Origin of the sequence: Gordonibacter sp. Marseille-P4307, assembly GCF_900604965.1 — a bacterium.
In the GTDB taxonomy this organism is placed as follows: Bacteria; Actinomycetota; Coriobacteriia; order Coriobacteriales; family Eggerthellaceae; genus Berryella.
On the sequence record NZ_UWPD01000001.1, the window covers coordinates 1,727,669 to 1,785,339 of the forward strand.

At 61.7% G+C, this 57,671-nt stretch carries 54 protein-coding genes (2 of these 54 running past the window's edge); 20 read left to right on the forward strand and 34 right to left on the reverse strand.

Annotation, left to right across the window (positions count from 1 at the left end; genetic code table 11):
- From EIH26_RS07940 to EIH26_RS07955, 5 genes are all read right to left on the reverse strand, one after another.
- Positions 1 to 613, reverse strand: partial view of a conserved phage C-terminal domain-containing protein gene (locus EIH26_RS07940; RefSeq protein ID WP_124061656.1) — the 5' portion only. It extends 92 nt beyond the left edge of the window; only the first 613 of its 705 coding nucleotides appear in the window; it begins with the start codon at positions 611 to 613; its stop codon lies beyond the left edge, outside the window.
- Between the two features lie 45 nt (positions 614 to 658).
- Positions 659 to 1,060, reverse strand: coding sequence for a single-stranded DNA-binding protein (locus EIH26_RS07945; protein ID WP_124061657.1), 402 nt, complete (start codon positions 1,058 to 1,060; stop codon positions 659 to 661).
- 122 nt (positions 1,061 to 1,182) lie between these two features.
- Positions 1,183 to 2,337, reverse strand: coding sequence for a site-specific integrase (locus tag EIH26_RS08630; RefSeq protein WP_124061658.1), 1,155 nt, complete (start codon positions 2,335 to 2,337; stop codon positions 1,183 to 1,185).
- A 16-nt stretch (positions 2,338 to 2,353) separates the two neighbouring features.
- Positions 2,354 to 2,530 carry a hypothetical protein gene (locus EIH26_RS08400; RefSeq protein ID WP_164471031.1) on the reverse strand — a complete coding sequence of 59 codons (177 nt, stop codon included), beginning with the start codon at positions 2,528 to 2,530 and terminating at the stop codon, positions 2,354 to 2,356.
- Positions 2,527 to 2,709: an excisionase gene (locus EIH26_RS07955; RefSeq protein WP_124061659.1), complete on the reverse strand. Its 183-nt coding sequence runs from the start codon at positions 2,707 to 2,709 to the stop codon at positions 2,527 to 2,529. Before EIH26_RS07955 ends, EIH26_RS08400 begins: the two co-directional genes overlap by 4 nt.
- 276 nt (positions 2,710 to 2,985) lie before the next feature.
- Here EIH26_RS07955 and EIH26_RS07960 point away from each other — a divergent pair, with 276 nt between their 5' ends.
- Both EIH26_RS07960 and EIH26_RS07965 read left to right on the forward strand, forming a co-directional pair.
- Complete coding sequence (locus tag EIH26_RS07960) at positions 2,986 to 3,534, forward strand: hypothetical protein (RefSeq protein ID WP_124061660.1); 549 nt, start codon at positions 2,986 to 2,988, stop codon at positions 3,532 to 3,534.
- 101 nt (positions 3,535 to 3,635) lie between these two features.
- Positions 3,636 to 4,073 (forward strand): hypothetical protein, encoded by a 438-nt coding sequence (locus EIH26_RS07965; RefSeq protein ID WP_124061661.1) that lies wholly within the window; start codon positions 3,636 to 3,638, stop codon positions 4,071 to 4,073.
- Between the two features lie 194 nt (positions 4,074 to 4,267).
- On the opposite strand, the gene EIH26_RS07970 is transcribed toward EIH26_RS07965, so the two are convergent.
- Complete coding sequence (locus EIH26_RS07970; RefSeq protein WP_124061662.1) at positions 4,268 to 4,489, reverse strand: helix-turn-helix domain-containing protein; 222 nt, start codon at positions 4,487 to 4,489, stop codon at positions 4,268 to 4,270.
- A 118-nt stretch (positions 4,490 to 4,607) separates the two neighbouring features.
- Between EIH26_RS07970 and EIH26_RS07975 the strand changes: the two genes are divergently transcribed.
- From EIH26_RS07975 to EIH26_RS07995, 6 genes are all read left to right on the forward strand, one after another.
- A complete protein-coding gene (locus EIH26_RS07975) occupies positions 4,608 to 5,249 on the forward strand; it encodes a LexA family transcriptional regulator (protein WP_124061663.1) in 642 nt (213 codons plus the stop codon).
- Positions 5,250 to 5,463: 214 nt separating this feature from the next.
- On the forward strand, positions 5,464 to 5,790 hold the full coding sequence (locus EIH26_RS07980) for a type II toxin-antitoxin system MqsR family toxin (protein ID WP_164471034.1): 327 nt from the start codon (positions 5,464 to 5,466) through the stop codon (positions 5,788 to 5,790).
- A gap of 9 nt (positions 5,791 to 5,799) precedes the next feature.
- The gene (locus EIH26_RS07985; protein WP_124061665.1) at positions 5,800 to 6,300 is read left to right on the forward strand and encodes a type II TA system antitoxin MqsA family protein; all 501 of its coding nucleotides are present in this window, start codon (positions 5,800 to 5,802) and stop codon (positions 6,298 to 6,300) included.
- Between the two features lie 3 nt (positions 6,301 to 6,303).
- A complete protein-coding gene (locus tag EIH26_RS07990) occupies positions 6,304 to 6,756 on the forward strand; it encodes a hypothetical protein (RefSeq protein ID WP_124061666.1) in 453 nt (150 codons plus the stop codon).
- 52 nt (positions 6,757 to 6,808) lie between these two features.
- Entirely contained in the window at positions 6,809 to 6,964 is a 156-nt protein-coding gene (locus tag EIH26_RS08410; protein WP_164471035.1) for a hypothetical protein, read from the forward strand.
- A gap of 185 nt (positions 6,965 to 7,149) precedes the next feature.
- The gene (locus tag EIH26_RS07995) at positions 7,150 to 8,271 is read left to right on the forward strand and encodes a site-specific integrase (RefSeq protein ID WP_164471036.1); all 1,122 of its coding nucleotides are present in this window, start codon (positions 7,150 to 7,152) and stop codon (positions 8,269 to 8,271) included.
- 105 nt (positions 8,272 to 8,376) lie between these two features.
- On the opposite strand, the gene rnr is transcribed toward EIH26_RS07995, so the two are convergent.
- From rnr to EIH26_RS08090, 19 genes are all read right to left on the reverse strand, one after another.
- Positions 8,377 to 10,536, reverse strand: coding sequence for a ribonuclease R (rnr, locus tag EIH26_RS08000; RefSeq protein ID WP_124061668.1), 2,160 nt, complete (start codon positions 10,534 to 10,536; stop codon positions 8,377 to 8,379).
- Between the two features lie 2 nt (positions 10,537 to 10,538).
- Positions 10,539 to 11,819, reverse strand: coding sequence for a S41 family peptidase (locus EIH26_RS08005; protein ID WP_124061669.1), 1,281 nt, complete (start codon positions 11,817 to 11,819; stop codon positions 10,539 to 10,541).
- A 24-nt stretch (positions 11,820 to 11,843) separates the two neighbouring features.
- On the reverse strand, positions 11,844 to 12,755 hold the full coding sequence (gene ftsX / locus EIH26_RS08010; protein WP_124061670.1) for a permease-like cell division protein FtsX: 912 nt from the start codon (positions 12,753 to 12,755) through the stop codon (positions 11,844 to 11,846).
- Positions 12,748 to 13,437: a cell division ATP-binding protein FtsE gene (gene ftsE / locus EIH26_RS08015; protein WP_205911750.1), complete on the reverse strand. Its 690-nt coding sequence runs from the start codon at positions 13,435 to 13,437 to the stop codon at positions 12,748 to 12,750. The genes ftsX and ftsE overlap by 8 nt, the downstream gene beginning before the upstream one ends.
- A gap of 207 nt (positions 13,438 to 13,644) precedes the next feature.
- Positions 13,645 to 14,613 carry a transketolase family protein gene (locus EIH26_RS08020; RefSeq protein ID WP_124061671.1) on the reverse strand — a complete coding sequence of 323 codons (969 nt, stop codon included), beginning with the start codon at positions 14,611 to 14,613 and terminating at the stop codon, positions 13,645 to 13,647.
- Positions 14,614 to 15,450 carry a transketolase gene (locus tag EIH26_RS08025; protein WP_124061672.1) on the reverse strand — a complete coding sequence of 279 codons (837 nt, stop codon included), beginning with the start codon at positions 15,448 to 15,450 and terminating at the stop codon, positions 14,614 to 14,616.
- 99 nt (positions 15,451 to 15,549) lie between these two features.
- On the reverse strand, positions 15,550 to 16,644 hold the full coding sequence (gene prfB, locus EIH26_RS08030) for a peptide chain release factor 2 (RefSeq protein ID WP_124061844.1): 1,095 nt from the start codon (positions 16,642 to 16,644) through the stop codon (positions 15,550 to 15,552).
- A gap of 56 nt (positions 16,645 to 16,700) precedes the next feature.
- Complete coding sequence (secA, locus tag EIH26_RS08035; RefSeq protein WP_124061673.1) at positions 16,701 to 19,487, reverse strand: preprotein translocase subunit SecA; 2,787 nt, start codon at positions 19,485 to 19,487, stop codon at positions 16,701 to 16,703.
- A 103-nt stretch (positions 19,488 to 19,590) separates the two neighbouring features.
- A complete protein-coding gene (locus EIH26_RS08040) occupies positions 19,591 to 22,254 on the reverse strand; it encodes a BTAD domain-containing putative transcriptional regulator (RefSeq protein ID WP_124061674.1) in 2,664 nt (887 codons plus the stop codon).
- Between the two features lie 162 nt (positions 22,255 to 22,416).
- On the reverse strand, positions 22,417 to 22,971 hold the full coding sequence (rsfS, locus tag EIH26_RS08045; protein ID WP_124061675.1) for a ribosome silencing factor: 555 nt from the start codon (positions 22,969 to 22,971) through the stop codon (positions 22,417 to 22,419).
- Positions 22,949 to 24,211, reverse strand: coding sequence for a nicotinate-nucleotide adenylyltransferase (gene nadD / locus EIH26_RS08050; protein ID WP_124061676.1), 1,263 nt, complete (start codon positions 24,209 to 24,211; stop codon positions 22,949 to 22,951). Before nadD ends, rsfS begins: the two co-directional genes overlap by 23 nt.
- The gene (locus EIH26_RS08055) at positions 24,208 to 25,488 is read right to left on the reverse strand and encodes a glutamate-5-semialdehyde dehydrogenase (RefSeq protein ID WP_124061677.1); all 1,281 of its coding nucleotides are present in this window, start codon (positions 25,486 to 25,488) and stop codon (positions 24,208 to 24,210) included. The genes nadD and EIH26_RS08055 overlap by 4 nt, the downstream gene beginning before the upstream one ends.
- 9 nt (positions 25,489 to 25,497) lie before the next feature.
- Positions 25,498 to 26,625 (reverse strand): glutamate 5-kinase, encoded by a 1,128-nt coding sequence (proB, locus tag EIH26_RS08060; RefSeq protein WP_124061678.1) that lies wholly within the window; start codon positions 26,623 to 26,625, stop codon positions 25,498 to 25,500.
- A gap of 30 nt (positions 26,626 to 26,655) precedes the next feature.
- Complete coding sequence (gene obgE, locus EIH26_RS08065) at positions 26,656 to 28,050, reverse strand: GTPase ObgE (RefSeq protein ID WP_124061679.1); 1,395 nt, start codon at positions 28,048 to 28,050, stop codon at positions 26,656 to 26,658.
- A gap of 80 nt (positions 28,051 to 28,130) precedes the next feature.
- Positions 28,131 to 28,391 (reverse strand): 50S ribosomal protein L27, encoded by a 261-nt coding sequence (gene rpmA / locus EIH26_RS08070; RefSeq protein ID WP_039689499.1) that lies wholly within the window; start codon positions 28,389 to 28,391, stop codon positions 28,131 to 28,133.
- Positions 28,392 to 28,410: 19 nt separating this feature from the next.
- A complete protein-coding gene (gene rplU / locus EIH26_RS08075; RefSeq protein WP_124061680.1) occupies positions 28,411 to 28,755 on the reverse strand; it encodes a 50S ribosomal protein L21 in 345 nt (114 codons plus the stop codon).
- Positions 28,756 to 28,878: 123 nt separating this feature from the next.
- A complete protein-coding gene (gene polA, locus EIH26_RS08080; RefSeq protein WP_124061681.1) occupies positions 28,879 to 31,512 on the reverse strand; it encodes a DNA polymerase I in 2,634 nt (877 codons plus the stop codon).
- A gap of 51 nt (positions 31,513 to 31,563) precedes the next feature.
- Positions 31,564 to 32,232 carry a winged-helix domain-containing protein gene (locus tag EIH26_RS08470; protein WP_206424707.1) on the reverse strand — a complete coding sequence of 223 codons (669 nt, stop codon included), beginning with the start codon at positions 32,230 to 32,232 and terminating at the stop codon, positions 31,564 to 31,566.
- 17 nt (positions 32,233 to 32,249) lie between these two features.
- Positions 32,250 to 33,593, reverse strand: coding sequence for a glutamine synthetase family protein (locus tag EIH26_RS08090; RefSeq protein ID WP_124061682.1), 1,344 nt, complete (start codon positions 33,591 to 33,593; stop codon positions 32,250 to 32,252).
- Between the two features lie 290 nt (positions 33,594 to 33,883).
- Between EIH26_RS08090 and EIH26_RS08095 the strand changes: the two genes are divergently transcribed.
- The 10 genes from EIH26_RS08095 to EIH26_RS08140 all read left to right on the forward strand — a co-directional run bounded on the left by EIH26_RS08095 (position 33,884) and on the right by EIH26_RS08140 (position 45,050).
- Entirely contained in the window at positions 33,884 to 34,666 is a 783-nt protein-coding gene (locus EIH26_RS08095; protein WP_124061683.1) for a methionine ABC transporter ATP-binding protein, read from the forward strand.
- Complete coding sequence (locus tag EIH26_RS08100) at positions 34,667 to 35,383, forward strand: methionine ABC transporter permease (RefSeq protein WP_124061684.1); 717 nt, start codon at positions 34,667 to 34,669, stop codon at positions 35,381 to 35,383.
- Between the two features lie 22 nt (positions 35,384 to 35,405).
- Entirely contained in the window at positions 35,406 to 36,701 is a 1,296-nt protein-coding gene (locus EIH26_RS08105) for a glycosyltransferase family 4 protein (RefSeq protein WP_241152816.1), read from the forward strand.
- 68 nt (positions 36,702 to 36,769) lie between these two features.
- Positions 36,770 to 38,080, forward strand: coding sequence for a DegT/DnrJ/EryC1/StrS aminotransferase family protein (locus EIH26_RS08110; protein WP_124061685.1), 1,311 nt, complete (start codon positions 36,770 to 36,772; stop codon positions 38,078 to 38,080).
- Complete coding sequence (locus EIH26_RS08115; RefSeq protein ID WP_124061686.1) at positions 38,077 to 38,685, forward strand: sugar transferase; 609 nt, start codon at positions 38,077 to 38,079, stop codon at positions 38,683 to 38,685. Before EIH26_RS08110 ends, EIH26_RS08115 begins: the two co-directional genes overlap by 4 nt.
- A 170-nt stretch (positions 38,686 to 38,855) precedes the next feature.
- Positions 38,856 to 41,279: a glycosyltransferase gene (locus tag EIH26_RS08120; protein ID WP_164471037.1), complete on the forward strand. Its 2,424-nt coding sequence runs from the start codon at positions 38,856 to 38,858 to the stop codon at positions 41,277 to 41,279.
- A 92-nt stretch (positions 41,280 to 41,371) separates the two neighbouring features.
- A complete protein-coding gene (locus EIH26_RS08125; protein WP_124061688.1) occupies positions 41,372 to 42,151 on the forward strand; it encodes an ABC transporter permease in 780 nt (259 codons plus the stop codon).
- A 9-nt stretch (positions 42,152 to 42,160) separates the two neighbouring features.
- The gene (locus tag EIH26_RS08130; RefSeq protein ID WP_124061689.1) at positions 42,161 to 42,943 is read left to right on the forward strand and encodes an ABC transporter ATP-binding protein; all 783 of its coding nucleotides are present in this window, start codon (positions 42,161 to 42,163) and stop codon (positions 42,941 to 42,943) included.
- A 2-nt stretch (positions 42,944 to 42,945) separates the two neighbouring features.
- Positions 42,946 to 44,052: a glycosyltransferase family 2 protein gene (locus EIH26_RS08135; RefSeq protein WP_124061690.1), complete on the forward strand. Its 1,107-nt coding sequence runs from the start codon at positions 42,946 to 42,948 to the stop codon at positions 44,050 to 44,052.
- A complete protein-coding gene (locus EIH26_RS08140) occupies positions 44,049 to 45,050 on the forward strand; it encodes a glycosyltransferase family 2 protein (protein ID WP_124061691.1) in 1,002 nt (333 codons plus the stop codon). The genes EIH26_RS08135 and EIH26_RS08140 overlap by 4 nt, the downstream gene beginning before the upstream one ends.
- Before the next feature lie 75 nt (positions 45,051 to 45,125).
- Here the strand turns inward: EIH26_RS08140 and EIH26_RS08145 are convergent, their stop codons facing one another.
- The 4 genes from EIH26_RS08145 to glf are packed head-to-tail and all read right to left on the reverse strand — an operon-like array spanning position 45,126 to position 50,010.
- Entirely contained in the window at positions 45,126 to 46,202 is a 1,077-nt protein-coding gene (locus EIH26_RS08145) for a glycosyltransferase family 2 protein (protein ID WP_124061692.1), read from the reverse strand.
- Positions 46,203 to 46,205: 3 nt separating this feature from the next.
- The gene (locus EIH26_RS08150) at positions 46,206 to 47,324 is read right to left on the reverse strand and encodes a glycosyltransferase (RefSeq protein ID WP_164471038.1); all 1,119 of its coding nucleotides are present in this window, start codon (positions 47,322 to 47,324) and stop codon (positions 46,206 to 46,208) included.
- 48 nt (positions 47,325 to 47,372) lie between these two features.
- Positions 47,373 to 48,911 (reverse strand): glycosyltransferase family 4 protein, encoded by a 1,539-nt coding sequence (locus EIH26_RS08155; RefSeq protein WP_124061694.1) that lies wholly within the window; start codon positions 48,909 to 48,911, stop codon positions 47,373 to 47,375.
- Positions 48,898 to 50,010: a UDP-galactopyranose mutase gene (gene glf / locus EIH26_RS08160; RefSeq protein WP_206424708.1), complete on the reverse strand. Its 1,113-nt coding sequence runs from the start codon at positions 50,008 to 50,010 to the stop codon at positions 48,898 to 48,900. The genes EIH26_RS08155 and glf overlap by 14 nt, the downstream gene beginning before the upstream one ends.
- Positions 50,011 to 50,190: 180 nt before the next feature.
- Here glf and wecB point away from each other — a divergent pair, with 180 nt between their 5' ends.
- Positions 50,191 to 51,294 carry a non-hydrolyzing UDP-N-acetylglucosamine 2-epimerase gene (gene wecB / locus EIH26_RS08165; protein WP_255409489.1) on the forward strand — a complete coding sequence of 368 codons (1,104 nt, stop codon included), beginning with the start codon at positions 50,191 to 50,193 and terminating at the stop codon, positions 51,292 to 51,294.
- A gap of 132 nt (positions 51,295 to 51,426) precedes the next feature.
- On the opposite strand, the gene trxA is transcribed toward wecB, so the two are convergent.
- Complete coding sequence (gene trxA / locus EIH26_RS08170; RefSeq protein WP_124061696.1) at positions 51,427 to 51,735, reverse strand: thioredoxin; 309 nt, start codon at positions 51,733 to 51,735, stop codon at positions 51,427 to 51,429.
- A 244-nt stretch (positions 51,736 to 51,979) separates the two neighbouring features.
- Between trxA and EIH26_RS08175 the strand changes: the two genes are divergently transcribed.
- Positions 51,980 to 52,897 (forward strand): patatin family protein, encoded by a 918-nt coding sequence (locus EIH26_RS08175; protein WP_124061697.1) that lies wholly within the window; start codon positions 51,980 to 51,982, stop codon positions 52,895 to 52,897.
- Between the two features lie 75 nt (positions 52,898 to 52,972).
- On the opposite strand, the gene thrS is transcribed toward EIH26_RS08175, so the two are convergent.
- From thrS to EIH26_RS08195, 4 genes are all read right to left on the reverse strand, one after another.
- Positions 52,973 to 54,886, reverse strand: a complete 1,914-nt coding sequence (gene thrS / locus EIH26_RS08180; RefSeq protein ID WP_124061698.1) for a threonine--tRNA ligase — start codon at positions 54,884 to 54,886, stop codon at positions 52,973 to 52,975.
- A gap of 138 nt (positions 54,887 to 55,024) precedes the next feature.
- Positions 55,025 to 55,519 carry a zinc ribbon domain-containing protein gene (locus EIH26_RS08185; protein WP_124061699.1) on the reverse strand — a complete coding sequence of 165 codons (495 nt, stop codon included), beginning with the start codon at positions 55,517 to 55,519 and terminating at the stop codon, positions 55,025 to 55,027.
- A gap of 136 nt (positions 55,520 to 55,655) precedes the next feature.
- A complete protein-coding gene (locus tag EIH26_RS08190; protein WP_124061700.1) occupies positions 55,656 to 56,018 on the reverse strand; it encodes an arsenate reductase family protein in 363 nt (120 codons plus the stop codon).
- 65 nt (positions 56,019 to 56,083) lie between these two features.
- Positions 56,084 to 57,671, reverse strand: the 3' portion of a protein-coding gene (locus EIH26_RS08195) for a valine--tRNA ligase (protein WP_124061701.1). 1,097 nt of this gene lie beyond the right edge of the window; the window shows 1,588 of its 2,685 coding nt (coding positions 1,098-2,685); its start codon lies off the right edge, out of view — the gene reads right to left on this strand; its stop codon occupies positions 56,084 to 56,086.

Sequence of the window (57,671 nt, forward strand, 5' to 3'; positions counted from 1 at the left end):
ATGCGCGGACGTACCTCGCCATCCTCTCGTCGGCCCCCCATTCGGCCCGCTTCGCCCTGACCATGAGCCGCACCTGCCGGGCCGTGACCCCGCCGTCGAAGGCGCGGCGGAGGTTGCGGGCCGCCGCCGGGGGGATCCAGGCGAGCTCCTGCCCCGTCTCGTCGGCCCAGGCGCGCAGGCACTCCCCGAGGAACGCGGTGAACGGGCCGTCGTCGGCGTCCCCTCCCGGAAGAGGGGGCGGGTCTTCGCGCCCTTCTTTGGGTATAGCTTCAGCTATACCTTTCTTATTACCCTTACTATTACCCTTAGTTTTCTCGATTTCCGCGTTCTGGGTTTCCGCGTTTCCGCGTTCTGGGTTTTCGGTTTTCTGCGGTTTGGGTTTCCCGTTTTTCTCCGTTTTGGTTTTCGGCCTGCCGCCCTTCTTCCCGTTCAGGCGCTGCCGCCTGCTCTCCTCGAGGGTCGGCCTTATCGCCGTGAACACGGCGGCGGGTGCGCCTTCGAGCTCCGGCTCGGCTCCGTAGAACACGAACTCGACGAGCGCCGCGTAGTAGCGCTCCCTGTCGCCCCTCGCCATGGCCGATCCCGCCTCAACGTGGCTGTCGAACAGCTGCATGCGTCCACCTCCTTTTCCATGCGTCTTCGGATATGTCGGCGCCCCCTAGAACGGGATGTCCTCGTCGTAGGGCGAGGCGGGCGCCGGGGCGGCCTCGGCGGCAGGGTTTTGCCGTCCGTCCGACCGGCTCATGAACTCGAGGTCGTCCACGATCACCTCGATCTTGCTGCGCCTCTGCCCGTCGCGCTCCCACTGGCTCCAGCGAAGCCTGCCCTCGATGGCGACCTTCGCGCCCTTGCCCAGGTAGCGCGACAGGCTCTCGGCGCGGCTCCCGAACACGGCGCAGTCGACGAAGTTGGGAACGTCCTCCCACTCGCCGGTCGCCGCGTTCTTGCGGCGGTCGTTGACCGCCACGCCGAATCCCAGGATCGACGCTCCCGACGCGGTCGCCCTCAGTTCCGGGTCGCGCGTCAGGTGCCCGCTGATCACCACTCTGTTGATGCTCATCCATCCTCCTTCCCGGGGCCTTGCCCGCCCCGTTTCCGTTGCATTTCCCTTCCAACGCCGCCGGGCGCGGAATCGCCTGCTCGCGGCCCGCTTCCGCCCGTTCGCGGTGCGCGTCCGGTGCGCTATCCGAAACCGTCCAGGCCGTCCATCGCGCGGGCGAACCTCGCGGCCGCCTCGCGCCCGCGCCCGGGCAGCACGTGCCCGTAGATGTCCATCGTGGTCTTGGCCGACTGGTGCCCCAGCCGCTCGCGCACCGTCAGGATGTTCTCCCCGCTCTCGAGCAGGTAGGTGGCGTGGGTGTGGCGCAGCGTGTGCAGGTGCGCGCCGGGCGCGAGCCCGATGCGGCGCGCGACGCGCCCGAACTCGGCCGTGAGCGCGTCGGGCATGACCGGCCCGCCCGCGTCCGTGCGCACGAGCGGGGCGGACTCGGCCAGGCCGTCGGCGTGCGCCGACGCGAGCGCCCCCGTCTCGTCGTCGAGCGCCACCACGCGCTTGGACGACCGCGACTTGGGCGGCTTCTCGGAGCCGTCGAACGACAGCACCCGCGCCACGCGCAGCGAGACCCCGTCGGGGCCGCGCACGACGTGGCGGGCCTGCAGGCCGCATATCTCGCCGCGCCGGAGCCCCGCGTACAGCCCGAGCCGCCACGCGACGGCCAGCGAGCGCCTGTAGGGCCCCGCCGCCGGGTCCGCGAGCTCGGCGGCGACGAACGCGGCCAGCCGCGCGACGTCCTCGGGCGGGAGCGCGGCGGCCTCGGGCCGCTCGGGCATGGGGAGCACTATCCCGGCGGCCGGGTTTCCCCCGACGATCCCGTCGCGCAGCATCCGCGTGAAGCATCCGCAGCACAGGGCGTGCACCTTCTTCACGGTCGAGGCCGACAGCCCCGCCCCGCCGGATGACTTGGGGCGGCGCAGCTCCCGGTACATCTTGGAGAAGTGCGCCGCCGTCAGCTCCTCGACCGGGACGCGCCCGATCCTCGGCCCGACGTGGCGCCGCAGGTACGAGCGGTACGCCTTGAGCGTCGCGGGCGAGGCCCCTCCCTGCTCGCACGACTCGAGGTAGTAGTCGAACAGGGCCGACGCGGAGAGCGCACCCGCGCCGCCCTTCGACACGTCGGCCCTGCGCGAGACGCGCTCGAGCGCTGCGGCTATGTCGTCCTCGGTCGCGCCGGGCGGCAGCACCTCGCCGACCGTCATGGGGCGGCCCGTCGCGGGGTTCACGCCCGCGTAGGCCCGCACGGCGTAGCCGCCGCCCCTCCTCTCGCTCACGTACGCCATCTAGCGGCCGACCCTCCTACCATCCCAGCGCCTCCGTCGCGAAAACGCACATGCACAGCGGGACGAACAGCAGCGCCAGCACCGCCATCCCCGCCTTCCACTCGACCGTCTTCCCGTCGAGGCGCCCGCGCACCGCCTCCGATGCGGCCCTGCGGCCCGCCCGGACGGACGGGCACCGTCCCCTCGCAGTCATCTCGCAACCTCCAATCCCTCCAGGTAGTCGGCGAGCGCATCCCGCCTTATCAGGTACTTCCTGCCGCTCATGATGTGCGGCGGCGGCGCGGCGGAATGCAGGAGCTCGCGTATCCTGTCCGCGCTGATGCCGCTGTATTCCGCGGCCTGGTTGATGTTCATGTAGAGCGGGTAGTCCATGAGCCCACCTCCTTCGCTATGTCTTGCTTTCGATACTCCGTTTCCCGCGCTTTTCGGCGAGCTGCGGGAGCGCCATGGTCGGCTCGCTCTGCTGTTCGGGCGCGGCGTGCCGGTATTTCAAGGTGCGGGGTCTCGACAACCTCACACGGCGCAGCTTGCCTGGTCACTTCCCGGAATCGTTTTTCGCTATGGCTAGACCGACGACCAATCCGGCGACGAAGAATTGGATTAACATTGCTATTGCGAACATCCGACTTCCTTTCGATAGGGGCTTGTATGCTCGGTAAAATCCTCGGTTTCCTGTTCAAGAACGTTTTTCTCGTTATGTTCATCGGGTCGATAGCCGCTTCGGGCTTCTTCTCCTACCAGTCGTTCGGGGCGGCGTTCTGGCTTGCGTCCGAAGAACCGGCGGCGTTCATGTCCGCGATGGCGGCATCCTTCTCGCTCGGCGCTTTCGTCGGCATGGCCACGCGTGTGCCGGGTTTTATCAAAGAGCGCAAATACGAGAAGAGGATGTTCGAAACGGCGTCCCGACAGCTCGAAGAGGCTGATAAAGATACGTTTCTCTCGCTCGATAGAGCCGTCAAGTCGATGCTCGTCCGGCTCGAACGTGCAGGCGGGAGCAAGGTATTCGAATTGGACGACGGGAAGCTCGAAAAGAAGAACCTGAACAGAATGTCGACCGCGCTGGTAAAAGTCTCTGATTTTGGAGAGAAGAAGTACCTGCTCGTTCTCACCGACGAGGGGAAGCGCGTTCTCGATAATTCGCGCGATCTGGTCGATTCGTTCATCGCCGAGCAGCCCGACGGCTTCTTCGGCGACTAGCAGCTGCGCCGTATGAGGTTGTCAAGGTCCTGTCGGTGCTAGGGTTCCGAACAGTCGAATACCCGCATGACATGGCGGCGATTTATCAGGGAGGATTGGGAATGGTCGAGCTGACTAACGAGGAGATGGCCGCTATCAAGGAGCTGACATCTGCGTACAAAAGCGGCAAGGATATCGGAGAGCTCATCTCCCAAAGGCTCTACGAGGAGCTGTCAACAAAAACGGTGGACGATATCGGCAACGTGAGCCACGAGAAGCGCCCCGGGTTCGACGAGCAGATGAGCGTTTACGAGAGCCTAAGCGAGAAGGGTCTGCTGTCCAGCTACCAGTTGCCAATGAGCTTTCACAGGACGTTCGATGGGCTTACCAGCCTCGGGCGCTGCTACCTCGAAGACCGCGAAGCCGAATTGGCCGCAAGGAAAAAGGAGCTGCGTTCGGACCGCATCCACGATTACAAGGTGGCGTGCTTCAGCTTCGTCGGAGGCGCTGCCGCAGGCGGAATCGTCTCGTACGTCATGCACGTCCAGTTCGGCTTCTAGATTCCGAAGCCCTTCGCGATGAATCCGGCTATCATGCCTCCGAATACGCCTCCGGCAATACTGAACAGGCATACTATTAGGAACTCCCCCATCAGGTCTCTTTTCATGGTTACCTTCTTTCTGTAGGCCGCCATGTCATGCGGATATTCGGCTTTCAAGGTTCCCGCCCGTCTGGGGCGGCGGTTGGTGGTTGCTTAGACGATGCTCTTGACTCTTTCATTGCGGTCGTCGGTCATCTCAAGCAGATAGTCGGGAGAGCATCCGAACAGCGTGCTGAGCTGCACTAGGTTTCTCCCACTAGGCTCGTAGCTTCCGTTTTCCCAACCACGCACGCTATTCGCGTGAACTCCGAGAAGATCAGCCACTTTCTCAGTGCTTAACCCAGATTTAAACCGTTCGGCTCTTATTCGATTCATTCGTCACCTCCTAATTACAAAGATTTGTTGTTAACTGATAGAACGAATATAACAGTTATCTGTTTGAAGTCAACAGAATTTTGGTAGACAATACAAATTATTGTTAGAAGGGAAGACGATGGATCACAACAAACTTGCTGAGATGAGAGAACGAGCTGGCCTTACTCAGCAGCAGCTAGCTGATAGACTCGGCGTGACCCAACAGACAGTCTGGTACTACGAAAAAGGTAGGCGAGAAATCAAATCGAGCGTGCTCATCGAAATGAGCAAGGCCCTTGGCTGCACTATTTCCGAACTGCTTGGAATTACCGAAGTTGCCGGGATCGTTCCGAATCGCGAGCACGTCATGCATCGCATGCCCGTGCTCGGTCGTATAGCCGCTGGAGACCCGCGAGAGGCAATAAGCCAGGCGGATGAATGGCATGACACGCGCGACGAACTGTGGAGGGGTCACGAGAACGCCTTCTGGTTGATGGTGTCCGGAACATCCATGAACAAGTTGTTCCCCGAAGGTTCGCTAGTGCTTGTCGATCCGGACATGGATGTTCGGAACGGTGATGTCGGAGCTGTGTTCGTCAACGGATACGACGCGACGATAAAGCGCGTGTTCTACGAACAGGGCGCGATAAGGCTGCATCCCGAAAGCTACGATCCAGATTACATCGACCGGATCATAGCTTACGATGACGAAAACGCGCCCGATTTCAGGGCGGTTGGTCGCGTAATAAGCTATTCGGCGCCAGATGGTTGGAGGGCATGAAACACAGGCGAAGTGACCATAATTTGAAAACAAGTCGACCGTGTACGACTACGGAATAGACGACACGCCCGAGATCACGGTGATAGGGCGCGTGGCGTGGTACTGCGTGCCTTTCGATTGGGAGTTCTAATAACGTTTTTGTTTTAGAAATATGGTTTAGAGGAAATAATTTCAAAAAAATTTAGCATCATGCTAAATTTTAGGAGGTGACGAATTGGCGGGTCCGACATATCCGCTCGAAAAGGTGAAGGGCATCGCTCGGAGCGGAAACGGCCTGATCCTGTCGAAGCGCGTCACGATCTACATGAACGACCGATACAGGGAGTTCGGAAGGCCTTTAGAGATAGCCCGGTCGATATGCTTGGCTGCAAAAGAGTCCGACTTCGAAAAGACCTCCGAGTTGAAGAAGAGACCGGGCACAATGGCAGACATATATTCGGTCGAATGGGAAGAAGAGGTCTGGTATCTGAAATTCTTCGTCGATTACGGCGAACCGGTTATCGTCGTCTGGTCGTGCAAGCACGACGGGGACATGTGCTAAGGAGTCGATATGATCTGTGCAGAATGCGGAGATGAGCTTGAGAAGAGTTATGCGCCGATCGAGACTGCGTTCAGGGGGACGATGGTCGTTGTCGAGGGTGTCGAGCATTTCGTCTGCCGATCGTGCAGCGAGGTGTTCTTCAATGGTGGTCAGGCCGACGATTTCGCGGACGCGGTCGACGCGGCTTACAGAAGGGCGAACGGCCTCCTTGCTCCTGACGAGATAAGGCGCATCAGAAAGCAGCTCCGGATGAACCAGGACGAGTTCCAGAGCCTGCTCGGCGTCGGCAAAACAACCGTCAGCAGGTGGGAAAGCGGCAGGATCATCCAGTCAAAATCGACCGACAATCTGATAAGGCTTGCGGCAGCCAGCCGAGACAACGTGGAACTCCTCAGAAAGTCGGCCGCCCATGGAAACAGTTTCCCCGTCCAAGCGTCCGCAAGAAGCGAATGGGCTGGACGGTCGAAAAGCAGAAACGTCACGTTAATCGGTCTGCACGGCGAAAGGTAGAAGATGCTCAACAAATTCGATTTCACTGAAAGCCTTAGGAGCGTTCGCGTTGGCCCTTATTACGTCGAGAGGTACTCATGCGTGGTCGGTGACAGGGCAGGCGAGGACGACGGCCCACTGTCTCTGAGCGTAAATCGAAAGGTATCTGATCCGGATAATAACGGCGGCACCCTCTCATGCATAGCGAGCGTATCCCTTACGCTGTCTGACGGGAGCGAAGAACCTAAAACGGAGATATCCATCACAGTCACAGGGATGCTAACCGGCAACGAAAAGCTGGGTATAGAAGATTTTGAAAGGATGTGCCTTACCGACGGCGCTGACGAGCTGTACTCGATAGCAAAGAGCACGCTGGCTACACTGTCGGCGACGAGCCCGATATCGATCGATCCGCTTCCATCTCTCGAATCGTCGGCGACGCTGGAAGCGAACTCGTCGTGCAGCAAGGACGAATAGCGAGCTTGTCAGCACGAGGGCACTTCAAGAGTCTTTCAAGCTCGTAAGCCACATGTTCTACAACAAGCGTCTGGAAAAGCTGATTCTGCCGTCCAGCAAGAGCGCATCTTCGCTTTACAAGGCGCTGCCCGAATCGGCGAAGATGGTCATGGACTCCAAGGGCGTGAAGGGAAAGCTGATGAGAAAAGGAAATGGGGCTTTCGCTTAGGTATCTCTCCGTTTGCGTCCACCCCGTGGTAACAAGGAGAATATACCAACAGCGCGAATGATTTTCAACACGTTCCGACCGGGAACGGCAACCGAATGAGACAACCCGCCGCGCATAAGGGCTGCAACCCTGCGCGGCGGGAAGGGAACACCAACCGCGTAAACGGAAGGCATGTCGATTCTACCATGTCCATCACCAAGAAGATAAGGCCGGATGGGAGCGCGTACTACCTTCTCGTCGAGAGCACCGGTTACGATCTCGACGGAAAGAGGACGCGCGTTCAGAGGCGGTTCGACCGCAAGGGCGACGCGAAAACCGAGCAGGCGCGCATAATCGCGGAGCGAGACGCGCTGCGCAACCGCTCGGGCCGCATCGCGCTCGAAAGCTACATCGACCGTTTCTACGCGCCGCACATCGACAGGCTCGCAGCGAGTTCGCGCGATACCTACGAGCGGGAGATACGGCTGCGTATAAAGCCGCACCTGGGCCGCTTCGACGTGCGCGACATCGACCGCATCAAGATACAGCGCATGGTGGACGCCTGCGGAACGGAGCCGGTTGCGCGGAAGGCCATCGGACTGCTGCGAACAATCCTGCATCACGCTGTTTCTGATAGGCTCATAGCCGTCAATCCAGCTTCCGCCAAGTTCGTCATGCCGCCGACCGGGAAGCGGCGCGGAAACGACGCCGTCATATCGACGTTCGAAGCGATGGAGCCGCTGCTGAGGGCCGTGGACGAATACGCCGAGCGCAGCGTGCTTCTCATTGCGTCCACCGGCCTTCTGCTCGGCCTGCGCCCGGAAGAGCGATACGGTTTGGATTGGGAAGATATCGACCTCGCCGACCGCACCATCACGGTCAGGCGCGCGTTCACCGCCGCAAGCGGAAAGCACGGCGGCAACGACCTGAAAGCGCCTAAGACGGCTAAATCCGCCCGAACGGTGCCGATACCCGCCGCGCTCGCCGAAAGGCTGGGAGAGCCGGGGTCGGGCGCCCTCATACTGGGCGCTGGCGGCGTGCGGATATCGCCGTCCACCGCCCAGAAGAGATGGGCGCGGTTCTGCCGCTGGTGCGCGTCCACCCGCCCCGATGCGCCGATCGTGACCATCGAGAACATGCGCCATTCGTTCGCAACGAGCTACCTGCACGCGGGCGGCAACGTGGAGGACCTGTCGCGCATGCTCGGGCACAGCGACATCAACACCACCTATCGGCGGTACGTGCGCCCCAACGCCGAAGACCTCAGAGCGGGGATGGACGCGGTGGACGGGATTTTTTGCCAATCTAGCGGCAGTCTAGCCGAATGACGTTTTACCAGTTCATCAGTATAATCCTATGGAGTTCGATTCTCCGCGCCTCCACCAGAAAACCCAGCTCACCTGAGCAGTATATAACCTGTTCAGGTGGGTTTTTTATTTCCGACTAACTTCCCCTGCTTTCGGCTGACCGCGACCCGGTCCCTGCTTGCCTTGCTTATGGCGAACGGCCCGATCGATATCGCGCTGCCGGAGCTTTTTGCGTCCCTTGGAACGATTCTGGTCGTCAGCCACCAGCTTGAACGTCAGTTTGCGCGTAGAGCGATCGGCGGCGGTAAGCACCACATCCACGCGCTGTCCCAGCCTATACCTCGTAGCGGTATCCTGCCCCGTCAGCACATGCCGAACGGGATCCAGCGCGAAGTACTCGCGTCCCAAAGAATCGATCGGAACCAGGCCCTCTGCCGTATTGGGTAGGCGCACGAACAGCCCATAGGTGGCCACTCCGGCAATAAGCGCCGAGAACCGCTTCCCCACCTGCGACTCCATAAGCTCGACCAGCTTCGCTTCCTGCGAATCGCGGGAAGCTCGCTCGGCGGTGCGCTCCATGCGCGACGAATGCTCGGCAAGCCAGGAAATACTTGACACCTCCTGATCGAACCGCTCGCCCCGCCCAAGCAAAAAGGCCTTCAGCATACGGTGAACCACCAGATCGGGGTAACGTCGGATAGGCGAAGTGAAATGGGCGTACGCCTCACTTGCCAAACCGAAGTGCCCATCGCAGTCCGCCGAGTACACGGCCCGCTTCATCGAACGCAGCACCAGCGCAACCACCAGCTCGTGCTCGGGACGGTTGCGGGACAGCTCGAGCACGCGCGCCAACGCAAAAGGATCCCCCACCAGAACCGGGACCTCCAGCGACGCATCGAACCAGGCGAACTCCTGAAAAATGGGCAGCAGCCCCTCAAGGTCGTCGGCTGCGGGCTTTTCGTGGACACGGTACATCCCGGGAAACGCGTTTCCGCTCAAAAGCCGCGCTGCGGCTTCGTTCGCCATGATCATGGCTTCCTCGACCATCTGCGTCGCTTCCGTCTTGCAACGCAGGGATACGTCGAGCGGCCGACCCTCGTCGTCCAGCACGACCCGCGCCTCGACCGTATCGAAATCAAGCCCCCCTCGCTCGCGCCTGAGGGATGCGCGCTGCTGGGCTATGCGGGAAAGCGAGGGGATACGGATGCGCAGCTGATCGAGGGTATCGTTCGGCACGTCGGGAAGATCGCCCGAACCCTTCCTGCTCCCATCGATCAGCGTTTGGGCTTCATCGTAGGTAAGCCGCGCGCGGGAGCGCATGAGAGCCGGGTACGCCTCACTTGACACCACCCGTCCGCGCGCATCGACGAACAGGTCGATCGTCATGCATCGCCGGTCTTGGTCGGGCCGAAGGGAGCATAGGTCGTTGGACAGCCGCTCGGGAAGCATGGGGATCACGCGATCGACCAGATAGACGCTGGTCGCACGGCGACGGGCGTCGAGATCGATCGAGCTTCCCCACGGCACGTAATGCGCGACGTCCGCGATATGAACCCCGATGCGCGCAACGGCCCCGCGGGGGGCGCCCGAACAAGACCCGTCCACCGCCTCGAACGACAGGGCGTCGTCGAAGTCCCGCGCATCGGTCGGATCGACCGTGAACGCGAAGCGGGAGCGCAAATCGCGATATCCCGAGGCAAGCGCATCGTCTTGCCCCAGCTCGGCCTGGGCCGCTTGCGCAAGCGACCCCTCGGAGAACTCCGTTTCCAGCCTGTGCGAAGCAACGATGAGGTCGATCATCACCCGTTCGTCGTCTTCGAAGCCCAGCACCTGCTCGACCATGCCCGTAGCCGCCGAATGGCACGTGGGCCACGAGGTGATGCGCACGCTGACCAGCGCACCGTCGGGCACATGGGACGACTCGTTTCTAAGGGTGAAGATGTCGTAGGGGATGCGGCGGTCTTCGGGCACGACGATGCCGAACGGCTCGGCCACCTCGTAACGGCCGACAAGCGTGTCGTGAGCGCGCTCAACGATGCTCGTAATGCGCGCCGCGCGCTTGCGCCCGCCCGTCTGCCGGTGCTCGAAGCGACCCCGCGTCGCCTGGGCGGGAAGCGGAGCCACCTCGACGAGATCGCCGTCGAACGCACCGCGCATCCTCGATTCGGGGATGAAGAACTCCCCTTCGGCCGTCGATACGAACCCGTAGCCCTCGGGACGCACAGATAAGCGTCCCCGTGGATTGCTGCGGGGCTTTCGACGAATGCCGGATTTCTTACGCGCCACGGTTAGTCGCTTACCGAGGTATTGGCCGAATCGATGGCAAACGAAAACTGGCGATCGTCCGAACCGTCGTTGACGACGGTAACATTGGGGGAAACGCCCAATCCGTCCAACTTGGTTCCCCGGGGGCTCAGATAGTACGCAGCGGTGTAGCGCAGGGCTCCTCCGAAAGACAGCTCGCGCGTGATCTGAACCGACCCCTTCCCCATCGTAGTCTCGCCCACCACGGTGGCCCGTCCGGACTCCTGAAGGGCCATAGCCGCCACTTCGGCGGCCGACGAGGTGTTTTTGTTCACCAAGACCACAAGCGGGGCCGAGGTGACCACGCTACCGGACGTGGACTTTGAAATGACCGCCGAGTTGGTTTGAACTTGAACCACGGCACCCACGTCGCTGAACAAGCTGACCAGATCGACCGCCTGATTGAGGTATCCGCCGGGGTTGTTGCGCAGATCGAGCACGAACGATCGCGCCCCGTCGCTTTGCAGCTCGGTCAAAGCCCGCTGAACCAGCGCTGCAGAATTCGCAGTGATCTGGGAAACCTTGATGTAGCCCACCTTGTCTTCGAGACTGGTGGAGATGTTGGGCTCGGCCTTGTCGGAGCAGGTAAGCGTCGTGGTGTACTCTTCCCCGCCCTCGGCGCCGAACGATTCGGGGCGCCTCCAGGTAATGACCACCGACGACCCGACGTCTTTGTTGAGGGCGGCCGTAACTTCGGCACGCGACCACGCCTGGCTGCGGTCGCCGTCGATCGCAACGACGAAGTCTCCCTCGACCACTCCTTCAAGCTGGGCGGACGATCCCTCGAACACATCGACGACATACGCCCTTCCGTTGTGCTCGGAGAACAGCACCCCCACGCCCGAATAGTTGGACGCATCCAAACCGGAAAGCGACTGGAAGCGCTCGGGACTGTAATAACGCAGGTAGCGATCGCGCGTGGACGCCGCAAACGCATCGAGCGAGGCCGTGGTGGCCGCGTCGAGATCAAAAGAATCGAGGCTTTCGGCCGCCAGCACCGTTTCAACCTCGGACACGCGAACCGAGAGGTTGCCAAGGTATTCGCCGCCCTTCTTGGACAGCGAGGTCGCATGCTCGGCACCGGTCATAGACGGAGGGAACCCCAACGAGACCAAAAGCTCGGTGTTGCCGCGCAAAGAAAAGCCCGCGACGAAGATAAGCGTAGAGGCAACGATGCAGGCGAACATCTTCGCCAAACGAACGTTGCGCGCACGCTCCTTTCGCATGCGCGCAACAACGCGATTCTCGATTCTTTCCTGGCTCATATCATTCGCCGATCCGAAAAAGTCCTACACCTTCAAGTAGCGGCGCATCGCGAGCGCAGATCCGACAAGACCTATGATGAGGCCCGCGACAACCAACCCAAGGTACACGAACAGATACGTGGTCATGGACACATCGATGGACAGAAACGTCAAAGCGGACTGCAAACGCGGAATAAGCAGCTGGCGAATCAGCTCGATGGAGCCGACGGCCAGAAGGGAGCCTATAACCGCATGCAGCGCGCCTTCCATCAGGAAGGGTCCGCGAATGAACCCGTTCGACGCACCCACAAGGCGCATGATCGCGATCTCTTTGCGGCGCGCCAAAATGGCCAGGCGGATAGTGTTGTTGATGAACACCAGGGCGATGAAGATCAGCAGCGCGATCAGCGCGACGCCCACGTAGCGAATGTAGTTGGTAACCGAGAACAGGCGCTCGACCGTCTTCTGGCCGTAGTTGATGGACTTTGCGGGATCCGAGGGATTATCGCAGACGGCCTTGAAGGTCGAATTGGATTCGATCTGCTTGGCAACCGATTCGACCGACTGGGGATCGGACAGCTCGACGTTGATGGAGGCGGGAAGCGGGTTCTCGTCGCCCAGCTGCTCGGCGATGTTGGACCCCGAGTTCATCTGCTTGAAGTTCTCGAGCGCCTGATCCTTCGTCGTGAAGGAGACCGAGGAAACGCCCTTCAGGCCCTTGACGTAGTCCTGAAGCGACTTGATATCGCCGTCGGAGGCCTCGTCGGCAACGTAAACGGTAACCGAGACCTCTTTCTCAACCGAGCTGACGATACGGTCGACCATGGCCCCACCCACCAAAAACACGCCGATGATCAGCAGCGATAGGAAAATGGTGATGATCGAGCCCAACGTGGTGGAAAGATTGCGGGTAAACCCTCGCAGCGATTCCTTGAAAAAGTAAACGAAACTAGACATTGAATCCGTACACCCCCCTGTCCTGGTCGCGGGTAAGGTGTCCGCGATCGAGCGCGATAACGCGGCGACGCATGTTATCGACCATCTCGCGGTCGTGCGTGGCCACCAGGACCGTCGTGCCGGTGCGGTTGATGCGCTCGAGCAGGTCCATGATGCCGCGCGACGTTTGCGGATCGAGATTTCCGGTGGGCTCGTCGCAGATCAGCAGAGGCGGGCGGTTCACGATGGCGCGCGCGATGGACACGCGCTGCTGCTCGCCTCCCGACAGCTGGTCGGGCATCTTGTTCAGCTTGTCCTGCAGTCCGACGAGACGCAAGACCTCGGGAACCTGGGTTTTGATGACATGACGGCTCTTCCCGATAACTTCGAGGGCAAACGACACGTTCTCGAACACCGTCTTGTTGGGAAGCAGCTTGAAGTCCTGGAACACGCAGCCAATGTTGCGGCGCAGATACGGAACGCGCCAGTTGCGCATGCTGCCCAGATCCTCGTCGGCGATGATGATGCGGCCCGACGTAGGCTTGAGCTCGCGGATAAGCGAGCGGATCATCGTGGTTTTGCCCGAGCCGGAATGACCCACCAAAAAGACAAATTCGCCTGCGTAGATCTGAAGGGATATATCATCAAGCGCAGGACGGTTCGGCTGCGCCGCATAGACCTTGGTCACATGATCGAACGTGATGACGGGGGTTCCCGTCTGCTGAGGGATGTCCTCAACTTCCAGAACAGGAAGCGACGCTGAAAGCTGCGAAGTCACCTGCCTGGATGCGGCCGCCGCATGACGCCCGGCATGGCGTCCGGCAGCCCCCTGGCTGGTTGTTTCTGTCACAGAATGCTCCGTTCAATTGGTGATGTACTGGGACAATCGGCTATTATACCCGACGTCGTATTACGCCATCAGGCTCTTCACAGCTTCGACAATCGCGGCGGCATCCAGGTTGAAGTACCCCAGAAGCTCTTCGAACTCGCCGGATTTACCGAAAACGTCGCGCATGCCGACGAAGCGCACGGGCACGGGATGGGTCTGAGCGAGAACTTCGGCAACCGCCGACCCCAAACCTCCGTAGACGCTGTGCTCTTCGGCAACCACGACGCGGCCCGTCTTGGCAGCCGAAGCGGAAATGGTCTCGATGTCGAGGGGCTTGACGGAAAACGCGTCGATCACTTCGACGGACACGCCTGCATCCGCAAGGATGTCGGAAGCCTTCAGGGCCTGCTCGACCTCGACTCCGCACGCCACGATGGTGGCGTCGGTTCCCTCGCGCAGAACATAGGCGCGGCCCATCTCCAGCTCGACACCCTCGGCGTAGACGGAGGGAACCGAGGCACGGCCCATGCGCACGTACACCGGGCCGGGAGTTGCCGCCGCGATCCTAAGGGCGCTGCGGGCGGCCGCGTAATCGGCAGGAACCAGCACGCGCATGTTGGGAAGGCCGCGCATAAGCGACACGTCCTCGAGCATCTGATGGCTGCCGCCGTCGGGACCGACGGACACCCCGGCATGGGTGGGGGCGATCTTGACGTCGAGGTTGCTGTAGCACACCGTATTGCGAATCTGATCGTACACGCGCCCCGTGCCGAACACGGCGAACGACCCGGTAAACGCCACCTTGCCCGTAAGCGCCAGGCCGGCGGCCACATCAATCATGTTCTGCTCGGCGATGCCGGTGTTGAACAGACGACCCTCGTACTGGGGTTTGGCATCGGCGAACTTCTTCGTGGTGGTCGACCCCGACAGGTCGGCGTCAACCGCGACTACGGGAACCCCGTCATCGGCAAGCTCGGCCAACGTTGCTCCGAACGCGGCGCGCGTAGCCTTCTTCACCTGGGATTCTTCGGGATTTGCAAGTTTCACCATTTAAGCCTCCGTCGAGTCCGCTGCACCCAGCTCGGCCAGGGCGACCGCAAGCTGTTCTGCATTGGGCGCCTTGCCGTGCCATCCGGCTTGATTCTCCATGAACGAAACGCCCTTGCCCTTCACCGTATGGGCCACGATCACGCTGGGCTTTCCGGATCGGTCGGCCTTAGCCGCCTGCAGGGCGTCCAGCACGGCCTCGATATCGTGGCCGTCAACCTCGACTGCGTTCCATCCGAACGCGGAGAACTTGAGCGCCACGTCACCCGGATCGCACACGTCCTCGGTTGCGCCGTCGATCTGCAAGCCGTTGCGATCGACGACAGCCACAAGATTGTCCAGCCCGCGATGGGCGGCGAACATCGCCGCTTCCCAAACCTGGCCCTCCTGGCACTCGCCGTCCCCCAGGAGCGTAAACACCGTTTGGTCGGTGCCATCCAGCTTGAGCCCGGCCGCCATGCCCGCGGCAATGGAGAGCCCCTGGCCCAAAGAGCCGGTGGACACCTCGACGCCGGGAAGGAGACGGCAATCCGGATGGCCCTGCAGGCGCGTACCCAGCTTGCGCAGGGTGAGCAACTCTTCTACGGGAAAGTATCCCGTATGGGCCAGCGCAGCGTACAGCGCGGGCGCCGCATGCCCCTTGGACAGGATGAACCGATCGCGCGATTCGAGTTCGGGATCGAGAGGATCGTGATTCAGAACCCCGCCGAAATACAGCGCGGACAGGATATCGGTGCAGGACAGGGATCCGCCAGGATGCCCGCTGCCCGCCTCGGCGACGCTGCGCAGGATGCTGATGCGCATCTGCCTGGAAGCTTCCTGAAGCTGGTTAAGATCCATTAACGGCCTTTCGACTCTGTTTCTAGACGGACAAAAAGCATTGTACAACCGCGCACCTTCGGAAGCGCGCGGGATGAACCCGTTTGGACGCCCTCCCGATTACTGGGAAACGCGCCATTTGTGATACCCGATTACAAGCTGATCTATATCGCCGCCCAAAACGGCGTCGACGTTGCCCGTCTCCACGCCGCTGCGCAGATCCTTTACCAGCTGATACGGGTACAGAACGTAATTGCGGATCTGGCTGCCGAACGAGATCTCCTTGCGTTCTCCGCGCAGCTCGTCGATCTGTTCGGCGCGCTTGGCCTCTTCGAGCTCGAACAGGCGCGCCTTGAGAACCCGAAACGCCGCCTCCTTGTTCTGGAGCTGGCTTTTCTGATTCTGGCAGGTAACCACCAGACCCGTTGGAACGTGGGTGAGGCGCACCGCGGAATCGGTGGTGTTCACGCACTGGCCGCCCGGGCCGCTGGAACGATACACGTCAACGCGCACATCGGCGGGATTGAGATCGACCTCGATATCGTCGGGAAGAACGGGAAGCACCTCCACGCTGGCAAACGTCGTATGACGGCGCTCCTTCTCGTCGGTCGGAGAGATGCGCACGAGCCGATGCACGCCGGCTTCGCTGGAAAGCATGCCGTAGGCGTTTCGGCCTTCGATCTGGATGGTGGCGCGGTCCAGACCCATCACTTCGGCGGGAACCGCGTCGAGCACCGTCGCCTTCCAGCCCTTCGAGCTTGCATAGCGCGCGTACATCTGAAACAGCATCTCGCACCAGTCGTTGGCTTCAAGGCCGCCCTGACCGGGGTTGACGGTGAGAATGGCGTCCCCCTCGTCGAAACGGCCCGAAAACCACGAGGACAGCTCGAGGGCATCGAGCATCTCGTCAAGCGACGACGCCGCGACGCGGGCCTCTTCGGCAAACGCCTCGTCCTCGGCGGACAGCTCGAAGGCGGCGCGCGCATCATCGAGCGCTTCGAGCGCTGCAGCGTACTCCTTCAGCGTATCGCGCAGATTGCCCGCCTGCTTGGATATGCGCTGAGCGCGCGGAACATCGTCCCAGAAACCCGGGCGCGCCGTCTCTTCGTCGAGTTTTTCAAGCTCGACGCGCTTCTCTTCGATATGCAGGTACGAGTGCGCGTCGGATACGCGCTCGGCAAGCCCGTCAAGCAGCCTCTCGTCCACTTCCTCAATTGCACCCACGTGCTGAAAACCGCCTTAACCTGGTTCGTGCAAGGGAGATAAACGGGTTAATCCCGGTTTTTCCCGTGGCACTTCTTGAACTTCAACCCCGATCCGCACGGACAAGGATCGTTCCTGCCGACGTTGGCGAAGGGGTCGTCTTTATCCTTCTGGTACGTAGCGACCTTGCGGGACGCTTGCGGCGTCGCCGCGTTTTCCGGACGGGTCTGGGGTTGCGCGCTGCGTCCCTCAAGCGCCGCCTCGGGCGACGAGTAGGTAACCCGCCCCGAAAGCGGGTTGCCGCTTTCGGGCAGCACCTCCGGAACGCTGCGCTCCGCAACTTGCAAGCGCAAAAGCGTGCGCAGGTAATCTTCGTACATACCGGCGGTCAGGCTCTGGAAGGCCAGATAGGCTTCTTCACGGTACTCGGTGAGGGGATCGCGCTGCCCCATCGCGCGCAAGCCGATGCCGGTGCGCAGGTAATCCATATCGTGCAGATGCGCCATCCAGCGATTGTCCATAATGCGCAGCATGATCTGGGTTTCGAGCGTCTTCATGACCTCTTCGCCCACCAGTTCGGTCTTTCTGCGGTGGATATCTTCCAAATGCTCGGAAAGCCGTTCGGAGAGCACCGCGGCATCGTCGTCGCAATCGATGTCCTCGACCGAAAAACCGGTGTCGCCGGTCATGGAGGTCAGCCAGGTACTCAGCGCATGCAGATCCCAATCGTCGCTGGGAGTCCGGTCCGGACACGCATCATCGACCTGGGCCTCCACCACATCCGAAACGATCTCGGGAATGCGGTCGGTCATCTGCTTGCCGTCGAGGATGGCATTGCGCTCCTCGTAGATGGCCGTACGCTGAAGATTCATGACGTCGTCGTACTCGAGCACGTTCTTACGGGCGGCGAAGTGCATCGTCTCCACCTGGCGCTGGGCGTTCTCGATGGCCTTCGACACGAGGCCCGCCTGGATGGGCTCGCTGTCGGGCATCTGGGTGCGCTGCATCATCGCGGAGATGCGGTCCATGCGGTCGCCGCCGAACTTGCGCAGCAGATCGTCCTCGAGCGAGAGGTAGAACTGAGTCTCGCCGGGGTCGCCCTGACGGCCGGCGCGACCGCGCAGCTGGTTGTCGATACGGCGCGACTCGTGGCGCTCGGTGCCGATGACCAGCAACCCGCCTGCCGCCAAAACGCGCTTTGCCTCTTCGGCGCACGTCGCCTTGGCCTGCGCAAGCGCACCCTCGCGCTCTGCGGAGGTGGCGGGGCGAGGATCGCCCTCGGCCACTTCCGCGCCTTCGGGAAGGCTCGGATCCAACCCGCGCGCGCGCAAGGCATCGTCGGCCAGAACCTCGGCGTTGCCCCCGAGCAGGATGTCGGTACCGCGACCCGCCATGTTCGTGGCGATGGTGACCGCCCCGACGCGACCCGCCTGGGCCACGATATGGGCCTCGCGCTCGTGGTTTTTCGCGTTGAGGGTTTCATGCGCGATGCCGCGCTTGTCGAGGAGCCGCGAGAGGCGCTCGGAGCTCTCGATGGACACGGTGCCCACCAAAACCGGCTGTCCCTGGGCGTTGCGTTGGGCGATAGTGTCGGCGACGGCGTTGAATTTCGCATCGACCGTACGGTAGATCTGATCGTTCTGATCGATGCGCTGGGGCTGCCGATTCGGCGGGATGGCCATCACCGGCAACTTGTAGATCTCGCGAAACTCACTGTCTTCGGTCATAGCCGTACCGGTCATGCCCGACAGCTTCCCGTACAGGCGGAAATAGTTCTGAAGCGTGATGGTCGCAAGGGTCTGGTTCTCCTCGCGCACCCGAACGTGCTCTTTGGCCTCGAGCGCCTGATGAAGTCCTTCGGAGTAGCGCCGCCCTTCCATGATGCGGCCGGTGAACTCGTCGACGATCTTGACCTCGCCCTCGCGCGTCACGACGTAATCGACATCGCGTTTGAACAGGAACTGGGCTTTCAGCGCCTGCTGAAGATGGTTCGCCAGCTGACCGGAAGGGTCGGAGTAGATGTCGTCGATCCCCAGCATGCCCTCGATGCGCTCGAGACCCGTCTCGGTGGCGTTTATGGTGCGCTTCGCCTCGTCCATCTCGAAATCGACATCGACCTGCAAGCCGGGCATAACGCGCGCGAAACGGTTGTACGTCTCGGCCGCCTCGGTACCGGCGCCCGAGATGATAAGCGGCGTGCGGGCCTCGTCGATGAGAATGGAGTCGACCTCGTCGACGATGGCGAAATGGTGCCCGCGCTGCACGCGGCCCTCCGCCCGCGTGACCATGTTGTCGCGCAGATAGTCGAAACCGAACTCGGAGTTGGTGCCGTACGTGATGTCGGCCAGATAAGCGGGACGCTTCAGTTCGGGACGCATGGCGTTTTGAATAAGGCCGACGTTCATGCCGAGGAACCCGTACACCCGCCCCATCCACTCGCTGTCGCGTCGGGCCAGGTAGTCGTTGACCGTCACAATATGCACGTTGTTGCCGGAAAGCGCGTTCAGGTAGCCGGCAAGGGTGGACACGAGGGTTTTGCCCTCGCCGGTACGCATTTCGGCGATCTGCCCGGCATTCAGGGCCATGCCGCCGATGAGCTGCACGTCGAAGTGGCGAAGCCCCAGCGTGCGCACGCTGGCCTCGCGCACGGCGGCGAAGGCCTCGATCAGCAGATCGTCAACCGACTCGCCGTTGGCGATACGCTCGCGAAACGCCGCGGTGAGCGCACGCAGCTCGTCATCGCGCAGCGCCTGCATCGAAGGTTCGAGATCGTTGATCTTTGAAACGAGAGCCTGGAAGTTCTTAAGCTGACGCCCCTCACCCAACGTGAGAAGCCTGGAGAGAAAACCTGCCATTGAAACACTGCCCTTTCGGGTTCGGACGTTATTGCCGACCACCTTAACATACCAAAGCTCGGGACGTACCCGCGCGCGGCACTCCTAACGCACACTCCCGTTTTCAGCACTCTTCGACCATCCGATGGGACGCCGCGTCTATGAGCGAGCGGTAAAGCCCTTCGAGCTCAAGCGACGGATCGATGCCCAGCTCCTCCGAAAGCACCTTGCGGCAATGCAGATAGCTTGTAAGCGCCGAGGTGCGCTGCCCGGCCGAAATCTGCGCCTTTATCAGCGCCAGATAAGCATCCTCCCTCGTTCGGTCCTTCCGAAGCGCCAGCCGCGCGAACCACAGCCCCTGCTGCGAGGCCCCCGATGCGACCAGGCGTCCCGATGCCACCACCAACGCATCCACCATCCGCGTTCGGTATTCGCCGCGCGCCGCCCCGATGATCTCGTTATCCAGCTCCGCCGCCATCAGATCGTCACCGAACTCATCTTCCGCCTGGTTGTATATCTCCGACCATCGAACCGTGTCGAAGTCCCCGAACAGCAGTTCCTGGCACAGCTGGTTGAACCGGGTCGCGTCCGCCGCCAGAATATGCCGATCGATCCCGCACGAGCGCTGATGGCGTATGAGGTACGGACACGTCCCGTCATCAAGCGTGAGAGCCGCCTTAAGCTGCGACCACACCGTGTAGAAGTTCTTGCGCGCCGTGTCGATATCGCTGCCGGGCCACAGCGACTCGACGATGAAATCGCGGGAAAGCTCGCGACCTGAATTCAAAACCAGCATCGCAAGCAGCACCTTCGCCTTGTGGCGGACGCCTTTCAACACGTCCCGATCGTCCTGTCCGATGCGCGCCTCCACCTTTCCGAAAAGCCTCACGCGCAAAATCGGAGCCGACGGACCAAGATCGAGATCCCGCGCGGGCGACGCAAGATAGGCATCGGGGCGGGTGGCCACCTTGCCGGCTCGTTCGATCGAACGGCTTGCAAGCCAGGCTCGGCGCTCTTTCCTCTGCGCATGCAGCCAAACGTCGGCCTCGCGCAGCTCCATCATAAGCTCGGTCGGCAGCGGATCGTCTCCCCGAAACGCCCCCTTCGCGCGGGCGCGCTCGAGCGCCAGTCCCGCAATCATCTGATAGAACGACCGAGGACCCTCGGATTCGACCAGCATGCACCGCACTGCGTCGTACACGCGCGCGAGTCCTGCGTCCGCGCACAAAACCGACCCGGCCCGCCGCGCCGCCTCGTCGAACAGGGCCCGCGCCAAAAGGCAGACCGCCTCCGACGATGCGTCGGCGTTCAGGAGAAGCAGGCATGCCTCGCAAGACGCCTCCATCCCCCTGCCCCAGGCGCAGCATGCAACCGCCAAGGGAAGCCACAGACGCTGCGAGGCGTCGAAGCGCCCCGCTCGCCTCAAAGATCCGATCAGGTCGAATGAGCGATGCGAACAGGCGCGCAGCCCTGCGGGCGCATCCGCGTCCTCCGGGTTCAGCTCGCGGGCAACCAGCGATTCGAGAACGTCGCGGGCGCGGGTCGCCATCGCCTTGGAGCCCTTCGCGGCCAGAATAGCCAGAGACACCGTCTGCTCGCGCTTTCCCGCAGACGAATCGAACGCCGTGCGCTTGGCCAAGCGCACGGCATCGTCGGCATCCCCTAAAACCAGCAACCGCTCGGCTCGGCACGTATCGATGACCGCCCGCGATCGCGATCCGTGCGGACGCATCCGCTCGAGCAGATCCAAACCGGCAAGCATGTCGCCGGTGCGCAGGATAAGCCCGTCATTCTCTGAGAACCACGAGCATATCCGCTCGTCGGATCCCGACAGGGCGATCGTCTCGCACGCACGGCGCGCAAACCCTTCAGACAAAAGCCCGTTCGACCAATACCGAACGAGTCCCGCTCGGTTTCCGAAGGGGGAATGGGACCCAAGCACCTCGAGCTGAGATCGAAACGCCGCAGCTATGCGCTCTACGGGAAGGTCCACGCACGAAAACAGCTCGGCTCCAACGTCGATCCCTGTGAAGGGGTATTCAAGCGCTATGCGCTCGATGACCTCGGACCCAACCGCGCACGCCCCTTCGAGATCCGACACCGAACCCTTTACCAAAACGAGCGCGGTGAGAATCGCCAACGTGCAGTCGAGGGATCTGCGCTCGCGGGCGATCCCGGCAAGGAACGCTCGCGACGATTCTTTGTCCGCAGGCCAAGCGAGGCTGGCGACACGCTGTGCGGGGGGCACGGTGCTGCTCGGACGCCTCGACCTTTCCGCGGCACTGCGAGAGGCATCGATCTCGGAGTCAGACAAAAGCAAGTCGGTGGCCGACAGCCTGAGGCGGTCCCTTTGCAGGCAACCCAAGGTATCGGCCGCAGGACAGCAGGTAACGAGCACCTCTGCCCCCTGATCGAGAAGGGAGTCGAAGCAAGCCGAAAGCAATTCGGCACGATCGGGGGACAGCTCGGGCGCATCGTCTATCACCACGAGAGCCACCGAGGAATCGGCCTTTCCTATAAGCTCGGCCAGGCAACCTGAATCCAGATCGCGCAAAAAGCACGGACTGGTTCCGTTAATCCATACCACATGCTTGAATTCGAACATGGTCTCGGCGTATTCGAGCGCCAGATCGGTTTTGCCGAAGCTATCGGGAGCCACCAGAAACCGCACGACGCGCCGCTCTTTGAGCAACCGGGCGATCAGATCGGGACGGCTGCGGTAGCGTTTTCCTGCAAGCGAAGCCGGACGGGAGCCGCGGCAAGCCGACTGAGAGATAAACCCCCTCATGATATGTCCTCTCCGTTGGGAGAGGCCGAAGACCAAGCACGTTCGATCCTACGAAACGAACCGAACCCGAACAAGCGGCGAAGCGTCCTTTGACGCAAAAAAGGGAGCCGTCAAGACCCCCTTTTTTTCCGTTACGCGAAAACCCCGCCTGAAGCCGGCTGATCATTCCCCATCGAACCTGGCAACCTCGCCCGACGCATCTTCGGCCGCCCGCTTCTTCAGCAGCTCGGCAATACGATCCGAATACTCGATGCCGGAAAACCCCTCGGCGGCAAGATCGATGACGGGCGCATCGTTCCACAGCGCCTCGAGGCGGTAGAATTCGCGCGTTTCCGGCTGGAATACGTGAGCCACCATGTATCCGTAGTCCAGCAGCTCCCACGACCCATCGCGCGTCTCTTCCCGATGAAGGGGATGCTCGCCGGTGCGCTTGCGCATGGCCTCCTCGATGGCGTCCACGATGGCGCTCACCTGACGACTGTTCGCCGCCGTCACGATCACGAAGTAGTCCGTAATCCCCACCAGCTCGCTTACATCCTGAACTACGATGTCGGTCGCCTTCTTCGCGTCGGCTGCCCGAGCCGCCAGCAGGGCGGCCTCCCGCGACGAGACGGGGCCCTTCTCGAGCTGCTCACCTGCTGCGCGTTCGATCTGATCGCTTACTGAATCACCTGAATCCTCGGTGGAGCCGAGCTTAGTCCCGGTTGTCCACAACATAGCTGTTCCAAACCTCGACGGTGCGCGGATGAATGCGCTTACGTCGGGCTATAAGGTCTGCAAGTATATGACGATACGTCCTGAAAAACAATTTTTCCAGCGAAACCTCACCGATGAGGTCGCGCAGATCCTGAACGCCGGGAAAGCGACGGTTCTCCTCGATGGCGTCGGCAACGTAGACCACCATGTCGAGATCGGACATACGGGGTGCGCCCGCCGTGTGCCGCGCCACCGCCTGCAACACGTCGTCGGGAATATCCGGATACGCGCGGCGCAGCGCTTCGGCGGCTGTGGGGCCGTGCAGCAGCGCCGGCATGTCGAACACCATCCGCCCGTCGATGCCGAGCCCCAGATCGAAAACGCGTCTGCGCGCGCCTTCGTCATCAAGCCCCTTGTCCCAGTCGTGCAGCAGCCCGGCAAGCCGCGCCCGACGGGGATCCGCCCCGTAGACGTGCGCCAGACGCTCGGCCATATCGGCCACCCCCCTGATATGCCGCAGACGGCGCTCGGACACGCGCCGCTCGAGCTCGGATACGATGCGCCGTTCGAATGCGGGGCCGAACACCTCATCGGACGCGCGCGTTTGCCGAGTCGGTCGATACGGATCGGCGCATTCGATGAGTTCGGCCACAACCGAGGGAACGAAATAGCGCACCGAGCTTCCGCTTGCCAGCCGTTTGCGCACCACCGTGCTGGAAACGTCCAGAACCTCATCGTCAAGCAGGCAGAAATCGAACGCATCGAGACCACGTTCGGATACCTCTCCCGATCCGAACGGATGGCCCGCACGCGGAACCACGGCAAACGAGGCAAGCGACGCCAGGGCCGGAGCGTCGGACCACCGATGCAGCCCCCGAGCCGCATCCGATCCCATAATGAAGAAAAGCCTCACATGCTCGCCGAAAAACGAGCGGAGGTCGCGCAGGGTATCGACCGTGCGGGTCTTCCCCCCGCGCTCGATGTCGATACCGCTGACGTCGAAGTAGGCGTTGTCCCGCACCGCCGCCTTGCACCAGGAAAGACGTTGTTCGGGAGAGGCGACAACCGAACCTTCCTTGAACGCCGATGCCGCCGTGGGAACGAACAGAACCGCATCGAGACCCAGTTCTATGCGCGCTGCATCGGCCATGGCAAGGTGACCTACATGGACGGGATCGAACGTCCCTCCGAGAACCCCCACGCGATGGGGCCTCTCATCGGAGGCAATCCAGTCGAAGCGCTCGCTCACTGATGCGATCACGCCCTCACCTGCCCCTTGCCGCGCAGCACGTACTTGTAGGTGGTAAGGCCCTCAAGCGCGAAGGGACCGCGCACGTGAAGCTTCTGCGTCGAGATTCCGATCTCGGCCCCAAGGCCGAACTGCCCGCCGTCCGTGAACCCGGTAGCCGCGTTCACATAGACGGCCGCCGCATCGACCGACGCGGCGAACTCGTCGGCGGCAAGGGCGTCTTCGCAGACGATGGATTCGGAATGGCGCGTCCCGTACCGCTCGATATGGGAGCACGCCTCCCCGATATCCGACACGACGCGCACCGCGATATCGGGGGCAAGGTATTCGCATTCCCAGTCGCATTCGGATGCCGGAACGGTGGGAATGCCCGCTTTGGCGGCGATACGGCTTGCGCACTCGTCCGCATGAAGGGTGACGCCGCGCTCGTGAAGGGCGGAAAGAACGGCCGGCAGCAGCCCTTCTGCGGCATCCCTATCGACCAGAAGCGTCTCGGCGGCGTTGCATACGCCGAACCGACGGCACTTCGAGTTCGCCGCAATATCGACCGCCTTGCGCACATCGGCGCTTCGGTGCAGGTAAACGTGACAGTTGCCCGTACCGGTCTCGATAACCGGAACCGTCGAGTTCTCGACGCATGCATCGATGAGGCGCCGCCCGCCGCGCGGGATCAAAACGTCGATCACGCCCCGCGCCCGCATAAGCTCTTCGGCCGCCTCGTGACCACCCGCACCTACGTACTCGATGCATCCCACCGGCATCCCCGAGGCGATGGCGGCTTCCGAGAGCACCGACGCGATGCGGGCGTTGGTGCGCGCCGCAACGCTTCCCCCCCGAAGCACCGCGGCGTTTCCCGAACGAAGGCAGATCGCCGCCGCATCGGCGGTAACGTTGGGACGCGCCTCGTAGATCACGGCAACGGCGCCCAGCGGACAGCGCACGCGGGACAGCTCGATGCCGTTGGGAAGAACGCGATGCTCGACGACCTCGCCCAAAGGATCGGGAAGCCCAGCCACCGCCTCGACGGCGCCCGCCATCGATTCGATGCGCGCATCATCGAGAAACAGCCGGTCTATCAGGCTGTCGGAGACACCCGAAGAGCGCGCGGCAGCCACGTCGAGCCGGTTGGCCTCAACGATAAGCGCGCGCTCGTCTCGCAGCGCCTCAGCCATCGCAAGCAGCGCAGCGGCGCGCCGACCATCGGTTGCGCGCGCAAGGTCTCTGGAAGCGGCTTTCGCCCGCGCGGCGGCTTCGCGGGCACGCTTGCGGGCCAGGTTCGAATCGTTCATAACGCCTCCCTACTCGAAGACGACAAGCTCGTCTCGGTGCACCAGTTCCTTAACAGCCAGCGCTTTGAGCAAGCGGTTCGCCGCCAGCTCTTCGCGCGTCCTTCCGATGGCAAGCTCCACTTCGTCGGAATCGAATGAGACGTGGCCGCGGGCGAACAGATACCCCGACCGATCCTTGATGTCGACGACGTCTCCGTGGGAGAAACGCCCTTCCACGCAGGCGACCCCGACGCAGAGAAGCGAGCTGCCCCGCTCGATGAGCGCGCGCTTGGCCCCATCGTCAACCACAACCGCCCCTTTCGAGCTGTCGCCCAAGGCGATCCATAGTTTGCGGGGCGTGATTTCGTGGGGAAGATGGACGGCGGAAAACAGCGTACCCATGCTGTCTCCCCGCGCGGCAGCCACGATGGGGTCTGCGGCGGCCCCCGAGCAGATCACCAGCGGAATGCCGGCCACTGAAAGAGCGCGGGCCGCGCGCAGCTTGGTAACCATCCCGCCCGTGCCTTTCGACGAGCCCGCATCGCCCGCCGCCGCCAGCACCTTCGCATCGATGCGCTCGATGCGGGAAACAAGCCGGGCGTCTGGATGGGTTGCAGGGTTCGCATCGTAGAATCCCTCCACATCGGACAGGATGACGCACAGGTCGGCTCCTAGCAGGCAGGCGACCAGCGCGCCCAGCGTATCGTTGTCCCCGAACTTGATCTGCTCGACCGATACGGTGTCGTTCTCGTTGACGATCGGAACGACCTGAAAGTCGATGAGGCGGCGCAGCGTATCGCGCGCATGAAGGTACGAGGTTCTATCGGCCGTATCGCGCCTCGTCAGAAGAACCAGCGAGGTTGCGATGCCCTCCTGGGCGAACGCCTCGTCGTACGCAGCGGAAAACAGGGGTTGGCCCACCGACGCGGCCGCCTGCAGCGAGGGTAGGTCGCAGGGGCGCTTCTCGATACCCAGACGGGATAGGCCGCAGGCGATCGCGCCCGACGACACGATGACCACCGCCCATCCCCGTTCGCGGACGCAAGCCACCTGACGGGCGAGGCCCGCAAGATAATCCCGGTTCACGCTGCCATCCGGGCACGTCACCGTAGACGACCCGATTTTCACCACCATGACCTTGGAAGAAGCCGTTTCCATGTGCGCCTCCGCGTCTCGGGTTTCCCCGGCCTAGATGTCGAGTTCGCTGAATAGGTCCTCGGATGTGCGAACCGACTCGAACTCGAACGCGCGCCCGACGATGCGGATCTCGTCTCCATCCACCGCTCCGGCGGCCTCGAGCGCGGCATCGACCCCGATCTTTTTCAGGCGATGCTGAAGAAACGAGATGGCCTCCTCGTTCTCCCAGTCGGTCTGCACCACCATGCGCTCGACCTGGGGGCCAACCACGCGATACACGTTGGACGACAAGCGAACCACCTCGAAGCGCTTATCGCGCATCTCACGGCGGTGCTCCCATACGAACTCGAACTCCTCGCGAGATTCAGCCTCGATGCGCGCCGCCTCGCGCAGCTCGTGCACTTTCACCGCAATCGCGGCCTTCAGGCCCTCGACCCCCTCGCCCGTCAGGGCGCTGATGCGATACAGCTTGGGATCGATCGGACTTGCCGCGAATTCGTCGCCTCCGGCTGCGGCGATGGAGTCGGCTCGCACGAGATCGGCCAGATCGCGGCAAACCTCCTCGGTACCCGGCATGTCGATCTTGTTCGCCACGACGATGCGCGGGCGCGATGCGAGCTCTTCGGCGTGCAACGCGATTTCGTTGTTGATGATGCGGTAGTCCTCCAGCGGATCGCGACCCTCCCAGTCGCCCGTCAGATCGACGATATGAACGATAAGTGCCGTGCGCTCGATATGCCGCAGGAACTCATGGCCCAGACCCCTGCCCTCGTGCGCACCCTCGATAAGGCCCGGAACGTCGGCGACGACGAAGCCGAGGTCTCCCGATCGGGCGACTCCGAGGTTGGGAACGAGCGTGGTGAACGGATAGTTTCCGATCTTGGGGCGGGCCGCCGAGATCTTCGAGATGAGCGAGGACTTGCCGGCCGAAGGCATGCCCACCAGCGCCGCATCGGCCATAAGCTTCATCTCGAACTCGATCCAGCCCTCCTGAGCCGGCTCGCCCAGCTCGGCGAAGGCCGGAGCGCGCCGCGTGGAGGTGACGAAGTGGATGTTGCCGCGGCCGCCCGTACCGCCCGAAACCGCGCGAACGCGCTCGCCGTCGCGCGTGAGATCGGCGATCACCTCGCCCGCCTCTTTGGACTCTTCGTCGTATTCCCTCACGATGGTTCCGACCGGAACCTTCAAAACCAGATCCGCCCCGCGGGCACCGTGCATGCGCGATCCCTTGCCGTGGGTTCCGCGCTGGGCTTTGAAATGATGCTTGAACCGATAATCGATAAGCGACGAGAGGCTGGCGTCGGCCTCGACCACGATATCGCCGCCGTGCCCGCCGTCACCGCCGTCGGGGCCCCCTTTGGGAACATGGGCCTCGCGCCGAAACGACATGCATCCGGCACCGCCGTCGCCGCCTTTGACGTGCACGTGTACTTTGTCTACGAACATGAATCCACCTTTAAAGAAAAAGCGCCCCCTGCTCTATCACAGGAGGCACTGGACAATCGTTATATCGCAAAGACGAGAGCCTATGCCTCGACTTCGATAGGGCGAACGTGCACGCGGCGCTTCTCGCCGCGAGTGAACTCGAGCGTTCCCTCGCACAGTGCGAACAAGGTGTCGTCCTTGCCGCGTCCGACGTTGTTGCCGGGGTGGAAGTGAGTGCCGCGCTGGCGGACGATGATCTGACCGGTCTTGATGTGCTGGCCGGCGAACATCTTCACGCCGAGGCGCTGTGCGCGGGAATCGCGACCGTTTCGGCTGGAGCCGAGACCCTTCTTATGTGCCATTCTAATTCCCTCTTTCTAGCTACTCGGCGTCGCGCGCAGCGGGAGCCGCAGCCTTCTCGGAACCGACGGACACGACGCGAACGCGCGTGTAGTTCTGACGATGGCCGTTGAGCTTCTTGTAGTTCTTGCGCTTCTTGAACTTGAACACGAGCTGCTTCTTGCCCTTGTACTGCTCGATGACCTCGGCGATAACCTTGGTTGCGGCAGCCTTGGAAGCATCGAACTCGGCCTTGTCGCCATCAACCACGCAGATGGTCTCCAGCTCGACCTTGTCGCCGGCCTCGGCCTCGATCTTCTCGATGCTGAAAACGTCGCCCGGGGCAACCTTGTACTGCTTGCCACCTGTTTTCACAATTGCATACATGAATTTCTCCTTGAAAGTGTCAAAACGCGAAAAAGAACTCTATCAGCGATCAGGTTCAAAGTCAACTGACATATGTGCTTTTTTCGCAGGCTGCCTACGGCCTTCCCCTTGCGCGCGGACGGCCTAGTGCGCCTCGGCCCAGGTTCGACCGCTTGAGACCTCGGCAATCAGCGGAACCTTGAGCGAAACGACCCTCTCCATCGCCTCCTTGACGACCCCCGCGAGGGACGCCGCCTCGGCAGCGGGAACGGAGAAGTCCAGCTCGTCGTGAACCTGCACCAGCAACCGTGCGCTCGTCTCGCTCTCCTCGAGCAGATGCTGGACCTTAACCATCGCAAGTTTGATGATGTCGGCCGCGCTTCCCTGCATGGGATGGTTCATGGCCGTTCTCTCGCCGAATCCGCGCTGGACCGCGTTTTTCGCAGCCAGTTCGGGGATGTGCCGCTTGCGGCCGAACATCGTCTCGGCGTATCCGCACGATCGCGCGCGCTCGATGGTTTCGTCGAGATAGGACCTCACGCCCGGGTACGCCTCGAAATAACGGTCGATCATCTCGCGAGCCTCGTATACGGGAATATCGAGCGTTTGGGCCAAGCCGAACGCCTGTTGACCGTATACAATGCCGAAGTTAACCGCCTTGGCGCGCGAGCGCATCTCGGGAGTGACGTCGGCCACCTCGACCCCGAACACCCGTGCCGCCGTCGAGGCGTGAAAATCCTCGCCCGACTTGAATGCGGCGATGAGATGGGGGTCTTCGCTGAGGTGAGCCAGCAACCGCAATTCAATCTGGGAGTAGTCGGCCGACATGAACAGATCGTCCGAGCCGATGCCGGTGAAGCACGAGCGGATCTTGCGCCCGAACTCGGTACGGACGGGAATGTTCTGGAGGTTCGGGTCGGACGAAGACAGGCGCCCCGTGGTCGTAACCGTCTGATTGAAGCTGGAATGGATGCGCCCGTCTCCGCTATCCGCGGCTATGCGGGGAAGCGCATCTATATAGGTTGACTTGATCTTCGCGTACTCGCGGTACTGCAGGACAAGCGTCGGCATCTCGTGCGCACCGGCCAGCTGCTTGAGCACCTTGGCATCGGTGGAATACCCGCTTTTGGTTTTCTTGCCGTGGGGAAGCTCCAGCACCTCGAACAGAATACGGGCAAGCTGCTTGGGCGAATCGACGTTGAAGTTCTCCCCCGCCAGTTCGATGATGCGCCGGCGCAGCTCGTCGATTTCAACCCGGGCCACATCCCCGATCGCCTTGAGCGCGGCGGTGTCGAGCGGCGCACCCGTGCGCTCCATGATGGCCAGCACCGCCACCAAAGGCGAATCGATGTCGGAAAATACCCCGAGCGACCCGTCCTCTTCGAGTCGGGCGGACAGAGGTTCCACAAGCGCTGCAGCCACCTGCGCTTCGATAAGCGCTCGATCCCTTTCGTCAGCAGGTTCGGCAACGGTCGCGTCGAGGTAATCGCGGGCGAGATCGGCCGCCGAATACGACGAGGTGGACGAATTCAGAAGATACCCGGCTAATCCGAGGTCGAACGCGTCCGCCGCCAGCACTTCGGCGTCGGTCACCAGCGCCGCGCAGGCGGAATCGGCCGGATAGACCTCTTGGATGGCCCGCTTCGCGTCGAGCGCGGAAAAGGCACCCGTCCTCACGACGTCGGAAAACAGCGCGAGCGCCCGATCGCCCTCGACAAGCGCCGCCGCCGACTTGGTGGAAAACGCGCCCGTCGCAGGCTCGGGAAGCAGGCTCTGCTGATCGGGACAGACGAACGAAACCCCCAAGCGCTCCCCCGCCTCGATCGCATCGCGCACGAACGCCTCGGCCTCGGCGCCCTCGAGAGGGGCAAAGGCCGAAAACGTCGATGCGATCGGAGCGGCCGCAAGGCCGCACACCTTCACCAAACGATCGAGGTGCGTGTTGAACCGCAGGGAGCCGAACGCCTCTGCCACCCTCTCAGCGTCGTAGGAGGGAAACGCAACCCCTTCGAGATCGAGCTCGAAATCAAGATCGGTGACAATGGTGGCGATCGTGCGGCTGAGAAACGCCCCGTCCCGATTATCCCTGATGTTCTCGAGCTGCTTACCTTTCAGCTGATCGAGGTTTTCGTAGACGCCCTCCATCGATCCGAATCGCTGCAGCAGCTTGGCCGCGGTTTTCGCGCCGATACCCGGAACGCCGGGAATGTTGTCGGACGAATCGCCCATGAATCCCAAAAAATCGGGGAACTGGGCCGGGGTGACTCCGTAGCGCTGTTCGACCTCGGCCGGAGTGTACACCACGATGTCGGTGACGCCCTTCTTCGTCGTGACCACGCTGGTGGCTGCGCTGACCAGCTGGTAGGCGTCTTTATCTCCCGTGACCAGCAGCGTCTCGAACCCCAGCCGCTCGTTGCGGGCGGCAACGGTTCCCAGGATATCGTCGCCTTCCCAGCCCCGCACCTTCACCACCGGAACATCCATCGCCGCAAGCAACCCTTCGATCAGCGGGAACTGAGCGCGCAGATCATCATCCATAGGAGGGCGCTGGGCCTTGTACTGCTCCATCGCCTCGATCCTGAACCGAGGCTTGCCCGCATCGAACGCGCAGACGATGGCATCGGGACGCATCGTCTCGACGAATTTCAGCAACATGGACATGAATCCGAAAACCGCGTTGGTCGGGGTTCCGTCAGGTGCGGTCATCGTGGGCGGCACCGCGTGAAACGCTCGGTGCATGAGCGAGTTTCCGTCGATGACCGCGATCTTTTTCGACATGCGCTTCTCCTTGTCACAAATTAAGAATGAAAGTTCAGCCCGGTTGGGACGCTAGGCGTTCCAGAGGTAGCCCACCCCGCGCACGGTTTCAAGGCGCTGCGAGATCTCGGGGCCCAGCTTGGCGCGGATGCGGCGCACGTGAACATCGACGGTGCGCGAACCCCCGTAATAGTCGAAACCCCAAACGCGCTGCAGCAGCGCATCGCGCGAAAACGTGCGACCGGGATGCTTCGCCAAAAACGCGAGCAAAGCGTATTCGAGGTACGTGAAATCCACCGGTTCGCCGGCGACGGTTACCTGGTAGGTGGCAAGGTTGATCGACAGCGCATCGATCGAGATCACATCCGACGAATCATCCGACCCTTCAGACCACATCAGACGACGCAGCCGCAAAGCGCACTCCGCCACGGACGCCCCATGGACAAGGTAGTCGCACTTCGCAAGGTACGGAGGCTCCACCGCGTCAAGATCGGGCTCGTCAACGATGAGCAGCAAGGGCAGATCGCGATCCTCGGCAATGGACCTCACGCGCGCAAGGCAGCCTCGCGCATGCCCGCGCGATTCGAACACCACCGCGTCGCACGGAGTTCCCGCGGCCAGAAGCTTGTCGATCTGAATGGTCGATCCAGCCGATACATCGACGCCAATCCGAGAAAACACCTGTTGGAAACGATGCGCGTTGTCGAGGCTGTCGGCGATAAACGCCACCTTCTTCCTCAATGAAACCGCCTCCGTCTCTACAGGATGGGCAGGAGCTTATCGAGCTCCCACCGGGATACGTGCTTCTGATACTCTTCCCATTCCTCGGTCTTGGCCCTGATCAGATAGGAATGGAGGTAATCACCCAAAACCGAGCGCATAAGTTCGGAGGATTCGAACCGCTCGATGGCCTCTCCCAGGTTCAAGGGCAGGGGATGAAGCCCTCTGCCTTCCAGATGCCAGCGAGAATGCTCGAACAGATTGGTTTCCTCGATGGGGTCGGGAATATCGAGCTTTTGCTCGATTCCCGCCAGCCCGGCGGCGAGCATCGCGGAAAACGCCAGGTAGGGATTGGCCGCCGCATCAGGGCTGCGCAGCTCGACACGGCATGCCTCGGCCCGGTTCGGCCGATAGCCCGGAATGCGGATGAGCGTGGAGCGGTTCTTGTGGCCCCAGGACAGGTACGCCGGGGCCTCGGCCCCTGCGGCAAGCCGCTTGTAGGAGTTGACGTACTGATTGGTGAGCAGCGAGAACTCCGGTGCGTACTTCAACAGGCCCGCGATATAGTGCTTCGCGGTCATCGACAGGTTGTAGCCCAGGGGATCCCCCTGGTCGAAGAAGGCGTTATGGCCATCGGACGAGAAGAGGCTCTGATGGACGTGCATGCCGCTTCCCGGCTCGCCCTCGAGGGGCTTGGGCATGAACGAGGCGTACACGCCGTACTTGCGCGCGATCTCCTTGACCACCTGCTTATAGGTCATTACCGCGTCCGCCATGGACAGCGCATCGGTGTAGCGCAGATCGATCTCGTTTTGCGAGGGGCCGTTCTCGTGATGGGAGTACTCGACGGGAATTCCCATGCCCTCGAGCGTGAGAACCGTGTCGCGCCTCAGGTCGGTGCCCGAATCGAGCGTGGTGAGGTCGAAATAGCCGCCGCGATCGAGCACTTTGGTGCCCTCGGCGCTTTCGAAATAGTAGTATTCCAGCTCGGGGCCCACATTGAACGTGAAGCCGGCGTCGGCCGCCTTCTGCACCATGCGCTGCAGAACGAGACGCGGATCTCCCTCGAATTCGCGCCCGTCGGGGCGCCTGACCGAGCAGAACATACGGGCGACGGCGTTGGAGGAGGGACGCCAGGGAAGTATCTGGAACGTCGAGGCGTCCGGATAGGCTAGCATATCGGATTCCTGCGTCACGCCGAAACCGGCTATGCAGCTTCCGTCGAAACCCATGCCCTCGGAAAACGCCTCTTCCAGCTCGGACGGACTGACCGCGAACGACTTCATGTTTCCCAGAACGTCGGTGAACCAGAAGCGCACGAAATGGATATCTCGGCTTTCTATGGTCTTCATCACGAAGTCCTGCTGGGGGGTCATCGACATGTCTGGTCCTCGATCCTTTGGAAAAACCGGGCGAAACGCGGGCGATACGACTCGTCTTTTTTTACTACAAACGATTATAAAACGTCGGCAGCCCGCAGAGCCTCCATCACAGGTCTTTCAGAACAGCAGTTAGCGATTATATCAATACATAACTGTGAACTGGTGCTTTACGAACCTTTCTCCCCCATTCGACGCATAGGGGCAACCTTGCAAAGAGCACATGATGGCCCCATAATCAACGGACTGCCTTCATGGACAACGCAAACACGCCCTCAGGAGCGACACACCTCATGATATCGATACGCAACCTCTCCAAAATCTACGGGAGCGCCGAAGGGGGCCACAAGGCCCTCGACGACGTGACCCTTCATATCGATCGCGGCGATATATTCGGCATACTGGGCTCGTCAGGGGCCGGTAAGTCGACCCTGGTCCGCTGCATGAACCTGCTCGAACGCCCCACAAGCGGCACCGTCTCGATCAACGGGACGGACGTGACGAACTGCACGGGGCGCGACCTAGCGCGACTGCGCGGTTCGGTGGGCATGATCTTCCAGAACTTCAGCCTGTTTCAGCAGCGCACGGTTTTGAGGAACGTGACGTTTCCGCTCGAGCTGGTCGGCACGGCCAAAGCCGAGCGAGAGCAACGTGCGCTGGAACTTCTGGACATCGTCGGGCTGTCGGGGTTGGAGGCGCGCTATCCCAGCCAGCTCTCCGGCGGTCAGCAGCAGCGCGTCGCCATCGCGCGCGCTTTGGCCAACCGCGCGCAAATCATGCTCTGCGACGAGGCCACCAGCGCTCTGGACACCAAAACCACCGTCTCCATCCTCGAGCTTCTGAGAAAGATCAACCGCGAAATGGGAGTCACCATCGTGATCATCACCCACGCGCTCACCGTCGCCGAATCGGTATGCAACCGCATCGCCGTGATCGACGGCGGAAGCATCGTAGAGCAGGGCACGACCCAAGACCTGTTCGCCCATCCGCAAAGCCGGGCCCTGCGCGATCTGATCGAAAACAGCCGTCAGGTGCACGGCCGCGTTTCCCTCGCATTCGAACAGGAGGGCTGTTAGATGGAATTCTTCTCCGACTTCCCGAGCGCCTGGGAGTCACTTACCTCCCAGGCTTCGGTCTTCTTGGGCAAATACGGGTCCCTTCTCGCCCAGGGAACGATCGAGTCCATCGTCATGACCGGCGTCGCCACCCTCATCGCCTATGCGATCGGCCTGATCGTGGGCGTCGCCTTGGTTATCACGGCTCCCGGAGGGCTGAAGGAGAACCGCATCGTTTACACGATCCTCGGATGGATCGTCAACCTGGTCCGCTCGGTTCCCTTCATCATCTTGCTGGTGGCCATCATCCCCCTCACACGCCTGATCGTGGGCACGTCCCTGGGGGTTCCGGGCGCCATCGTCCCGCTCACCATCACAGCCGCGCCCTTCGTGGCCCGCGTGGTCGAACAGAGCCTCACCGAAGTGGAAAACGGGCTTATCGAAGCAGCTCAGAGCTTCGGGGCAAGCGCGTTTGCGATCGTTACCAAGGTCTTGCTGCGCGAAAGCGTCCCTTCCCTCGTGAGAGGCGCATCGCTCACCTTCGTCACGCTGTTCGGCTTCGCCGCCATGGCCGGCGCCGTCGGGGCGGGCGGCTTGGGAGATATCGCGATCCGCTACGGGTACCAGCGGTATCAGACCGACGTCATGCTTGCCGCCGTCGTACTCTGCGTGATCGTCGTGCAGCTGTTTCAGATGCTGGGCGACTTCACGGCGCGCAGGATAGATCACCGCAACTAGCGCCTTTGCTATAATCTCCCGCATGAATACAGAAACAAGCCGCGTCAACGACGCGCCCACCACCCGCACCAAGCGCGTCGCGGTCGTCACCATGGGGGTTAAGCTGGGCGACGAGACGCGCGGCTATACGCGCTTCAAAGCGATCGCGGAGATGCTTTCCGACGCGGGGTTCGAGGTCGACCTCGTCACCTCGTCGTTCCAGCACTGGGACAAAGCGCAAAGGGACACGTCGAGGCCCTGCTACGCGAACCTTCCCTACCGCGTGGTCTTCATCGAAGAGCCCGGATATGCGAAGAACCTCGACATCAAGCGCATCCTCAGCCACCGCGTCGCCGCGCGTAACCTCCGTGCGCACTTCGATCGGAAATTCGCAGCAGAAGGCGGATACGACCTCGTGTACGCCGAGATTCCGCCCAACGACGTCGCCCTCGTATGCGCGCAGGCCGCCCATGACAACGGCGTGCCCTTCGTCGCCGATATCAACGACCTGTGGCCCGAAGCCATGAGGATGGTGCTCGACGTCCCCCTTCTCAGCGATGCGGTGTTCTATCCCTTCGCGCGCGACGCGAAGAAAACCTACCGGCTGCTGTCCGCCGCCGTCGGCACGTCCGACGAATACGCCGCGCGTCCGAGGGCCGACCGCGAAACCGACTATCCGAAGCTCACCGTCTATGTGGGCAACCGTATCGACGAATTCGACCGCGGAGCCCGCGCGCGAGGCGGCGAGGTAGTCAAACCCGCAGGCGAGATATGGGTGACCTACGCGGGCACCCTGGGCGCCAGCTACGACATCGCTACGCTGGTGAAGGCAGCCGCGATCTGCGCAACCGACGAACGCACGCCCGAAACCTCCGATAACCGAACGCTGCGTGTGAAGATATTGGGAGACGGACCCGACCGACAAGACCTCGAACAGCTCGCACGGCAGCTGTCGGCACCCGTCGACTTCGTGGGATACGCGCCCTACGACCTCATGGCCGCGTACCTCTGCGCATCCGATATCGTCGTGAACTCCCTCATAACGTCGGCTCCGCAAAGCATCGTCACGAAGATCGGCGACTACCTCGCTTCGAAAAGCGCGCTTATCAACACCGGATCGAGCCCCGAGATGCGCGCGCTGGTGGAAACCGAAGGCGTCGGCGTGAACGTCGAGGCGGAAAACCCCGCTGCCCTCGCCCGCGTCATGACCGAGCTCGCACGCAACGATCAGGCTCGGCGCGATATGGGCGAGAAGGGGCGCGCGGTGGCGCTGGCGCGCTTCGATCAGGCCACGGCGTATCGGGCAATCGTGGACATGGTACGCAATCTGTGCCGCTAGCCGGCGCGAACCCTATACTGGGTAGGCTCATTGATGGCGAAACGAACCCCAAGCGGAAGGAGGGCGCTTTGAGCGACCAGCGCGTCATCCCGTTCTCTCCGCCCGATATCACCGAGGCGGAAATCGACGGCGTAGTGGAAGTGCTTAGAAGCGGCTGGATCACCACCGGCCCGAAAACCAAGGAATTCGAACGGCGCATCGCGGCGCTTTGCCGCACCCCGCGCGCAGCCGCTTTGAGCTCGGCGACCGCCGCTTTGGAATGCGCGCTGCGCGTGCTGGGCGTAGGCCCCGGCGACGAGGTTATCACCAGCGCTTACACCTACACCGCCTCGGCCTCGTGCATCTGCCACGTGGGGGCGACGCCCGTTCTGTGCGATGTGGCGCCGAACAGCTTCGAGGTGGACCTCGGGCGACTGGCCTCCCTCGTCACCGACCGCACCAAGGCCATCATCCCCGTCGATCTGGCGGGCATCATGGCCGACCACGAAAGCCTGCGCGCGCTTGCCGAAAGCGCGTCGGGCGGTTTCCATGCGGAAAACGACGTTCAAGAACGCCTTGGGCGCATCGCCGTCATCGCCGACGGAGCCCACTCCCTCGGGGCTGCCCGCCATGGTTTGGCCTCGGGAGAAGCAGCCGACTTCACCGCCGTTTCGTTCCACGCCGTCAAAAACCTGACGACCGCCGAGGGAGGCGCGCTGGTCTGGCGCGGCGGGGTCTTCGATGACGACGAGATATACCGGCGCCTCATGCTGTGGTCCCTGCACGGCCAAACCAAAGACGCCCTTGCTAAAACGAAAGCCGGCGCCTGGGAATACGACATCGCGTTTCCCGGCTGGAAATGCAACATGAACGAGCTTTCGGCCGCGCTCGGGCTTGCCCAGGAGAAACGCTACCCGACCCTGCTGGCCCGCCGCCGCGCGCTCGTTTCACGCTACGAAGCGAACCTGGAGGGCTGCGGCGTCGAATTGATAGGCCACTACGCCGAACACGACGGGGATCCGACCCCCGCACGCATCCTCTCCGACGAGGAAGCGCAGGCCGCCCGCACGCGCGAGGCGGCATCGCGCGACGGGCACGCCTCAAGCGGACATCTCATGATCGCGCGGCTGACAGGGCGCTCGATGGCGTTTCGCAACCGGACGATCGAGGCGCTTGCAGAGCAGGGCATCGCCGCGAACGTCCATTACAAGCCCCTGCCACTTCTGAGCGCATACCGAAACCTCGGGTTCGACATCGCCGACTTCCCCAACGCCTACGCCCAGTTCGAAAACGAGATCACCCTGCCTTTGCACACCCTGCTGTCCGACGGCGACGTCGATTACGTATGCGACCGACTCGTAGGGACCATCGAGTCGCTCGAGGGTTCGGGGCTGCGATGAGCTTTTACCAACCCTACGGAAAGCGCCTGTGCGATCTGGCGATCTCGATTGTCGCCCTACCCGTGGTTGCCGTGATCGTCGGCGTGCTCGGTATCGCCATCAAGCTCGAAGACCGCGGACCTGCCTTCTACAACGCGCCGCGCGTGGGTCGGGGCGGGCGGGCGTTCACCATGTACAAACTGCGCTCCATGAAAGTGAACGCCCCCGACTTGGTGATGGAGGACGGTTCGACCTACAACGGGGCCGACGACCCGCGCATGACGCGCGTGGGCGCCTTCATGCGAAAAACAAGCCTTGACGAGTTCCCTCAGTTCATCAACGTTTTGATCGGCAACATGAGCGTCGTGGGGCCCCGCCCCGACCTGCAGAGGGAAACCGACCTCTACCGTGGCGACGAGCACCGCAAACTGGAAGTGAAGCCCGGCATCACCGGATACGCTGCCGTATTCGGACGCAATTCGCTCCCCTGGCGCGCGCGACTGAAGCTCGACGTCGAGTACGTCGATCGCGTCAGCTTCCCCCTCGACCTCAAGATCTTCCTCATGACGTTTTCCGCCGTCTTCAAGCAGGAGGGCATCTACGTGGAAGGCGACAGCTCCGACTAAAGGGCGATACGGCGTTTTTTATGTTATCTATCCCCCATATGCGCAGTTCGTTTAAAGTATAGAGGCTTGCGTTTCCCTTCGGGAGACGCCGCGCCCGAACCCGGGCTATCTCGGTAACACGCGCATATGAAGCCGCATCGGAACCGATGCTCACTGGAGGAAGTCTTCGCATGAATATTTTCGTAGCAAGCTGGTTTTTCCCGCCGTCGGTATCGAGCGAGGGCATCGTCACCTACAAGCTGTTCAAAAACTCGGCGCACCACTACGACGTCTGCTCGTCCCAGAGCACCCTTTGGAGCTACAACCAGGTACTTCCCATCGAAGCCGACAACATCGCGTCGTTTCCCGTCGACACCGACGACTTCGGGACGTGGATCGATGCGGCGGTCGAGCTGTTCGAGCAACGGCATGCAGAATCGCCCTACGATGCGATCATGACCCGCTCGATGCCGCCCGAAAGCGTAGAGGTGGCCAAACGCATCAGGGAACAGCACCCCGACATACCCTGGATCGCCTCGCTGGCGGATCCCATCGCGAAATCCCCCTACCACATCAAGGGGTGGGTGCTCGAGAACCCCGCGCTCAGCAAGCAAGATAAGGCCGACTTCCAGGTGGCCCTCAAGGCCGGATGCGCCGCCTGGAAGGATCATGAGTCCGAAGGCGTCCGTACCATGTGCGAGCTGAAAGACATAGAAGACTACGCCATCCACCATGCCGATGCGCTCATCTTCCCTCACGAAACGCTCGAGCACTTCGTGCTGGGAACGAGGCGACGCAAGAACAACCTCGTCGTTCCCCACTCGTTCGACACCTCGCTGTACCCGCAGCCAAACAGGAAAAACGACGGCGTCGTCGAGCTGGCCTTCCTAGGGCACTCCGATCACGTGCGCTCCCTCGAGCCTCTGGTGCGCGCCATGCAGCGACTGAAAACGTTGGACGCCGCCGCATTGGAAAAACTGCGCCTGCGCTTCATCGGCAACGTAACCGAGGAAGTGCGCAGCCTGGTGTACAACTACGACCTTTACGACTGCATCCGCATCGAAGAGAGCGTCGATTACCGAACCAGCCTGCGCATCATGGGCGAGGTCGACTGGCTTTTGCACATCGATGCGCACTTCGACATCCTGGAAGAGACGGGCGGCTCCATCTATTTCGCCGGCAAAATCGCCGACTACCTGGGAACCGACACCCCCATCTTCGCCGTCACGGGAAAGCACACGCCCGCCTACGAGATCGTTCGCCACGCCGGCGGTCTCTGCTACACCCAAGACGATATCTCGGGCATAGCGGCCGCCCTTAGCGACATCGCGCAGGGCCGTGTCGAAGCGTCCGTAGACCGCGCCTGGCGAGACCGCTACGACGCGCGCACCGTCGCCGCCGAATACGACCGCGCTCTCGAGCGCGTCGTCTCGAAGAAACCCGAGCCCTTCGAGCGCACATGGTGGCCCGAGGTGAAAGATGCCGGCAAGCGCACCGACAAGCTTCTGACGATCTGCGTACCCGCCTACAACGTCGAGAGCTTCCTCGACCGTTGCCTGCATTCGTTCGTGTCTTGCCCCGCCGCCGATATGCTGGACGTGATCGTGGTCAACGATGGCTCGCCCGACAACGGCCGCGCCATCGCCGAAGCGTACAGCAAGCGCTATCCCGCCATCGTCTCGCTGATCGACAAGGAAAACGGCGGGCACGGCTCGACCATCAACGCCGCCCTCGAAAAGGCCCGTGGGCTGTACTTCCGCGTCGTGGACGGAGACGACTGGATCGACGGGAAGAACCTTGCCGCCATGCTGTCGAAAGTCGAGGAACTGGGAGAGTACGCCGATCTCGTTTCCACGAACTACCACCAGGTGTACGGAGAAGATGGCCACACCGTGCCCTGGATGAAGGTAAGCGGCGTCGAGAACTACCGCATCTTCGATTTCGCCTCGTCGGACTTCACTATGGAGTACTTCACGATGGCCTCGACCATGGTGAAGACCGAGATACTGCGCAAGGCGAACTTCAAAATCCAGGAAAAGACGTTCTATGTGGACGTGGAGTACATCCTGTTCCCCATTCCCTTCGTCGAAACCGTCATGTTCACGCCCGAATTCGTATACCGCTACGCCGTGGGCAACGCCGACCAGAGCATTAACCGCGACGTGTTCACCGCACGCTACGATCACCACGACCGCGTCATCCGCCGCATGCTGGCCTACTACCGCAGCCATAAAGCCGCGATGTCGCAGGGCCAGCGTGCCTACACCGAATCGCTCTTCGTCCGTCACCTGCTGAACAGCCACTACACGCTCAGCCTCATCTGGGACACCGACAAGGAGCGCGGCTGCGCACGGGCGCGCGACTTCGACGCGTTCCTCAAGCAGACCGACCCCGAACTGTACGGCCGCGTCGGGTCGAAGTTCCTCACCGTAAGGGCGCTGCGCAAGTGCGACTTCAATCCGCGCAGCGCGAGCCTCTACACCGACCTGGGGGAAGATTCGCTGCTCAATTCGCTGCGCCGCGCCGCGCGCGCGATTGCGGCTACCCCCGCCGGCGAGAAGATCGCCTACAACCCCGTGACGGCCGCCATCTCGAACCGATTCTTCCGTAAGTAAATAGGCTTCGCCAAACCGACGCCCCGCACAAACCGTCGGCGCCGTTGTTGGTACACTGTTCCCGACGTTCGGGACCCGATAGAAGGATTCGCATGCAGGCTATCGAACAGAACCAGATGAAGAAGAACCTCTTTATCCTGCGCACGCTCGTCACCAAGGACTTCAAGCTGAAGTACCGCCGCAGCGTCTTGGGCGTGCTTTGGAGCGTCTTGAACCCGCTGCTGATGATGGTCGTCCTCTCGGCGGTGTTCTCGTTCATGTTCCGCTTCACCATCGAGAACTTCCCGCTGTACCTCATATTGGGAACGATCCTGTTCAACCTCATGGCCGACTCGACCAACGCGGCCATGCACTCCATCACCGGAGCCGCGCCGCTCATCAAGAAGATCCGCATCGAAAAGCTGATCTTCCCGCTTGAGTCGGTGGTGTTCCAGATCGTGAACTTCGTCATCTCGCTTGCGGCGGTCGTCTTGGTGATGCTGTACTTCAGCATCACCCCCACCGTCAACCTCCTTGCGCTGCCGCTGCTCATCTTCTACGTCTTGGTGTTCTCGCTGGGACTGGGCATGCTCCTGGCCGCTCTGGCCGTGTTCTTCCGCGACGTGATGCACCTCTGGGGCGTCGTCATCACCGCCTGGACCTACGCCACGCCGCTGTTCTATCCGGTGGATATGCTGGACGGATGGATGAAGACGGTCATGTCGTTCAACCCCATGTACCACTACGTCACCTACTTCCGAAGCATCGTGATGTGGGACACCATGCCCGACCTCGTCGAGAACCTCGTATGCCTCGGCATCGCGCTGATCACCTTCCTTGTCGGCTTCATCGTGTTCCGCAAGTCCGAAAACAAGTTCATTCTGTATATCTAAGGATCCCCTATGGCACTGGATTTCAAGCGCGACGGCGCGTCCATCGGCAGCGAAGCCGAACCCATGATCGTGGTCGACCACGTCGATATGGTGTTCAATATCGCCAACGAACAGCTGAACAGCTTGAAGGAGTACTTCATCAAGGCCATGAAGCACGAGCTGTTCTTCCGCGAGTTCAAAGCGCTCCAAGACATCTCGGTCACGGTGAAGCGCGGCGACGTGTACGGCATCGTGGGAACCAACGGATCGGGCAAATCCACCCTGCTGAAGATCGTGGCGGGCGTACTCGAACCGACACGGGGAACCTGCACCATCAACGGCACCATCGCGCCGCTCATCGAGCTGGGCGCCGGGTTCGACCCCGAGCTGACCGCGCGCGAGAACGTATACCTGAACGGATCGCTGCTCGGATACAGCAAGCAGTTCGTCGACGAGCAGTTCGATGCGATCATCGATTTCGCCGAGATCCGCGATTTCGTGGATATGCCCCTGAAGAACTATTCTTCGGGCATGACCGCCCGCATCGCCTTCGCCATCGCCACCGCCACGGTTCCCGATATCCTCGTCGTTGACGAAGCGCTGTCGGTCGGCGACTTCCTGTTCCAGGAGAAGTGCGAGCGGCGCATCAACGAGCTGGTCAACGATCACGGAACCACGCTCCTGTTCGTTTCGCACAGCATCGACCAGGTCGAGCGCGTGTGCCAGAAGGCGCTTTGGATCGAGAAGGGCGTCATGCGCATGAACGGCGACGTCAAAGAGGTGTGCGAGGCATACCGCGGTCTCCAGCAATAGCCATGGCCACCCTCGATACCTCTGCGGGCAGCGACGTTTCCGCACCTCTTTTCAGCCTGGTTATGCCCACTTACGGCGTGCGCGATCACATCGCCGCAGCCGTGGGGGACGTGCTGGGACAGACGTGCGCCAACTGGGAGCTCATCATCGTCGACGATTGCACACCCGACGACTCCATCGAGCAAGCCCGCCACGCAGCTTCGGGAGACGGACGCGTCCGCTTCCTAACCCATAAGCGGAACCTGGGAATCTCGGGTGCGCGCAACACCGGCATCGAGGCGGCTCGGGGAGCCTATATCTTCTTTCCCGATCCTGACGATCGCTTCGAGGCCACCATGCTCGAACATATCGAAGCCGCCCTCGAGCAATACGGAAACCCCGACGTCGTCGTGTTCGGCCATAAGCAGCGCTACTTCGATGAGCAGGGATCGTTTCTCTACGAGAACGAGATGGTCCCCGAGCCCGGGTTCTGGGTGGGAAACGCCTTGCCGCATCGCCTGATCGGCCTCGAAGAAGGCACGCATCTGGGATACGCCTGGAACAAGGCCTACCGCAAAGAGCTGATCGACCGTCTTGGGCTCCGGTTCGAGTTCGATGCCCCCCTTATCGAGGACTTCCTGTTCGCAGCCGCCTTTTTTCGCCATGCGCAGTCGCTCGCCTGCATCGATAGCGCCGACTACCTCTACGCGAAACGCGTGGGAAGCAACCTCACCAACGAATTCATCCCCAACTACTACGAACTGCACCGCCGACGCATCGCGGTGATGCGCGACCTGCTGTGCGACCGAGGCGCCCTCGACAAGGACGCGCGCGCGACGCTGGGGGCGCTCTTCGCCCGCTACATCCTCTCCTCGCTCGAACGCGTTTTCGACCTGCAGGCGCACCTGAACGCGCGAGAGCGGCGCGCCTGGTGCGAATCGGTGTTTGCCGATCGACTCTTCGATGAGCTCGTCACGAACGGTCGGGCGCGAAGTAGCCGCAGCCTGGCAGTATGCCTCGCCGTACTGAAGACGCGCAACGCTCGTGCGGCGCTTGCCTTGGGAAAGGCCATCCACCTGATTCGCAACCGCTCGACCGCCCTCTACTCGAAAGCGAAGTCCGGCCGATGAACAAGGTTCTCACCATCGCCATACCCAGCTACAACGTCCAGCAGTACCTGCGCGCCAGCCTGGACAGCTACTGCTGCGAACCCGTAGACGAGCGGCTCGAAATCCTCATCGTCGATGACGGCTCGTCGGATGCCACCGCCGAGATCGCCCTCGAATACGTGCAGAAATTCCCCGGTCTGTTCAGCCTCATATCGAAGGACAACGGAGGGCACGGATCGGCAGTCAACACCGGCATCGATTTCGCCACCGGGCGCTACTTCCGCGTAATCGACGGGGACGACCGCATCTGCTCGGCCAATATCTCGGCGCTGCTCGATAAGCTGGAAGCCTGCGCCGACGACTTGGTGATCGACGTCAAACGCGAGGTTACGTTCGGGACGGGGGAATCTCGGCGGTTCGACCTGCCCGCCAACCTACCGCTCGATGAAAGCATCCCTTTCAAAGACGTCTGCCTGCGCAACGACATCGAGTCGAGCTTCCAGATACACACCCTCTCGATGCGCACCGACTTTCTGCGAGAGCGGCGCGTGAAGCTGCTCGAGCACACGTTCTACGTCGACTACGAGCTGGTTGTGAAGGTAAGCGCGTGGGCCGACACCGTGCGCTTCCTCGACCTTGAGGTATGCAACTACTATGTGGGAAACATCGCCCAAAGCGTAAGTCCCACCAACTACGTGAAACGCTGGGACGACCACGAACGGGTGTGCCGCGAGCTGCTTGCATTCGCAACGGAAAGCGCGCTTGACGACACCCGGAAGCGCTTCGTCGAGGAACGCGTCGATCTGCTGGTGAACACCCATTACAACATCGCGCTCATCTTCGATGAAGACCGCCGGCGCGGCCTTATGCGGGCGCGCTGGTTCAGAGACTTCCTCATCAGCGATTACCCGGCCTTCGAAAAGCGGTCGAGAACGCGCTACTATCAGGCGCGTATCCTGCACCACCTCGGATTCGACGCGAAAAAACTCGATCGCCTTATGGGCCGCCCAACGCCGTAGGAGCATCGAACACCCGCATAAGCACCTGAAGCTACGTATCGGAACGCTTCTGGCCGCACTGGGCGCCCATGCGCGCTATCCGCGATGCTTCAGGCGCTTCATCACCAGACCGAAACCGCCCATCTCCCAATAGCGCGCAAGCGAGGCTATGCCCGTCTGCTTGCCCTGCGTGATCGTCGCCCACGTATGGAAGTCCGACGCGCTTTTCAGGATATGGCGCAAATCAGCCTCGCTCCAAGGCTGGAACAGGTCGAAGTCGATCGTGCCGGCGGCCTCGGCCGCCTTGAAGTCCGCCTCGAAACGCTCGATGAACTGCGACCGCAGGTCCACATCGAGGCGCCAGTAATTCCAAATGTAGCTGTCGAACTTCAAGCGCGTCTCGATCGTGTGCAGCGCGCTTTTGTCGGGATGGGCCTCAAGGAAGCGCTCGATCTCGTCGAACTCGTCGCACACGCAGAACACCTTGCCGGGAGCATGAATGGACGACGCTTCGTTGTCCTGGCGATAGTGGACGAACGCATCGCTTAACAGGCCCACCTTCGACGCGCAGGCCCACACCTTGAAGGTGAACGAAAGATCCTGGTAGCTTGCGCCCGGCGTCTCCAAGAACCTGATGTCGTGTTCCCGCAGGAAATCGCGGCGGTACAGAGCCGACCAGATGGAGGGCATGTACCAAAACAGCTCCGGATACGACGCGGGATCGACCACCGCAGGCATCCGAGCTCCGATCAGCTCGTTTTTCCGATTGCGGGGCTCTTTGGTGCTCCAGTAGAAGAAGAAGTTGGCCTTCACCGCATCGGCGCCGATCTCTTCGGCTGCCGCATACAGGCGCTCGAACGTCTCGAGCTCGCAGAAGTCGTCCGATTCAAGGATTCCCACGTACGTCCCGCGCGCAGCGTCCAAGCCGCGGTTCATCGACGCCCCGTAACCGGAGTTCTCCTTCTCGATAACCCTGAATCGCGCATCCTCGGCGCAGAAGCGGTCGATGATGGCTGCCGTGGAATCGGTGGATCCGTCGTTGATGCAGATCACCTCGATATCCTGAAGCGTCTGAGCTTTCAGCGACCCCAGGCATTGCTCGAGGTACTTCTCGACGTTGTAGCACGGGACCAGGATCGAAACCTTCGGCGCTCTCGATTGCTGTTCGCTCATACCCTAACCTTTCACCAGGCGCCTCACGCGCCATACAACCGCCGAAACCAAACGGCGGGCGACGTTCATAACCTTCAAATAACCGCAGGTCGCTGCAGGATGCGCCCCACGCACCAACCAGCGGTACGCTCCTTGTTCGGGATTCGTCCGCGCCTGTCCCATCGAAAACAGTTCGGGCAAATCACCCGCAGGCGGCGGATAGTCCTTCGCGTAAGCGCGCGCCCAGCGCCGCGTTGCGGCACGCCTCGCCGCAGACGGGGACGCCATCAACAGGATGCGGTAGAAGAACTCGCGGAAAAACGCATAGTCGTGGATCTGACGCTGATGCATGAGGGCGTATTCCACGAAGTACCAGGCGTAGTTTCTCCACACCTCGTCCCCTACGCCGGCCTCCGCGTAGCAACGTTGGGCGAATGCCTGCATGAACAGGAAATCCTCCTTGTGCCTGCGGGATCCCCCCTCGTTTTGGGTAATGGACCCCGCCACATCGCGGCGATAGTAGTACAGATGGTCGGACAGAAGCGCGATGCGCTGGGCCCGCACCAGGGATTCGACGCAAAACGACACATCCTCGTAGATGCGGCCCTCGATGTAGCGAAACCCGCCCTCTTCGATGAAATCGCGCCTGAACAGACGGTCCCATACACCGATGAAGCGCGCCATCTCGGGTGTGGCGGCCAGGTCGAATACCGAACCGTTCAAACGCTCGTACAGCGCCTGATCGCGATACGTGCCGGTATCGCCCGTCTCATCGAAATACAGCCAGTAGTCGAAGACGACGATCTGGGCATGCGCCTCATCGGCCTTCGACACCGTCTTCTCCAGCATCGTAGGGGCCAGATAGTCGTCGCTATCCAGAAAAGCGACGTATTCCCCCCGAGCATGCCGCAAACCGGTATTGCGCGCAGCAGACAGACCGGCGTTGTCCTGCGAGACGACTACGATGCGCTGGTCGCGCGCGCGGTACCGCTCGAGGATCGACGACGACGAATCGGTCGAGCCGTCGTTCACGCACACGACCTCGAAATCGGGAAACGTCTGGGCCAGTACGCTATCAAGGCACTCCTCCAAGAAGCGCTCGACATTGTACACGGGGACGATCACGGAAACACGCGGTTGCATACCCTGCCTTTCACAATGGCCTCGGCGAAACTCCGCCCGGCCCATCTCTTACGAAGCGAGCGATCGAATGAGCTCGATCTCGCGGTCGACCGTCATCGCTCGACGGCACGTCTCGTACACGCGCTCGCGACACGCCCGCGAGCACGCCGCGAAATGCCCTTCATCTCGATGCAGCCGCTCGATCGCATCGGCGTACCGCACGGGATCTTCCACGTCGCACAGCAGCCCCCGATCGACGGGAAGGAAGTTGCGCGCTGCGGGGATATCCGAGCTCACCACCGCCAAGCCGGACATAGCCGCCTCCCCCATCGCCACACCCTGGGAATCGAAGCGCGTTGGGAACAGGGCGATGTCGTGTTCCGAAAACGTTTCGGCCAACTCCGCGCGCGAAAGGAACCTGCGATGCAGCCTCACGTTCGCGAAGCCTTCGATAGGCTCGGTCAGCTTGGAGAACAGCGGTCCTGCACCGTAAACATCGAACTCCAGATCCTCGAACACCGAGCGCTTGCTGAGCTCGACGATAACCTGGGCCACGATATCGAGCGCATAGGATGCCACGTCTTCGAACTTGCGCACGCACACGATGCGGCGCGCCCTTCCAGCCACACGCTCCCGGTACGCGAACACCCGCTCGTCTACCAGATTCGGGATGACGTGGGCGCGGTTGAACGGAAAGCCCACCAGCTCTTCGCTGCGCGCCTTCAGCGCGTCGGAAACGAACACCCACGTCACGTCGTCGTTTCGGTTGTAACGAGCTAGAATTTCGTCCCGCTTGGAAAACTCGCGACGCATCTCGTCGGAAAGCTCGGCGACGGGCTGAAAATACCGCGCCGTGAACAGGGGCCAGTCCCAGTAGCGGGTTTCGGGGTTGTGCGACCACAGAATAAGCGGGGTGCCCGCAGGTAAAAAGCGATCGAGCACCGAAGCGAAAGAAGGGTCGAAGAAATGCAGCGCAACCGCATCGAAGCGCATGCGCTCCAAAACAAGTCCGAGTCCGCGCATGTCCGTTCGGACCACCCGCACGCCGTCGATCTCGTACAGCGAGAACCCCGCATGGTTCGCCGCGACGATCACCTCGCATTTCAGCCCCGCCTCGATATAGGCCCGCACCCGCGCATGAACGAACGCGCACGGGTAAAGGCTCTCGGACGAGGGGTACGACGGAACAACCACCGCAATGCGCCCGCTCAGACGGTTGCACACGCTTTCCAGGATGGAACCGCGATCCGATACCCCCCCTGCAACGATCGAGGATACCCTCATCTCGGATGCGGGCGGGACCTTCGCCAAAAGGGCGCAGGGCCGCTCGTCGCTAATCTCGAAATAGGCGGTTGCGGACAGCGGCGCCTGGCCCAGAATGCGGTTGAATCTATCGACCACGTAGACGACGCCCGCAACGCCCCGGCTCAGCTCGCCCTCAACCTCGAGACGGCCTTGGGAGCCGATAGGAAGATCGTCCAACCGAAGGCGGAAGAACGCCTCTTCTCCCGTTGGGTTGACGAAGCGCACGCCCGCACCACTCACTTGGCAGATCGTGTTCGCGCGCTCTCGCTCCCAAAGCCCGTATGCCAGATTAACGCCCGTCATTGCCACCGAACCACGCAGCGTACTTCGCCAGAGCGGACTTCACCGTATCCTGCATGTCGTAGTAGCGGTACTCGCCCAAACGACCCCCGAAACGCACGTTTTCCTCGCTTTCGGCCAGCTCGCGATAGCGCTCGAACCGAGCACGGTTCTGAGCGTCTTCCATCGGGTAGAACGGCTCGACGCCCACGATCCATTCCTGCGGGTACTCGCGCGAGATCACGGTGATCGGCTGCGTGCCGAACTCGAAATGCTTGTGCTCGATGATGCGGGTGTAGGGAGTTTCGCGATCGTTGAAGTTCATCACGGCAACGCCCTGGTAGTTCTCGGTGTCCAGGCGTTCGTGCTCGAAGCGCAGGCTGCGGTACTCAAGCGGTCCGAAGCGGTAATCGAAGTACGAGTCGAGCGTGCCCGTATACACCACCTGAGACGCAAGCGCATCGAGCGCACCCTTGTCTGCAAGATAGTCGGTGGACAGACGTACCTCGCACCCCTCGAGCATCTTTTCGAGCACCGCGGTGTAACCGCCAATGGGAATGCCCTGGTAACGATCGTTGAAGTAGTTGTTGTCGTAGATCATGCGCAGGGGGATGCGACGCATGATGGAGGCGGGCAGCTCGGTGCAGGGCTTGCCCCATTGCTTTTCGGTGTAGCCCTTCACCAGCTTCTCGTACACATCGCGGCCCACCATGGACAGCACGTGCTCTTCGAGATTGCGGGGGTTTTCGCAGGGGATGCGCTGCTCTTCTATCTTGGCGCGCGCCTCGTCGGGAGTAACGACCCCCCACAGCGCATGGAAGGTGTTCATGTTGAAGGGCATGTTGTACAGCTCGCCCTTGAAGTTGGCCACCGGAGAGTTGACGAAGTTGTTGAACTCGCAGAACCGCTGAACGTATTCCCAGATGGATGTATCGTTGGTTCGGAAGATATGGGCGCCGTAGCGGTGCACGTGGATACCGTCCACCTCTTCGGTGTAGCAGTTTCCCCCGATATGATCGCGCTTCTCGACGACCAGCACCGATTTTCCCTCGGCGCGCGCTTCGTGCGCGATGATCGAACCGAACAGCCCGCTTCCCACTACCAGCAAGTCGTACAAGCCCATCGAGTCCCTTTCCGTGTTTTCACCTGGAGTTCAAAGCATACCAGATTCGAGAATGGCCCCTTTACATGACACCAAAATCCTGTATCTGCATTGCTTCTATTGTTCTGGCTGGTAAGCTTGATGAGTTGGCCACCTACCGTAGAATCTTGCCCACAGCAAGGCGAACAAAGGAGCAGCTACGTGAAAGCCCTCGTTGTTTTCGGAACCCGCCCCGAAGCCATCAAGATGTGCCCGCTTGTGCTCACCCTGAAGGCCGATCCCGCAATCGAGGTGAAAGTCTGCGTCACCGGACAGCACCGAGAGATGCTCGACCAGGTGCTTGCCATCTTCGATATCGAGCCCGACTTCGATCTGAACATCATGAAGCCCGGACAGACCCTCGAGGGGATCACCACGGCCGTCATGGAAAAGATCGGGGCCGTCATCGACGACGTGGCCCCCGACATCGTGCTTGTTCACGGCGACACCACCACCAGCATGGCCGCCGCACTCGGATCGTTCTACCGCAAGGTTCCCGTGGGACATGTGGAGGCCGGGCTGCGCACATACGACCGCTACTCCCCCTTCCCCGAAGAGATGAATCGCAAGCTGATCTCGGCTCTGGCCACCTACCACTTCGCACCGACGCAAACCAATCTCGATGCGCTGGCCGCCGAGGGCGTAACCGGGCACGTCTACATCACGGGAAACACCGTTATCGACGCGTTCCAATACACCACCCGCGACGGCTACCGGTTCACCAACGCCGACCTCGCCCGGCACGACTTCTCGAAACCGACCGTGCTTATGACGGCTCATCGCCGCGAGAACCTGGGAAAACCGCTTGAAAACATCTGCGACGCCGTGCTCGAGCTGTGCGCCGCGCATCCCGATACCTCGTTCGTCTACCCTGTGCACCTGAACCCCGCCGTGCGCGAGACAGTGTTCGGCAGACTTGAGGGACACCCCCAGATCACGCTTACCGATCCGGTTGACGTCGAGGACATGCACAACGCCATGTCCCGCTCGATCATGGTGATGACCGACTCGGGCGGACTTCAGGAAGAGGCACCTCATCTGGGAAAACCCGTTGCCGTTCTCCGCACCGAAACCGAGCGGCCCGAAGCTGTGGCCGCCGGCACCGCCGTGGTCGCCGGCGTTGAGAAGGACGAGGTGTTCGACACGGTGCACCGCATCCTGGCCGACGCGGAAACGTACCGGGCCATGGCCAACGCCGCGAACCCCTACGGAGACGGGCATGCATCCGAGCGAATCCGAGATATCCTGAAAGCGAACTTCTCCTAAAAGCGAGCCCATCGACTTTCGCCGGCTCTTCGCAGGATGATCGCCTGCGCAAACCCCCTGCAAGTTTCGCCTGCAACGCAAAGGCGGCCCCCGTACGGGGGCCGCCTTCCGACAAGCTGTGTTCGATCGATGCTAGGAAAGAAGATCGAGCAGAACCTGCTTGGGCTGTGCGCCGATCGCCTGCTTCTTGAGGTTGCCCCCTTCAAACGAAATGAAGGTGGGAATGCTCATGACGCCGTAGCGCTGGGCAATGTCGGGGTTCTGGTCGATGTCGATCTTGTAGACGGCAACCTCGCCCGCCTTCTCGGCAGCGATCTCGTCAACGGTAGGCGCCATCATCTTGCAAGGACCGCACCAGGTAGCATAGAAGTCAACCAGAACGGGGGTCGTTGCATCCAGAACCTTCTCCTGGAAATTCGCGGAATTGATCACTTCGCTCATCGGAGCCTCCTTTTGTTCCCTATCTACATGACAGGCGTTTAAATTGCTTACAATCTTAATGCATTTTCAACGCATGCGCGCCCTCGTTCTCAACCGTTACCTTCCGTATACGGACGAATGGGAACCGGGCGCGCAGACCCGATCCGCCTTCCTCATTCGTATCGAACGCTGGGCGATTCAGCGAACGCAAGCCCTTCGGAGGGGCACTATACTGGTGGGACAATGCGCCGTCCAAGGAGTTCCCATGAACCTGAACAAGCCGAACAGCAAGCTTCCCGTTCCCGCATACGAAGGCCGCAAGGTCACGCCAGTCGACCTCGTCTTGGAGGGAGGCGCCATGCGCGGACAGTTCACCGCCGGCGTATGCGATGCGTTCATGGAACACGGGCTTTTCTGCGACCGCGTCATCGGCGTTTCCGCCGGAGCCCTTTGCGGATGGTACTACGCTGCCGGCTATCACGGACAGGCCGCATACCTCAACGTCAAATACTGCCAGGATTGGCGCTACCTCTCGCTTAAAAGCTACGCGCTCACCGGAAACGCCTGCGGTCGGACGTTCATGTTCGGGGAAATTCCCGAACGGCTCGAGCCGATCTCGTCCGATCTGTTCGACCGCTCCCCCGTTACGTTCATCAGCGTGGCCTCCGACCTCGAGACGGGCGAAGCCGACTACCACGAGCACCGATCGACCTCGGAGGGCCGCCCCTACCTTATCGCCTCGTCGTCTATCCCCTTGGTCAGCCAGATAGTAGAGGTGGATGGCAAGAAGCTGTTGGACGGGGGAACCTGCGACAGCGTACCCATCCTGTACTCTGCCCTCACGCGACCCGAGGCCAAGCGCATCGTGGTATGCACCCACGACCGCTCCTACGTTCGCGAACCCGACAAGCTGCACACCTTAGAGCGCCAGGTTTACAAGGACTTCCCCTACTACCTCGAGCGCCTGGAATACCGCCACATCGAATACAACCGCACCTATCGCGCACTCGCACGCCTCGATGAACGGGGAGAAGCGGTTGTCATTTGGCCCGAAAAGCCGGTGACGGTCTCGAACATGGAGAAAGACCCCGACGCGCTGGTCAACCTGTACCTACAGGGTTACGAAACCGCCCTGCGCCTTTGGCCCCGCATCGCGGCCTACCTTGGATTCGATGCCGCTTAACCTCTCTAAACACGTAAAAGGAGGCCCGCAAGGTTGCGGGCCTCCTTCCGTATCCACCTAGCAGGAATGCGCAGTTTAAACCATCGCGTCCTCAAGCACGTCGCACAGCCTCTGAACATCCCACGTGCCCAGATCGCCCTCGAAGCGCTCGCGCACCGAAACCGTGCCCGCCTCGATCTCCTTGTCGCCCAGAACCACCATGTAGGGAACCTTCTCGGCCTGAGCCTTCGCGATCTTCACGCGCATCGGCTCATTTTGGCTGTACACCTCCACGCGACCGCCCGCACGCGTAAGGCGCTTGGCCAGTTGGTCGGCGGCCTCCTTGTGACGATCGGCGATGGGCAGCACAACCACCTGCACGGGCGCCAGCCACAGCGGCAGCGCGCCGGCATAGTGCTCGATGAGGATGCCGAGGAAGCGCTCGATCGAGCCGAACAGCGCACGATGCAGCATGAAGGGACGCGCCTCGCCGTTATCGGCCGTGCGATACGAGATATCGAACCGTTCCGGCAGGTTGAAATCGACCTGAACCGTCGAGCACTGCCACATGCGGCCGATGGCGTCTTTCACCTTGATGTCGATCTTCGGGCCGTAGAAGGCGCCGTCGCCCTCGTTCAGCTCGTATTTCAGCCCGCGCACCTCGCAAGCCTTCTTCAGCGAGCTTTCGGCATGCTCCCACATGGCATCGGATCCGATGGACTTCTCGGGGCGCGTGGAGATCTCGGCCTCGTATTCGAATCCGAATTCGCCCATAATGGCATCCGCCAAATCGAGGATCTCAACCACTTCGTCAACCACCTGGTCCTCGCGGCAGAACACGTGGGCATCGTCCTGCGTGAAACCGCGGGCGCGCATAAGGCCGTGCACCGCGCCGCTCATCTCGTGCCGATACACCGTACCGAACTCGAAGAAGCGAACGGGCAGGTCCTTATAGGAATGGATGGAGTTGCCGAACAGCATCACGTGACCCGGGCAGTTCATGGGCTTCACGCCGTATTCGGAGAAACGGGGCTGCTCATCGGTTCCCTCGTTGATGTTGAAGAAGTACATGTTGTCGTGGTAGAAATCGTAGTGCCCCGACGTCTTCCATACGTCCGACTTGTAAACATGCGGCGTGATAACCTCTTCGTACCCGCGACGATACAGCTCTTTGCGCAGCCATTCCTGCAGCGTGCGGATAACCCGTGCGCCATTGGGAAGATAGAGCGGAAGGCCCACGCCCGCCATGTCGCTCATCATGTAGAAATCAAGGTCGCGACCCAGCTTGCGATGGTCGCGCCTTTCCGCTTCCTCGAGGTTCGAAAGATAGGTGTCCAGATCGCGCTGCTTGAAGAACGCGGTTCCGTAAATACGCTGAAGCTGCTCGCGCTCGGCGTCTCCGCGCCAGTACGCACCGGCGATCTTGGTCAGCTTGAACGCGGCGACCTTCGACGTGTCGGGCACATGGGGGCCGCGGCACAGATCGCGGAACGATCCGATGCCGTACGTGGTTATAACCTCGTCGGAAGGAAGCTCGTTGATAAGCTCGACCTTGAACGGCTGGTCGGCGAACAGATCCAAAGCCTCTGCCTGGGACACTTCCCTGCGCTCGAAAGGCTCGGCCGCAGCGACGATCTCGGCCATGCGGGACTCGATCGCGGCGAAGTCGTCTGAGGACAGCGTACGGTCGAGCTGAATGTCGTAGTAGAACCCGTTTTCGATGGCCGGGCCGACACCGAACTTCACATCGCCGTACAGATCGACCAGCGCGGCCGCCATAACATGGGCCGTCGAATGGCGCAAAAGATCGAGCGCGCCCTCGCTTTTATCGGTGACGATGGAAACCAGATCTCCGTCAGACACGTGGAAGGACGCATCGACGGGCTTCCCGTTGACTACGCCGCCCAACGCGGCTTTCGCCAGTCCAGCCCCGATGGAGGCGGCAACATCGGCAACCGTCGATCCGTCTTCGAGCTCTTTTCGGGCTCCGTCGGGAAGGGTGATGAACATAGGTGATCCTCTCTTTCTGCCGGGTGCGTACAGAGCACCTGCTTCCTGCCGGGCGCGTACAGAGCGCCTGCAGTCTTTCATATACAACAAAACCGCCCCGAAACGAGGCGGTTCATGCTGACAGCGTACGTGCGCCCGCTATGCCTCGTCCGGCATGGCCGGCTTGCGGCCGGCGGGGGCGGTAGTTCGGTTCTGACCCGCGCGCGCAACGACCGGAGTTGCGCAGTACGGGCACACCGTCCAACGCGGATCGAGCGCATGATGGCACGTGGGGCACAGGTTCTTCAGCTGGGTATGGCAGTTGGGGCACAAAACGTAATCGGCCTCGACCGGATACCCGCAATGAGCGCATTCGCCGTACTTCATGAGCTCGCGCTGCTTGAGCGCCACCTCGAGCTCTTGCTCGTCCCGATCGATCAGCAGCAGAGGCGGCCTCAAGAGACAGTACGCGATAACGCCTAGCAGGGGAACGAGGGCGACGACGGCCCAGATGTACCAATGCCCTCCGCGCAGGTACGCGTCGCGTGCGACCCATACGATGGAAAGGACGTACAGGATGACCAGGAACACGACCGCCAGCGTGAACGCCGTCTGAACCTCAGGCGTCCATAGCTGAGCCAGAATATCACCCATACGCTTCTCGTTTCCTCTCATACGATGTGCAGACGGCCCGCATGCGCAAGCGGGGACGATTATACCAAAAGGACGTTACCGCCCCACCGCAAGCACACAGCTCGCACACGTGCGCGCAGGTCGCACTCCCCACTCGCTATAAAAGCGCGTCAGCCCATGCGTCCTCGCGGAAGCCCACGAGCACGAAATCGGGCCCAACGACGATCGGCCGCTTCACCAGCATGCCGTTTTCGGCAAGCAGCTCGTAGGCCTCCCGATCGGATACGCCCGCGTCGAGAACCGCTTTGATGTTGCGCTCTCGGTAGAGCATGCCGCTGGTGTTGAAGAACCGGCGCACGGCAAGCCCGCTGCGTTCGTGCCAGGCGGCCAGCTCGTCTGCGGTCGGGTTGTCCTCGACGATATGGCGGTCGGTATAGGAAACCCCATGTTCGTCAAGCCATTTCTTCGCCTTCTTGCACGTCGTGCATTTGGGGTATTCCACAAACAGAACGTCGGCCATGATTCTCCACCTCTCCTAAGCCCGCCGCAGCGCCAAACGGCGCGCAAGCGGGCCGATTGCAACCGTTACGCCAGTTCGGCGAGCTGAGCATCGATGCGGGCGATCCGGTCGAGCGCATCGGCGTGCTTCGCCCGATCCTTCTCGATGATCTCGGCGGCCGCCTTTGCGAGGTAACCCTCGTTCGACAGCTTCTTGCCCAGCTTATCGGCATCCTTCTCCAGCTTGCCGCGCTCTTTTTCAAGACGGACGCGCTCTGCCTCGAAGTCCACCAAACCGGCCAGGGCCACGTACACCTCGATACCGCTGCCCAGAACGGCCGCCGCCTGTGCGGGTTTCTGCGCATCGGTGGAAATAACCAGGTCGGAGGCGTTGGCCATCGCCGAGATGAGGGCGGACTGCGCGGAAAGCAGCGAAGCGTCGGTATCGGACGCCTTCACGGCAAGCGCCAGAGGTTCCTTCGGCGAGATGCCGTAGCGGGCGCGCGTCGAGCGCACCCCCGTGACCACCTCGCACACCATATCGATCGCGCGCTCGGCCTCATCATCGACGAAGCGGGACAGCGCGGAGGCGGAGGGCCATGCGGCGCCGATCAGGTACGGGGACTCCGAACGATCGAAGGGAAGCTCTTGGTAGATATCCTCGGTCACGAAGGGCATAACCGGATGCAGCAGGCGAATTGCCTGGTCGAGCACGAACATGAGGTTGCGCTGACATGCCAGGCGATCGGCTGGATCGGCCGATTCGTCCAGGCGGCTCTTGGAGAATTCAATGTACCAGTCGCAATACTCGTTCCAGAAAAACGCGTACAGCTCGCGCGCGATGTCGCCGAATTCGAATTCGCCGAACAGGCCGTCAAGGCGCTCCACCAGCTTGGCAAGGCGGCTGAAGATCCACTTGTCGGCAGGGGTGGTGGGCTCGGGATCACCGGGGACGTATCCGTCGAGGTGCATTCCGACGAAGCGGGCGGCATTGCGCACCTTGTTGGCGAAATTGCGGCTACTCTCCAGCTTCGATTCGTTGAAGCGGAGGTCTTGCCCGCCCGTAACCTGCATCAGCAAGCCGAAACGCATGCCATCGGCACCGTAGTCTTCCATAAGGCGCAAAGGGTCCACCCCGTTGCCGCGCGATTTGCTCATGGGCTTGCCGTCGGCCCCCATCACCGTGGGGTGGATGATGACGTGCTCGAAGGGAATCTGCCCGGTGCAGTACGTGGAAGCCATCACCATGCGGGCCACCCACAAACCCATGATGTCGCGCGCCGTCGAGAGCACCTGGGTGGGATACACCTCTTTCAGCTCGACGGACTCCGTGCCGTCGATTGTCCACCCCAACGTGGCGAAGGGCCACAGCTGGGACGAAAACCAGGTATCGAGCACATCCTCGTCCTGACGGACGGGCGCTCCGCACTTCGGGCACACCTCGACCTCGGCAACCGACGCATCCTCCCAGCCGCACTGGTCGCAGTAGAACACCGGGATGCGGTGACCCCACCACAACTGGCGCGAAATGCACCAGTCTTTGAGGTTTTCGAGCCAATCGAGGTAGACGCGCTTCCAGCGGGCGGGATGGAAGCGGATCGAGCCGTCCTCCACCACGCGCGCAGCCTCTTCCTTCAGGCGATCGACCGCGACGAACCACTGCTCGGACTCCCAA

Coding starts and splice junctions, on each gene's coding strand:
- EIH26_RS08630 (WP_124061658.1), bottom strand. CDS start 2,337: ATGGCGTACGTGAGCGAGAGGAGGGGCGGCGGCTACGCCGTGCGGGCC.
- EIH26_RS07975 (WP_124061663.1), top strand. CDS start 4,608: ATGGATCACAACAAACTTGCTGAGATGAGAGAACGAGCTGGCCTTACT.
- EIH26_RS08105 (WP_241152816.1), top strand. CDS start 35,406: ATGAATACAGAAACAAGCCGCGTCAACGACGCGCCCACCACCCGCACC.
- ftsX (WP_124061670.1), bottom strand. CDS start 12,755: ATGTCTAGTTTCGTTTACTTTTTCAAGGAATCGCTGCGAGGGTTTACC.
- EIH26_RS08135 (WP_124061690.1), top strand. CDS start 42,946: ATGGCCACCCTCGATACCTCTGCGGGCAGCGACGTTTCCGCACCTCTT.
- thrS (WP_124061698.1), bottom strand. CDS start 54,886: ATGTTCATCACCCTTCCCGACGGAGCCCGAAAAGAGCTCGAAGACGGA.
- EIH26_RS08150 (WP_164471038.1), bottom strand. CDS start 47,324: ATGCAACCGCGTGTTTCCGTGATCGTCCCCGTGTACAATGTCGAGCGC.
- trxA (WP_124061696.1), bottom strand. CDS start 51,735: ATGAGCGAAGTGATCAATTCCGCGAATTTCCAGGAGAAGGTTCTGGAT.
- EIH26_RS08130 (WP_124061689.1), top strand. CDS start 42,161: ATGGCACTGGATTTCAAGCGCGACGGCGCGTCCATCGGCAGCGAAGCC.
- EIH26_RS08140 (WP_124061691.1), top strand. CDS start 44,049: ATGAACAAGGTTCTCACCATCGCCATACCCAGCTACAACGTCCAGCAG.
- EIH26_RS08175 (WP_124061697.1), top strand. CDS start 51,980: ATGAACCTGAACAAGCCGAACAGCAAGCTTCCCGTTCCCGCATACGAA.
- EIH26_RS07955 (WP_124061659.1), bottom strand. CDS start 2,709: ATGGACTACCCGCTCTACATGAACATCAACCAGGCCGCGGAATACAGC.
- EIH26_RS07985 (WP_124061665.1), top strand. CDS start 5,800: ATGATCTGTGCAGAATGCGGAGATGAGCTTGAGAAGAGTTATGCGCCG.
- EIH26_RS08400 (WP_164471031.1), bottom strand. CDS start 2,530: ATGACTGCGAGGGGACGGTGCCCGTCCGTCCGGGCGGGCCGCAGGGCC.
- EIH26_RS08120 (WP_164471037.1), top strand. CDS start 38,856: ATGAATATTTTCGTAGCAAGCTGGTTTTTCCCGCCGTCGGTATCGAGC.
- EIH26_RS08115 (WP_124061686.1), top strand. CDS start 38,077: ATGAGCTTTTACCAACCCTACGGAAAGCGCCTGTGCGATCTGGCGATC.
- rplU (WP_124061680.1), bottom strand. CDS start 28,755: ATGTATGCAATTGTGAAAACAGGTGGCAAGCAGTACAAGGTTGCCCCG.
- polA (WP_124061681.1), bottom strand. CDS start 31,512: ATGTCGAAAAAGATCGCGGTCATCGACGGAAACTCGCTCATGCACCGA.
- EIH26_RS08100 (WP_124061684.1), top strand. CDS start 34,667: ATGGAATTCTTCTCCGACTTCCCGAGCGCCTGGGAGTCACTTACCTCC.
- EIH26_RS07995 (WP_164471036.1), top strand. CDS start 7,150: ATGTCCATCACCAAGAAGATAAGGCCGGATGGGAGCGCGTACTACCTT.
- EIH26_RS07945 (WP_124061657.1), bottom strand. CDS start 1,060: ATGAGCATCAACAGAGTGGTGATCAGCGGGCACCTGACGCGCGACCCG.
- rsfS (WP_124061675.1), bottom strand. CDS start 22,971: ATGTTGTGGACAACCGGGACTAAGCTCGGCTCCACCGAGGATTCAGGT.
- EIH26_RS08055 (WP_124061677.1), bottom strand. CDS start 25,488: ATGAACGATTCGAACCTGGCCCGCAAGCGTGCCCGCGAAGCCGCCGCG.
- EIH26_RS08005 (WP_124061669.1), bottom strand. CDS start 11,819: ATGAGCCAGGAAAGAATCGAGAATCGCGTTGTTGCGCGCATGCGAAAG.
- EIH26_RS08155 (WP_124061694.1), bottom strand. CDS start 48,911: ATGACGGGCGTTAATCTGGCATACGGGCTTTGGGAGCGAGAGCGCGCG.
- glf (WP_206424708.1), bottom strand. CDS start 50,010: ATGGGCTTGTACGACTTGCTGGTAGTGGGAAGCGGGCTGTTCGGTTCG.
- EIH26_RS07990 (WP_124061666.1), top strand. CDS start 6,304: ATGCTCAACAAATTCGATTTCACTGAAAGCCTTAGGAGCGTTCGCGTT.
- EIH26_RS08095 (WP_124061683.1), top strand. CDS start 33,884: ATGATATCGATACGCAACCTCTCCAAAATCTACGGGAGCGCCGAAGGG.
- EIH26_RS08040 (WP_124061674.1), bottom strand. CDS start 22,254: ATGAGGGGGTTTATCTCTCAGTCGGCTTGCCGCGGCTCCCGTCCGGCT.
- EIH26_RS08025 (WP_124061672.1), bottom strand. CDS start 15,450: ATGGATCTTAACCAGCTTCAGGAAGCTTCCAGGCAGATGCGCATCAGC.
- obgE (WP_124061679.1), bottom strand. CDS start 28,050: ATGTTCGTAGACAAAGTACACGTGCACGTCAAAGGCGGCGACGGCGGT.
- EIH26_RS07965 (WP_124061661.1), top strand. CDS start 3,636: ATGGTCGAGCTGACTAACGAGGAGATGGCCGCTATCAAGGAGCTGACA.
- EIH26_RS07960 (WP_124061660.1), top strand. CDS start 2,986: ATGCTCGGTAAAATCCTCGGTTTCCTGTTCAAGAACGTTTTTCTCGTT.
- rpmA (WP_039689499.1), bottom strand. CDS start 28,391: ATGGCACATAAGAAGGGTCTCGGCTCCAGCCGAAACGGTCGCGATTCC.
- EIH26_RS08190 (WP_124061700.1), bottom strand. CDS start 56,018: ATGGCCGACGTTCTGTTTGTGGAATACCCCAAATGCACGACGTGCAAG.
- EIH26_RS08185 (WP_124061699.1), bottom strand. CDS start 55,519: ATGGGTGATATTCTGGCTCAGCTATGGACGCCTGAGGTTCAGACGGCG.
- proB (WP_124061678.1), bottom strand. CDS start 26,625: ATGGAAACGGCTTCTTCCAAGGTCATGGTGGTGAAAATCGGGTCGTCT.
- EIH26_RS08020 (WP_124061671.1), bottom strand. CDS start 14,613: ATGGTGAAACTTGCAAATCCCGAAGAATCCCAGGTGAAGAAGGCTACG.
- EIH26_RS08090 (WP_124061682.1), bottom strand. CDS start 33,593: ATGTCGATGACCCCCCAGCAGGACTTCGTGATGAAGACCATAGAAAGC.
- EIH26_RS08145 (WP_124061692.1), bottom strand. CDS start 46,202: ATGAGCGAACAGCAATCGAGAGCGCCGAAGGTTTCGATCCTGGTCCCG.
- EIH26_RS08125 (WP_124061688.1), top strand. CDS start 41,372: ATGCAGGCTATCGAACAGAACCAGATGAAGAAGAACCTCTTTATCCTG.
- secA (WP_124061673.1), bottom strand. CDS start 19,487: ATGGCAGGTTTTCTCTCCAGGCTTCTCACGTTGGGTGAGGGGCGTCAG.
- EIH26_RS08410 (WP_164471035.1), top strand. CDS start 6,809: ATGTTCTACAACAAGCGTCTGGAAAAGCTGATTCTGCCGTCCAGCAAG.
- EIH26_RS07970 (WP_124061662.1), bottom strand. CDS start 4,489: ATGAATCGAATAAGAGCCGAACGGTTTAAATCTGGGTTAAGCACTGAG.